This is a genomic window from Halobacteriovorax sp. CON-3, assembly GCF_043196995.1.
Lineage (GTDB): Bacteria > Bdellovibrionota > Bacteriovoracia > Bacteriovoracales > Bacteriovoracaceae > Halobacteriovorax_A.
The window spans coordinates 797,187-854,857 of record NZ_JBEBNA010000001.1; the positions used below are offsets into that span (position 1 = coordinate 797,187).

At 37.7% G+C, this 57,671-nt stretch carries 48 protein-coding genes (2 of these 48 cut by a window edge); 25 read left to right on the forward strand and 23 right to left on the reverse strand.

Annotated elements, in window-relative coordinates:
• Window positions 1-297: the 5' end (the start) of a flagellin gene (locus ABMA72_RS03640; RefSeq protein ID WP_392856180.1), read on the reverse strand. The gene continues 537 nt to the left of window position 1, outside the view; only the first 297 of its 834 coding nucleotides appear in the window; its start codon is at window positions 295-297; the stop codon falls past the left edge of the window.
• Window positions 298-584: 287 nt separating this feature from the next.
• On the opposite strand from ABMA72_RS03640, the gene ABMA72_RS03645 reads away from it, so the two are divergent.
• Entirely contained in the window at window positions 585-3,095 is a 2,511-nt protein-coding gene (locus ABMA72_RS03645) for a hypothetical protein (RefSeq protein WP_393056104.1), read from the forward strand.
• Entirely contained in the window at window positions 3,092-4,105 is a 1,014-nt protein-coding gene (locus tag ABMA72_RS03650) for an HD domain-containing phosphohydrolase (protein WP_393056106.1), read from the forward strand. The genes ABMA72_RS03645 and ABMA72_RS03650 overlap by 4 nt, the downstream gene beginning before the upstream one ends.
• Here the strand turns inward: ABMA72_RS03650 and ABMA72_RS03655 are convergent.
• The gene (locus ABMA72_RS03655) at window positions 4,102-5,241 is read right to left on the reverse strand and encodes a metallophosphoesterase (protein WP_392856186.1); all 1,140 of its coding nucleotides are present in this window, start codon (window positions 5,239-5,241) and stop codon (window positions 4,102-4,104) included. The genes ABMA72_RS03650 and ABMA72_RS03655 overlap by 4 nt on opposite strands.
• Window positions 5,219-5,614, reverse strand: coding sequence for a hypothetical protein (locus ABMA72_RS03660; protein WP_392856188.1), 396 nt, complete (start codon window positions 5,612-5,614; stop codon window positions 5,219-5,221). The genes ABMA72_RS03655 and ABMA72_RS03660 overlap by 23 nt, the downstream gene beginning before the upstream one ends.
• Window positions 5,615-5,729: 115 nt before the next feature.
• On the opposite strand from ABMA72_RS03660, the gene ABMA72_RS03665 reads away from it, so the two are divergent.
• On the forward strand, window positions 5,730-6,242 hold the full coding sequence (locus ABMA72_RS03665) for a M48 family metalloprotease (protein WP_392856190.1): 513 nt from the start codon (window positions 5,730-5,732) through the stop codon (window positions 6,240-6,242).
• Here the strand turns inward: ABMA72_RS03665 and uvrB are convergent.
• Window positions 6,205-8,202 carry an excinuclease ABC subunit UvrB gene (uvrB, locus tag ABMA72_RS03670; RefSeq protein WP_392856192.1) on the reverse strand — a complete coding sequence of 666 codons (1,998 nt, stop codon included), beginning with the start codon at window positions 8,200-8,202 and terminating at the stop codon, window positions 6,205-6,207. The genes ABMA72_RS03665 and uvrB overlap by 38 nt on opposite strands.
• Before the next feature lie 134 nt (window positions 8,203-8,336).
• Here uvrB and ABMA72_RS03675 point away from each other — a divergent pair, with 134 nt between their 5' ends.
• Together ABMA72_RS03675 and ABMA72_RS03680 are read left to right on the forward strand one after the other, a co-directional pair.
• Window positions 8,337-8,948 carry a TetR/AcrR family transcriptional regulator gene (locus tag ABMA72_RS03675; protein WP_393056108.1) on the forward strand — a complete coding sequence of 204 codons (612 nt, stop codon included), beginning with the start codon at window positions 8,337-8,339 and terminating at the stop codon, window positions 8,946-8,948.
• 32 nt (window positions 8,949-8,980) lie between these two features.
• Window positions 8,981-10,459: a hypothetical protein gene (locus ABMA72_RS03680; protein ID WP_392856196.1), complete on the forward strand. Its 1,479-nt coding sequence runs from the start codon at window positions 8,981-8,983 to the stop codon at window positions 10,457-10,459.
• 114 nt (window positions 10,460-10,573) lie between these two features.
• On the opposite strand, the gene ABMA72_RS03685 is transcribed toward ABMA72_RS03680, so the two are convergent.
• The 8 genes from ABMA72_RS03685 to sucC form a co-directional block, all read right to left on the reverse strand.
• Window positions 10,574-11,047 (reverse strand): CarD family transcriptional regulator, encoded by a 474-nt coding sequence (locus tag ABMA72_RS03685; RefSeq protein ID WP_392856197.1) that lies wholly within the window; start codon window positions 11,045-11,047, stop codon window positions 10,574-10,576.
• 124 nt (window positions 11,048-11,171) lie between these two features.
• A complete protein-coding gene (locus tag ABMA72_RS03690; protein WP_392856200.1) occupies window positions 11,172-12,575 on the reverse strand; it encodes a sensor histidine kinase in 1,404 nt (467 codons plus the stop codon).
• Window positions 12,553-13,032, reverse strand: coding sequence for a hypothetical protein (locus ABMA72_RS03695; RefSeq protein WP_392856202.1), 480 nt, complete (start codon window positions 13,030-13,032; stop codon window positions 12,553-12,555). Before ABMA72_RS03695 ends, ABMA72_RS03690 begins: the two co-directional genes overlap by 23 nt.
• Window positions 13,033-13,166: 134 nt before the next feature.
• Window positions 13,167-14,522, reverse strand: a complete 1,356-nt coding sequence (locus tag ABMA72_RS03700; RefSeq protein WP_393056110.1) for a sensor histidine kinase — start codon at window positions 14,520-14,522, stop codon at window positions 13,167-13,169.
• Window positions 14,515-14,994, reverse strand: coding sequence for a hypothetical protein (locus ABMA72_RS03705; protein ID WP_393056112.1), 480 nt, complete (start codon window positions 14,992-14,994; stop codon window positions 14,515-14,517). Before ABMA72_RS03705 ends, ABMA72_RS03700 begins: the two co-directional genes overlap by 8 nt.
• Before the next feature lie 96 nt (window positions 14,995-15,090).
• The gene (gene ndk, locus ABMA72_RS03710) at window positions 15,091-15,519 is read right to left on the reverse strand and encodes a nucleoside-diphosphate kinase (RefSeq protein WP_103216869.1); all 429 of its coding nucleotides are present in this window, start codon (window positions 15,517-15,519) and stop codon (window positions 15,091-15,093) included.
• A gap of 42 nt (window positions 15,520-15,561) precedes the next feature.
• A complete protein-coding gene (gene sucD / locus ABMA72_RS03715; RefSeq protein WP_021266725.1) occupies window positions 15,562-16,437 on the reverse strand; it encodes a succinate--CoA ligase subunit alpha in 876 nt (291 codons plus the stop codon).
• Window positions 16,437-17,609, reverse strand: coding sequence for an ADP-forming succinate--CoA ligase subunit beta (sucC, locus tag ABMA72_RS03720; protein WP_392856207.1), 1,173 nt, complete (start codon window positions 17,607-17,609; stop codon window positions 16,437-16,439). Before sucC ends, sucD begins: the two co-directional genes overlap by 1 nt.
• A 205-nt stretch (window positions 17,610-17,814) precedes the next feature.
• Here sucC and ABMA72_RS03725 point away from each other — a divergent pair, with 205 nt between their 5' ends.
• Entirely contained in the window at window positions 17,815-18,657 is an 843-nt protein-coding gene (locus ABMA72_RS03725) for an MBL fold metallo-hydrolase (protein WP_393056114.1), read from the forward strand.
• Between the two features lie 2 nt (window positions 18,658-18,659).
• Here the strand turns inward: ABMA72_RS03725 and ABMA72_RS03730 are convergent, their stop codons facing one another.
• Window positions 18,660-20,033 (reverse strand): DUF4339 domain-containing protein, encoded by a 1,374-nt coding sequence (locus ABMA72_RS03730; RefSeq protein ID WP_393056116.1) that lies wholly within the window; start codon window positions 20,031-20,033, stop codon window positions 18,660-18,662.
• 23 nt (window positions 20,034-20,056) lie between these two features.
• Here ABMA72_RS03730 and ABMA72_RS03735 point away from each other — a divergent pair, with 23 nt between their 5' ends.
• On the forward strand, window positions 20,057-20,932 hold the full coding sequence (locus ABMA72_RS03735; RefSeq protein WP_393056118.1) for an arginase family protein: 876 nt from the start codon (window positions 20,057-20,059) through the stop codon (window positions 20,930-20,932).
• Here the strand turns inward: ABMA72_RS03735 and ABMA72_RS03740 are convergent.
• From ABMA72_RS03740 to ABMA72_RS03760, 5 genes are all read right to left on the reverse strand, one after another.
• Entirely contained in the window at window positions 20,924-21,355 is a 432-nt protein-coding gene (locus ABMA72_RS03740) for a hypothetical protein (RefSeq protein ID WP_392856215.1), read from the reverse strand. The genes ABMA72_RS03735 and ABMA72_RS03740 overlap by 9 nt on opposite strands.
• Entirely contained in the window at window positions 21,355-22,644 is a 1,290-nt protein-coding gene (locus ABMA72_RS03745) for a hypothetical protein (protein WP_393056119.1), read from the reverse strand. The genes ABMA72_RS03740 and ABMA72_RS03745 overlap by 1 nt, the downstream gene beginning before the upstream one ends.
• Window positions 22,645-22,753: 109 nt before the next feature.
• Window positions 22,754-24,067, reverse strand: a complete 1,314-nt coding sequence (locus tag ABMA72_RS03750) for a cytochrome-c peroxidase (RefSeq protein WP_393056121.1) — start codon at window positions 24,065-24,067, stop codon at window positions 22,754-22,756.
• Between the two features lie 73 nt (window positions 24,068-24,140).
• Window positions 24,141-25,883 (reverse strand): DUF885 domain-containing protein, encoded by a 1,743-nt coding sequence (locus ABMA72_RS03755; RefSeq protein ID WP_393056123.1) that lies wholly within the window; start codon window positions 25,881-25,883, stop codon window positions 24,141-24,143.
• Between the two features lie 536 nt (window positions 25,884-26,419).
• Window positions 26,420-26,665 (reverse strand): hypothetical protein, encoded by a 246-nt coding sequence (locus ABMA72_RS03760; RefSeq protein ID WP_021266900.1) that lies wholly within the window; start codon window positions 26,663-26,665, stop codon window positions 26,420-26,422.
• 34 nt (window positions 26,666-26,699) lie between these two features.
• Here ABMA72_RS03760 and ABMA72_RS03765 point away from each other — a divergent pair, with 34 nt between their 5' ends.
• The 3 genes from ABMA72_RS03765 (at window position 26,700) to ABMA72_RS03775 (ending at window position 29,151) form a co-directional block, all read left to right on the forward strand.
• Window positions 26,700-27,242, forward strand: coding sequence for a YceI family protein (locus tag ABMA72_RS03765; RefSeq protein WP_021267069.1), 543 nt, complete (start codon window positions 26,700-26,702; stop codon window positions 27,240-27,242).
• Between the two features lie 133 nt (window positions 27,243-27,375).
• A complete protein-coding gene (locus ABMA72_RS03770) occupies window positions 27,376-28,200 on the forward strand; it encodes a hypothetical protein (RefSeq protein WP_393056125.1) in 825 nt (274 codons plus the stop codon).
• 480 nt (window positions 28,201-28,680) lie between these two features.
• Window positions 28,681-29,151: a hypothetical protein gene (locus ABMA72_RS03775; protein WP_392856224.1), complete on the forward strand. Its 471-nt coding sequence runs from the start codon at window positions 28,681-28,683 to the stop codon at window positions 29,149-29,151.
• A 270-nt stretch (window positions 29,152-29,421) separates the two neighbouring features.
• Here ABMA72_RS03775 and ffh read toward each other — a convergent pair whose 3' ends face one another.
• Both ffh and ABMA72_RS03785 read right to left on the reverse strand, forming a co-directional pair.
• Window positions 29,422-30,864: a signal recognition particle protein gene (gene ffh, locus ABMA72_RS03780; RefSeq protein ID WP_392856227.1), complete on the reverse strand. Its 1,443-nt coding sequence runs from the start codon at window positions 30,862-30,864 to the stop codon at window positions 29,422-29,424.
• 11 nt (window positions 30,865-30,875) lie between these two features.
• Window positions 30,876-31,544 (reverse strand): HAD family hydrolase, encoded by a 669-nt coding sequence (locus tag ABMA72_RS03785; RefSeq protein WP_392856230.1) that lies wholly within the window; start codon window positions 31,542-31,544, stop codon window positions 30,876-30,878.
• A 64-nt stretch (window positions 31,545-31,608) separates the two neighbouring features.
• On the opposite strand from ABMA72_RS03785, the gene ABMA72_RS03790 reads away from it, so the two are divergent.
• The 9 genes from ABMA72_RS03790 to ABMA72_RS03830 all read left to right on the forward strand — a co-directional run bounded on the left by ABMA72_RS03790 (window position 31,609) and on the right by ABMA72_RS03830 (window position 46,020).
• Window positions 31,609-32,694 (forward strand): tRNA dihydrouridine synthase, encoded by a 1,086-nt coding sequence (locus ABMA72_RS03790; protein WP_392856233.1) that lies wholly within the window; start codon window positions 31,609-31,611, stop codon window positions 32,692-32,694.
• Between the two features lie 97 nt (window positions 32,695-32,791).
• Window positions 32,792-34,972: a hypothetical protein gene (locus ABMA72_RS03795; protein ID WP_393056126.1), complete on the forward strand. Its 2,181-nt coding sequence runs from the start codon at window positions 32,792-32,794 to the stop codon at window positions 34,970-34,972.
• 191 nt (window positions 34,973-35,163) lie between these two features.
• Entirely contained in the window at window positions 35,164-40,173 is a 5,010-nt protein-coding gene (locus tag ABMA72_RS03800) for a hypothetical protein (protein ID WP_393056128.1), read from the forward strand.
• Window positions 40,174-40,315: 142 nt separating this feature from the next.
• Window positions 40,316-41,380 carry a hypothetical protein gene (locus ABMA72_RS03805; RefSeq protein WP_393056130.1) on the forward strand — a complete coding sequence of 355 codons (1,065 nt, stop codon included), beginning with the start codon at window positions 40,316-40,318 and terminating at the stop codon, window positions 41,378-41,380.
• Window positions 41,381-41,467: 87 nt separating this feature from the next.
• Window positions 41,468-42,229, forward strand: a complete 762-nt coding sequence (locus tag ABMA72_RS03810) for a hypothetical protein (protein WP_392856242.1) — start codon at window positions 41,468-41,470, stop codon at window positions 42,227-42,229.
• Complete coding sequence (locus ABMA72_RS03815) at window positions 42,230-43,165, forward strand: endonuclease/exonuclease/phosphatase family protein (protein WP_393056132.1); 936 nt, start codon at window positions 42,230-42,232, stop codon at window positions 43,163-43,165.
• 67 nt (window positions 43,166-43,232) lie between these two features.
• Window positions 43,233-44,516 (forward strand): S8 family serine peptidase, encoded by a 1,284-nt coding sequence (locus ABMA72_RS03820; RefSeq protein WP_393056134.1) that lies wholly within the window; start codon window positions 43,233-43,235, stop codon window positions 44,514-44,516.
• A 90-nt stretch (window positions 44,517-44,606) separates the two neighbouring features.
• The gene (locus ABMA72_RS03825; RefSeq protein ID WP_392856248.1) at window positions 44,607-45,371 is read left to right on the forward strand and encodes a hypothetical protein; all 765 of its coding nucleotides are present in this window, start codon (window positions 44,607-44,609) and stop codon (window positions 45,369-45,371) included.
• Between the two features lie 67 nt (window positions 45,372-45,438).
• Window positions 45,439-46,020, forward strand: coding sequence for a hypothetical protein (locus ABMA72_RS03830; RefSeq protein ID WP_392856250.1), 582 nt, complete (start codon window positions 45,439-45,441; stop codon window positions 46,018-46,020).
• Here ABMA72_RS03830 and ABMA72_RS03835 read toward each other — a convergent pair.
• Window positions 46,017-47,645, reverse strand: a complete 1,629-nt coding sequence (locus ABMA72_RS03835) for a PhoU domain-containing protein (protein ID WP_393056136.1) — start codon at window positions 47,643-47,645, stop codon at window positions 46,017-46,019. The genes ABMA72_RS03830 and ABMA72_RS03835 overlap by 4 nt on opposite strands.
• Window positions 47,646-47,674: 29 nt before the next feature.
• The gene (locus ABMA72_RS03840) at window positions 47,675-47,998 is read right to left on the reverse strand and encodes a hypothetical protein (RefSeq protein ID WP_392856255.1); all 324 of its coding nucleotides are present in this window, start codon (window positions 47,996-47,998) and stop codon (window positions 47,675-47,677) included.
• A gap of 300 nt (window positions 47,999-48,298) precedes the next feature.
• On the opposite strand from ABMA72_RS03840, the gene ABMA72_RS03845 reads away from it, so the two are divergent.
• The 5 genes from ABMA72_RS03845 (at window position 48,299) to ABMA72_RS03865 (ending at window position 54,881) form a co-directional block, all read left to right on the forward strand.
• Complete coding sequence (locus tag ABMA72_RS03845; RefSeq protein WP_392856257.1) at window positions 48,299-49,195, forward strand: hypothetical protein; 897 nt, start codon at window positions 48,299-48,301, stop codon at window positions 49,193-49,195.
• A gap of 71 nt (window positions 49,196-49,266) precedes the next feature.
• Entirely contained in the window at window positions 49,267-50,913 is a 1,647-nt protein-coding gene (locus tag ABMA72_RS03850; protein WP_393056138.1) for an ABC transporter transmembrane domain-containing protein, read from the forward strand.
• Between the two features lie 8 nt (window positions 50,914-50,921).
• A complete protein-coding gene (locus ABMA72_RS03855) occupies window positions 50,922-53,057 on the forward strand; it encodes an ATP-binding cassette domain-containing protein (RefSeq protein WP_393056140.1) in 2,136 nt (711 codons plus the stop codon).
• An 8-nt stretch (window positions 53,058-53,065) separates the two neighbouring features.
• Window positions 53,066-53,896: an HlyD family efflux transporter periplasmic adaptor subunit gene (locus ABMA72_RS03860; protein ID WP_393056142.1), complete on the forward strand. Its 831-nt coding sequence runs from the start codon at window positions 53,066-53,068 to the stop codon at window positions 53,894-53,896.
• 1 nt (window position 53,897) lies between these two features.
• Complete coding sequence (locus tag ABMA72_RS03865; protein ID WP_393056144.1) at window positions 53,898-54,881, forward strand: hypothetical protein; 984 nt, start codon at window positions 53,898-53,900, stop codon at window positions 54,879-54,881.
• Between the two features lie 50 nt (window positions 54,882-54,931).
• Here ABMA72_RS03865 and ABMA72_RS03870 read toward each other — a convergent pair whose 3' ends face one another.
• Window positions 54,932-56,263, reverse strand: coding sequence for a S8 family peptidase (locus ABMA72_RS03870; RefSeq protein WP_393056146.1), 1,332 nt, complete (start codon window positions 56,261-56,263; stop codon window positions 54,932-54,934).
• Between the two features lie 223 nt (window positions 56,264-56,486).
• On the opposite strand from ABMA72_RS03870, the gene hemC reads away from it, so the two are divergent.
• On the forward strand, window positions 56,487-57,671 hold the 5' portion of the coding sequence (gene hemC / locus ABMA72_RS03875; protein ID WP_393056148.1) for a hydroxymethylbilane synthase. Its footprint extends 345 nt past the window's final position; 1,185 of the gene's 1,530 nt are visible here — the first part of the coding sequence; the start codon lies at window positions 56,487-56,489; its stop codon lies beyond the right edge, outside the window.

Consider the following 57,671-nt stretch of genomic DNA (forward strand, 5'->3'; position numbering starts at 1 on the left):
AGCTTGTACAGATAGTTCTCTTAGTCTTACTAAGATGTTTGATACTTCATTCAGACCACCTTCTGCGATTTGAATCATTGAAATACCGTCACTCGCGTTTCTTTCTGCTTGATTAGTTGATCTAATTTGCCCTTTTAATTTCTCAGAAATTGCTAGACCTGCAGCATCGTCAGCTGAACGTACAATTCTTGTACCAGATGATAGTTTTTCTAATGACTTTGATTGAGCTGAATTTGATTGACCTAATGATCTTTGTGCAGCTAAAGACGTTACATTTGTGTTAATACGCATACCCATTGTGATACCTCCGTGATCTATTTCCCCCCCGTACTCAGGGTTGTCCCGACCATTGGAACAATGAGCATACTGCTCTTGTGAATTTTATTAACTTTTTAATTAAGTCTTCTGACCTAACATGAATCTTCTCGGAGGTGAAAATGAAAGCTTTAGGAAAATATTAAATTATTTTATATTTTTTTTTACATTTTCTAAAATTTAGAAAGCGTTCCAAAATCCCTAATTTTTTTAGACTCTATAATGATAAGTTTATAAATAAAATAAATAATTCACCGATAATGACCTATATGGAAGAAGGGAAACCACTCATATTTCTCGAGCCTCTTACAGAAACTGTAAAGAAGCTCAAGGAAACGATTGAAGCATCTGCGGAAGCAGAAGGTATCGAAATCTATGAAGTTGAAAGTCCCGAGGAATATAATCAACTAATTCCCACGATTGGCCAGTCACTCACTATTGCCAGTAGTCCTAAGAAGACCGCTCAATGTATTCAGCCCCTAAGAAAATTCATTCATAAGAATAATGTTAAGGTGCTTTTAATTAACTCAAAATCTATCCCTCCTAAGACTTTAGAGAAGTTTAGAAAGATTGGCCTTACTGAATATATTCAAGAACCTGTTCCCGCAAAAACATTAGAATATAAAGTAAACCTTATTCTAAGGTCTCTAAAGAAAGCCGAAGAAGCCGCAGAAATGGAGCTTAAAAGTGGAGAGGAAAAGGCCCTTGCTCCTGAAAATAATTATGAAGATAAGAAAGAGGCCGAACGAAATAGCAACGGTGGTCACCTAAAGGGCAATGTCGCAAAGTCTGCAGCTCAAAAAGATAATAAAGATGTCTTTGATGATAGTACCTATGCAGACTATAGCGATGGGGAGGAGATTGAAGAGCGAGGAATGTCACTAAAAGACTTAAGTGCTCATCAAAAACAAAATAACCAGGCTCCAGGTCACCTAAAAGGTTCAGTTGATAAGAACAATAAGGAAGGTGCCTCTCCAGAGATTAATTTTGAAGAGGATCTCTTTAAAAGTCTAGAGCAACAATCTAGTAAATCAAATAAAGACCTTGGTGGAAACCTGAAAGGTCAAACGTCCCCTACTTTAGATGACGTAGACAAAAATAAAGATGATTTTGGAGATGACCTTCTTAAAAGTCTCGATAATGTAAAAAAGAGTTCACAAAAATCTGATGAACTCGGTGGCCAACTAAAAGGAAGCCTAACTCCTACATTAGAAGATGTTGAAGATGATGAAACAGAAGAGGACCTTTTTAAAAGCCTTGATAGCGTAAAGAAATCATCAAATAAAGCAGATGATCTCGGTGGTGCTCTTCAAGGAAATGTCTCTCCAACATTAGATGATATTGAAGATGATAAAGATGCGGACGAGGATCTTTTTGCAAGTCTAGACAAGGTTAAGAAATCCACAAATAAAGCGGGTGATCCTGGAGGATCACTTGAAGGTAGCGTCTCCCCTACATTAGAGGATGTGGATGATGAGAAGAGTGCTGATGAAGACCTCTTTGCAAGCCTTGATAATGTAAAAAAATCTAACTTTAATGAAAAGAAGAATGCCCCGAGTTTAAAAGGCAAGATTGATCCAACACTAGATGATATTGACGATGATGACGATGGTTTTGATGACGACCTCCTAAAGACATTGGATGAGCTACAATCCAATCAAGGGATCGCTAGGCCAGGAGAGAGACTAAGCTCTAGAGGCCCAGTAAATGATGAGCTTATTGATAATGAAAAGGGCCTAGAAAGACAGCAAAAAGAAGGCGCTAAAGCAGCTGGTGCAAGAAAAGGGGCAGCACAAGAAAAAGACAATAAGAAAAGTGGCGATGAGGATCTCTTCGCTTCCCTTGATGCTCACTCGAAAGAGAAGAATAAAAGATATGATAATGTTCACAATCTTGACCTCAATAGAGGAAATAAAGAAGAACAAGACGAAGAGACAAAGGCCGGCGGCCCGAGTATTGAATATAAGAAAAAAGGTGATCTCGGAGAGCAGACTATCGACTATAGTAACCTCGACAAGCAGCCTGAGTATGATGGTGGCACTAAGGAAGAGCTTGAAATTAAGTTCGCCGAGGGCGACGATCCCCTAGCGGCCAAGAAGAAAGAAGAAGCCGAGCGCCTTGCCCTAGAACTAAAGTTACAACAGCAACAGGAAGCAAAAAGAAAACAAGAGGAAGCAAAGCAGAAGGAAATTGAGGCCGAACGTGCCAAAGCACTAGCTGAAGCGGAGGCCGAAAGGCTTCGAAATGAGCAAGAAATAGAAGAGGCCCTAGGCGCCATCTTTGTTCCCGATCCAAAAGATATGAACTTCTTTATCGAGGCCATGAATTTTGTCATTGATGGCGATGGTATCAAAAACTTCACAAATGAATATATTAATACTTTCTGCCATGGAACTGTCGTTGTCTATAATATTCAAAATGAATGCATCCTAGGTAATGAGGATGTGGATGATCGTTTTGATGCCATAAAGAATGTCTTAAAGGCCAAGAGGAAACCAAGTTGGAATGATACAACTTTTCAAAGCGAGCTTCTCTATTATCACATCCCTATTATAGAAAATGGAAAATATCATAACTTCCTCCTCTTTCTAACTTCAAAAGATGAAATTGCAAGATCTAGTGAGAATCCAAAAAGAGTCGAATTATGCCTCCAGGTCTTAAAAGGGAGCTACCTAAGTGGAGAGGATCGTGCCTTAACAAAAGTAGCATCAAAAAAGAGTGGTTCTATTTCTGAATCAGTTAGTGGACTCTTTAAAGGAATCTTTGGAGGTAAGAAATGAGAGCGTACTTCTTTATTAAATTAAGCTCCCTTAAGGATATTAAGACTTTTGCTTTCTCACTCTATGTCTATAACTTAAAAGATAAGACCTATAACCTATCTCTTAAGGCCAATACGCCTTTAACAAAAGATAGCTATGAGCTACTTCGCTATATTGAAGAGAGTAAAAAAGGCAAGATCGCTGTCAAACTATCACAAAGGATGACCTACCTCGCAACAGTGGGCGAACTTGAAGAGATTGAACCTAAGGTTATTGAGGAAACGAAACAAAAAATTGAAATACTTAAAGAGTACGAAAATATCATCGAAGAACAGAGAATTAGTGAGCATATCGCACTACCTCCTCTTCGTAGTATGGTTTCAAAGGCAATTGATAAGGATGACTTTCTTCCAATAATCTTAAGGGCACAAAAAGAAATTATGCTTTTTTCAATCGATATTAGTCATACTGTATCCCTTGCACGTCACTTTGCAGGTGTTCATCTTAATAAAGATAATCTGACCAATCGTATTGTTGCCCTAAGCTACTTCTTTGCTAAAAAACTAATGATCGACAAGACTAATGACTTGGCAGATTTAGTTTGTGCTTCATTCTTAGCAAATATTGGCCTGACTCAAATTTCTCCTAATATCACTCACGGCAATCACACCGAAATTACGCCAGACCAAAGAGAACAATATTACAAGCACGTTAAATACAGTCGTATGTTCATTGATCAGAGTGGAATTAAACTTAGTGACACATGTAAAAAGCTCATCGATAGTCATCACGAAAAATATGATGGCTCAGGTATGCCAGACCAAATATCACAAGCAGGTCTAAACCTTAGTAGCGAGATCCTAGAGTTCATCTCCCATATAATGGAATATAGCTACGGATTAATCACAGGAGAAAAAACATCACTAAGTAGTGTTGTCTATATGATTGATGCGGGGGCCGGCGTAAATGGCCTAAATGTTAACTATAGTGGACGAATTAGGCCTCATGTTACGAGTGTCTTAAATCTCTAGCTAAACGTTCCATATGGAAGAGTATTACGTCCCATCCAAGTATGAAGGTTTGCCTGAATCTTTACATCCTCATCACTCTTGCTATCCATCACCTCAATCTTTGCAAAAGTTAACTGAGTTGTTCCAGTCCCTTTCCCAAAATCAAGATTATACATACGAGTCCATGTTCCCGTATTGATAAATGTTTTACCGTTAGAATATGTACGGCAAATCGGCTCATGAGTGTGACCTACAATGAGAACGTCTGTATCCTCGGCCTGTTGAAGATAGTCAAAAGTTAGAGATTCATAATCTTGAAATAGTGTAAGCTCTTTAAAGAAAAGCTTAAGCCAATCACCAAAGTTATCACTTATTTTAAAGAGAAAAATTGAACGTACCATAATGAAATAGATTACATTTGCCAGCATAAATCTAAGCGTAAAGAATGTGTCGTAAATTAGCCCATTGATAAGAAATTTATTAATTGGCCTTACTGCATTAACGTGGTCACGTTCTTCCTTAAATTTATTGATAACCCTTGTTACATAGTATGATCCCCAAGGAGGATTAAAGTATCTCTTCCCCGACTCATCTTCAATAATACAATGTTCTTCATCAAAGGTGTGAGCTATCTCGTATTCATGTCCATGCTTTAACACCACTCGATCGGCCGGGCGATACTCGTCATTTAGGTGACGAATTTCAAAGCGTGAGCGAACACTCTCATCAAAACATTCTAGGACTAAATCCTGTAGTGATTTAAAGACTAGCTCAGCATCGTGATTTCCAATGATAAAAGTTATTTTCTTATTCTTTGCTTTAAGAAAATCATTAAGGCCCTGCATAACTTCTTTGTGAGCTTCAAGTATCATCTTTAGCTTCTTTAAAGAAGATTCTTCTGACCAAAACTCATCATCATAAACTTTTATATAAGGTACGGCCAAGAGATCAAAGAAGTCACCGTTAATAATTAACTCGACTTCCTTATTGGCATATTCCTCTTTACTAAAGTATTCAAGAAAGTCCACGAGCTCTTCATCATAATGAAAGTCCTCTAGATAATTTCTTACACCATCAACATACTCTCCTGCTCCTAAATGAACATCAGAAATAACAATAATGGTTTTCTTTGAATTATTTTTGCGAAGGAATCTCATACGCCGACTTACCTATATTCAAGACTACTTTTTGAAAAGCAGGGTCTAGTGGAACGAAGAAAAATTTCTTCTTAGTATTAAAATCAAATTCAACACTAACTTCCATATCAGACTTAACTGTAATAAATTTTAAATTCTTATCATACTCATCAATAAACTTCCCACGGATAGGAGTGAGAGTTTTATTCTGAACAATAACCGCGACCCTACCATTCCTCGTCTTGGCAGGAGAGATGACTTTGTAATAACTAGGCATGGCCGTCACAATAAATGCTTCGGCCCTCTCCATTCTCTGTTGAGCATAGACATCATTAGATAATAAGAAGCTAAACATAAGGGAGAAAAAGAGGCAGGTTAATTGTTTATTATTCATATTTATATTGTAACTATTTAATATTTTATCGATTATAGCTGGCAAAGCTTACCTAGTAACGGCCTAATGTACTCTGAAACTGATGTCACGAAAGTTTCGATCCGATGAAGAATGTATGATAAACGCAATAAAGAAAACATTTACAAAGAATACTGAAGAACAAAACCTACCATTAGTGGACTTTTCTGATCCAGCACACCATTGGATTGTTTCAAACCCACATATTTTCAGATTCTTTCAAGATATACTTGGCCAACTTGATGATGAGGAATGTGAAAGCTTAGCATCTTATGGACAACTCGTTTTTTTAGAAAGCCAAGGAATGTACTCAAGTGTTATCCCATCTCATGGTGATAAAACTTTTGTTCTTATCTACCCTCAATTACTCAAAATGATTCGTTCCGCAGATAATGAGATGGCCCAAGCTGTCATCTTCCACGAATTAGGACACCTCTACTATCGTCACTTTACGATGAGGTCACAGTTAAGTGAGATGACAAAACAAATTGAAGCAGATGAATTTTCTATTCGTCATGGCCATGCCCTGGGACTTTTTAATTTCTTAAAGAGCATGCCGATCACGACTGAAGTTAGCCAAAGACTAGAAATGATTCGTTTAAGAACTTAATTTCATCTCGTATCTTAGCAGCATCTTCAAAACGTAGATCTTTAGAAGCTTCTTTCATTTCAAGCTTAAGCTCAGCAATACGCTTTTTAATCTCATCAGGAGACATCGTAACTTCTTTTGGAGCGCTCTTTTTCCCCTTCTTCTTATTTCCACGAAGAGTCTCAATAACTCCACCAGATACTTCTTTTAGAATTGTCTGTGGAGTAATCCCATTGGCCTCGTTATACTCCATCTGAATCGCTCGACGTCTCTTTGTCTCGCCAATTGCACGCTCCATCGACTTCGTCGTCTGATAAGCATACATCAGAACCTTACCATCACTATTTCGAGCAGCTCGTCCGATTGTTTGAACAAGTGATCTTTCCGACCTTAAGAACCCTTCCTTATCTGCATCTAAAATAGCAACAAGTGAAACCTCTGGTATATCAAGCCCTTCCCTTAATAAGTTAATTCCCACAAGAACATCAAACTCACCAAGCCTAAGATCGCGAATAATCTCAACTCGTTCAATCGTATCAATATCACTATGGAGGTACTTAACCTTAATCCCACTACCGTGATAAAAATTAGTTAACTCTTCGGCCAACTTCTTTGTTAGTGTCGTAATTAGAACTCTTTGACCTTTTTCAATAATCTTCTTAACTTCAACTAAAAGGTCATCAACCTGATTAGTTGCATCCCTTACTTCAATGATGGGATCAAGAAGACCAGTTGGCCTAATAATCTGCTCAACAAACTCTCCATGTGTTCTCTCCAACTCATAATTTCCCGGAGTCGCAGACACATAAAGAATATCGTCTAGTTTAGTTTTAAACTCTTCAAAGTTAAGAGGACGGTTATCAAGAGCAGAAGGAAGTCTAAATCCATAATCAACAAGATTCATCTTTCTTGCTCTATCTCCCCTATACATTCCACCAACCTGAGGCACAGTGATATGGGACTCATCGATGATCATCAGAAAGTCTTTTCTAAAGAAATCAATAAGAGTCGGAGGAGGATCCCCAGGCTCACTTCCAGTCATGTGACGAGAGTAGTTTTCGATCCCTGAGCAAAAGCCCATCTCCTCTAGCATCTCAATATCCAGAAGAGTTCTCTGCTCAAGTCTTTGCTTCTCAACTAATTTATTCTTCTTCTCTAAATCCTGTAGTGTTTCTCGAAGCTCTACTTTAATTGTTTTTAAAGCATGCTCCATTCGCTCTTCACCAACGACATAGTGAGACTTTGGATAGATTGTCACTTTTTGAAGTGCTTGAATCTTAGTTCCCCTTAAAGGGTCAACAATTGTAATACTTTCGATTTCATCATCAAAGAATTCGATTCGTACAACATTTGAATCCTCGTGGGCCGGAAAAACTTCAACGATATCACCACGTACACGAAAACAACCACGAACAAAGTCGATATCATTTCTTTCGTACTGGATGGCCACAAGTGACTTTAAGAATTCATCACGATCTCTCTCATCACCGACAAAGAGAGTCTCCCTCATATTTGCATACTCATCAGGAGAACCAATCCCATAAATACAACTCACAGATGAAATGATGATGACATCATCTCTCTCTAATAGTGAACGAGTTGCAGAGTGGCGAAGCTTATCAATCTCATCGTTTACTGATGAGTCTTTTTCAATATATGTATCACTACCAGGAACATAGGCTTCTGGTTGATAGTAGTCATAGTAAGAAACAAAGTATTCAACAGCATTATCGGGAAAGAACTCACGAAACTCAGCATAGAGCTGTGCTGCAAGTGTTTTATTATGAGCAAGAATAAGAGTTTTCTTTCCAAGCTTTTGAATAACATTGGCCATGGTAAATGTTTTTCCAGAACCTGTTACTCCAAGTAATGTTTGCTCTTTAGTCCCACTAGATAACTTTTCAACAATTGTTTTAATCGCCTCAGGCTGATCTCCACAAGGCTTAAACTTTGATTTTAAATTAAATACATTTTCACTCATGTGCCTATTTTATCTCATTATCTTAGTTTAAAACAGTGAAATTGAGGTATCATTAATATAACCAAGTTAGATTTTGTAAACTCGATAGAAAGTTTATATGATAGTCAAAATACGAATTGTTATTAGGATTTAAAATGAGTGTAGGTGAAACACCTAAAGGTGAGAAAAGAAAGACCGCGATCATTGAAACAGCAATTGATCAGATGGCGCAGAAAGGTATTGATGGTGCATCCTTTCAAAAAATTGCAAATACTCTTGGAGTTAGTCAGTCTGCAGTTTTTCACTACTTTAAAAATAAGTCTCAGCTCTTTCTTGGGGTTCTTGAGTATATCGTTACAAAGAATCACGCTAGAGTCATTAACACAATTTGCGAAGAAGATACTTCTCTAACAAAATTAAAAAAACATTGTCTCGCTAATTTCCAATGGCTCATTGACCGTCCTAACGAGGCAAAAACCATTCTCTATCTATACTATCGGGCCTCAATTGATCAAAAGGTCTCACAAACTGCAGCTAACCTCATTCACACCGGTAGAAAGAGAATTATCGAGCTCGTTCGTAGTGCTCAAGAGGATGGAGAGCTCGTAAAAGACCTAAACCCAGAGCTTGCTGGTCAGGCCATTCATGAGTTTCTAACAGGTGCCATCATCCAGATATTAAGCCTTTACAATGTAATTGATCCAGAAGAAGAGGTTAAGGCCTATACAAAAAGGCTTGATACGATCATTAACCGACTAAATAGCTAAAGAATAATCCTCGAAATTCCGAATAGATATTGGTGAAGGTTTTAATATCTTGTGTATTTTCCATTCTAGTTATTCTTAGTTTTTTTCTGAGTAAGGATGAAGTTGCACGTCGTTCAATCGCAAGTGTTAATAGGCCTAATTCCTGTCTTGAGGCCATCTCTGAATTTGTTAATTTTGGAACAGATCCTAAGTATGACACAAAGACTGCACAAATCATGAGATATCTGAAAGATAAGTATAAGGGCATTAACCTTTCTTATATTCATCGTTCAGGACTAGATCGTAAGATAGAAGATGGCCATTTAGTTTTTACTACTTTAAGAGGTAATAGAAAAATTCCTCTTAATCAGCAGCATCTTATTAAGGCCGATAAAGTAAAGGCCACAACTCCCCTTTCACAGCTAAGCGATTATCATCAAAAGCAATATGAGAATAATATTTCCAAACTTTATAAGTATCAAAATGATATCAGCACGATTATTTATGAAGCTCATAAGAAAGATGAAAAAGAAGTAACCGATTATCTTCTTGGTGAATATCAACGAATCAATACTCTTATCAAATTTTACCGCGGAGAATTGGACTACGTCCCATATGCACAGCTTGGAGATAACTCTTATAAGTTACACGAACCAGTTCATGTAGACTCTCACGGCAGAATAAGAACTCTTGTCCATTTTGATAACTCGACCTCAACGAGCAATTCAATCTTTGATATTTCTGCAAATGAAAGTGAAGAGATAAGTTACCAAACGATGTTTGCAAATTTTTTAAATAGCTTAAACTACAATCAAAACTTCTTCACCGCTCAAAGAGGTGTAAAGAAAGTCCAAAGCTTTACCTATATGAATGATAATGAAGTGAAGGCATCCTTTCATATGATTGATGCTGTAAGAGATCATGAATCACGCCCTGAGCTAGTTAATACCGTTAGAGACTTTCTCTTTAATGAGTATAAGAATCGCCTAAATATTGAAGACCAAGACTTAGATAAGCTAAAAGAAATTACGGAGCAATTAGAGGGCCGAACAATCGTTCTTGCAGCAGCTCGAAACTCCTATATGAAATACTCTTTTAAAGGATATGATGACTCTGGTATTCGCTACCTTTCCAGACAAAAGGATGAAATTGATATTTCGGGAACAATTTCAATTACTCTTTCAAAAGAAGTCGATCAAAAGCTTCCTCTTGAGATCTTTACAGGCCATGAAGTAGAAAGACAAAGGGGCGAAATTATCGCAGAGATTGGACGTTTTGCTGTTGATGGTAATGATTCCATTTTCAATGCGAATGACCTCATAGCAGCAGTTACCTTTGCGGCACAAAAAGTCGAAAACCTTGATCGCATTGTCATTGAAGCGGATAAAATAAGGGCCCGATCATTTAAGCGCTGGGGCTTTAAACCAATTCATGAAAGAATCAATTACGAAGGCAACACAGAGTACATCATGGAAGTTACACCAAAAGAACTTCTAGAGAGCGTTGAAAAAAGGTATTTTGAAAGTCTGTAATTTGATGGTATCGATACAAAAAAATAAAGCGTTTGTAAGTTACCCCACAAACGCTTATTTCACACACACAACACAAGAGAATAAGTTCAAAAGAACCTTGAACTTATAAAGCTATTAATTAAAACAGCTCTCAATTTGATTTTTTACTTCAGTTTTCTCTGCCCCGTTCTTGATTGAAATCTCTTGAACAATTAAGTCTCTACACTGCTCAAGCATTTTCTTTTCACCAAACGAAAGATTCTTCTTATTCTTTAATAAGAAAAGTGATCTAAGGACATCAGCAATCTCTAAAAGTGAACCAGTCTTCACCTTTTCCATATAGTCTCTATAGCGACGGTTCCAAGTTGAATTATCAACTGTTACATCGTGATCGTTAAGAAGTTCATATACTTCACTGATCTCATTCTCGTCGACGAGTACTCTAATTCCGTCTTTGGAATTCGTAGGAACCATAACAGTCATTCCATTTGCTACAACTTTGATGATGTAGAATGAAAGGTTATGTCCTCCCACCTCGCGATCTTCGATGTCCACAATTTGTCCCACACCGTGGCCAGGGCAAACTGCGTAATCTCCAATGTTAAACATTTCTACCTCCATGGGTATTTTCTCTCCCATTGAATATACTACGACGCAGCATCAGTCTCAATGAGCCTTGTAAGATTTACATATGATCTTTGATTTTTAGACAGTTCGTTGTAGAGAGCAGGCCCTATGATTTCAATGACTTATGTTTAGAAGAATAACGGTAGAGAGGTAGCATTATTTCAAATGTCGTATTCTTCTCTTCATTAAGGTACTTGATATGGCCATTCATGGACTCAATAATCTGGGTACTAAGGGCCAAACCAATCCCCATACCGGCTTCAGGCTTGGTTGTATACATATAAGCAAAGAGCTTCTTTTGATCCTTAAGCTCAATCCCTTTTCCTGTATCAACAATATGAATGATCAGCTGATTCTCACTATTAGATTTATAGCGAATGGTAATTCGTCCCTTCTCCATCTCTTCAATTGCGTCAACAGAATTGGAAACAAAATTTGTTAGCACCTGAAGAATTTGAACTTCCTTTCCCCAAATCTGGCAACCATCGCAGTCACCTTCGATATTTAAAGCAATATTATTTGCGCTACATTTATGAATTACCAGCTCTTGTAGTTGATCAAAAAGTCGATCTACATCAATGGCACTATTGTTGAGATGATTTGAATTTTTAGAAAGAAGTTTGATCCCTTTAATAATTTGATCAATACGCTGGGCCTGATTCTTAATCATATTAAAGCGCTTCTTCTCCTCCTCATCGACCGTGTTCTTCTCTAATCTCTTCACACTCCACAGAAGTACAGTAAGCGGATTATTTATTTCATGTGCAACGTTGGCCGCAAATTCACCAAGGTTTGCCAGACGATAATTATTAACGAGCTCGACATTCTTTTCTTCAAGCCTTTCATCACTTCGAATCTTTAGCACAAGAATAACGAGGAAACCGATAAGGCAGATCGTTAGCCCTGAAAAAGAAGCAACGTAGACAGCACGCTTAAAATCAAAAGAGCTAGTGATATCACCGTAAACATAAGCAGAGATCTGCCAGAACTCACTTTCAAGCTCTAGGTTTAGATCACTTAAGCGCTCTAAGATAACAATCGACTTAGCAATTTCCTTAAAGTCACTCTCCTGAAATTCATAACCATCTGTACTTTCGGCCCTGGTGAGAACTCCTTCAATGATTCCTCGAGCAGACGTGAGTATTTTATTTGCGACTTTTAAGTAGTCTTGAAACGACTTCGTCTCAAACTCATCTAAGATGAAGGCCTCACTCTTAAGAGCACTAATTTGCCCAAAGCTAGCATCAATTCTTAAATAGGCATCTTCTAGGTTCTCAATTGTTGGTGTATCTTTGAATTTAATGAGTTTTTTATGAGTATCGTGAATGGCATAGGCCACATGAAAATAAAGCCTAGCAACAACTCTTGAGTTAAAGAGTCTGTGTTCTTCCTTGTCAAAGATTCTAAGACCTGCTCCAAATCCAGCTGAAAGCATAAGGACAAGGATAATTAGAAAGCTATAGAATAAGTGCTTATTAGAAAGCTTACTAGTAGACGAATTCGATCTCATTTATCATCCAAATCCAGTCAGCTCCCTCTTCAGTAATTTTATCTTTAGCAATGACCCCTAAGCCTTTTCTTATAATTCGCATAGGGCCTAGCTCTGAATTCTGAAGCCACTTCCCATCTTGCTTATACATAATATAAGTCGTTTTCGAACGCTCGACGTTCCTTTGTATATGTACCTTATAAAGGTTAATCGCCTTAAGCTTCACAGAGGTAGCACTAGGAGCAAAGTAGACAAAGAGACTTTCTAGAGAAAGTGCCGTGACTTTAATTTTCTTATGCTGTTGATATGGGTCGAAAAAATCAAATTCGACACTTGGAATTTTTGTGAAGTAGTCGACTTTTACAACCTTATCTTCCTTATGAAGTTTTTGATTGAATATCTTAATTCTCTGCCTAGGTACTTTATTAGCAAAAGCACTTAGACTAAAAAGTGTGGCGATTAATATCAACGTTCTCATAAATAATTTTTATCACGATTAACACAATATGACCAAGTATAAAAGATAATTGAAGATGTGCGTTAATTTCATCTTTTTCGAAGAAATTGGTAAGCTCTCAAGGAACTAAAGGATTGAGTCGTTACGATACCTAATCAGCGATAAATAGGTAGCATGATTTCAAAAGTCGTATTCTTCTCTTTATTTAGGTATTTAATATGGCCATTAAGGGACTCAATGATCTGTGAACTAAGGGCAAGTCCAATCCCCATACCTGTCCCAGGCTTACTCGTGTACATATAAGCAAAAAGCTTCTTTTGGTCTTTAAGATCAATTCCCTTACCAGAGTCGATAATATGAATAAGGAGCTGATCTTCAGAGTTAGTTTTATATTTGATCGTAATTTTCTTCTTAGTCATTCCTTCCATTGCATCAATAGAGTTAACAATAAAGTTTGTGAAAACTTGAAGAAGTTGAACTTCTTTACCCCAGAGCTTACTTCCTGGGCAACTCCCTTCAATATTCAAAACAATATTATTTGCGACACATTTATGAATAATAATCTCTTGAAGGTGTTCAAAGAGTTCTTCAATATCAATTGAGCTATTATCTAAGTGATTAGAGTTTTGAGAAAGTAGCTTAATCCCCTTGATGATCTGATCAATCCTCTCGGCCTGGCCTTTAATCATCGCTAAGCTTTTCATTTCCTCATCTTTGGTATTACTTTTTTCAATCCTTTTTGCGCTCCACAATAAAACAGTAAGAGGATTATTGATCTCATGAGCTACATTTGCGGCAAACTCACCTAAGTTTGCGAGTCGATAATTATTAAGCAGCTCAACATTCTTCTCTTTTAGCTCTTCATCGCTCCTACTCTTTAAGATAAGCATAAATAAGAACCCAATCAGACAAACAAATAGGCCAATTATAGAAGAGAGAAAAACTATTCGATTAAATTCAAATGAAACTGCGGCATCCCCGAATACATTTGCAGACAACAGCCATGATTCACTCTCTAGTTTTAAAGTCAGATTATTCAAGCGATCTAAGACAAGAAGAACTTCATCAATTTTGATCAAGTCACTAGGAACATAATAATATTGCTCTTTTGACTCTACTTTTAAAAGAAGTGCCTCGATCTTTTCTCTAGCTGTGTTAAAACTACGATCGACCTCGCTCAGGTATTTAAGAAACGAGTCTGTATCATATTCGGCAAGAGAGTAAATTTCACTCTTATAGGCCATTGTGTGGCCTAGGATCGCATCAACTCTAAGAAAAGCGGACTCAAGAGTTTCAGAACTAGGGCTTTTCTTAAATTCTTCAAGATTCTGAGAAGTAGCATGAATACTTGCGACCACTTGAAAATACAATCTCGAAATAACACGAGCATTGAACAGCCTAGGCTCATCTTTATCAAAGATACGAAGGCCGGCCCCAACTCCAGCAGCAATAACAAATATAAAAATTACGATGAAGCTGTAAAATAAATGCTTATTCGAAAATTTACTCATAGATGAAAGAAATCTCATTAATCATCCAAATCCAATCTATTCCTTCTTTGGTAATTTTATCATTAGGAATTATACCTAACCCTTTTCTGATAACTCTTAAAGGACCTAAGTCAGAGTTTTCCATCCAACTACCATCTTGCTTATACATGATGTAAGTTGTTTTGGCCCTCTCAGTACTTCTTTGGATAATGACTTGATAAAGATTAACGGCCGTTAGCTTTACTGACTTTGCATCAGGCGCAAAGTGTTTAAAAAGACTCTCTAGGGAGAATGCTAATGCTTTATTTTTTTTATTCTTTTGATAAGGATCGACGAAGTAGAATTCTTCACTTGGAATATTTGTAAAATAATTAACTCTTACAACTTTATGCTCTTTATGAAGTCGTTGATTCACTATTTTAATTTTTTGTCTTGGAATCTTAGCAAATGCTGAAATACCGAATAATGCTAAAGACAGTATAACAATTTTCATACGTAAACTTAACACGACAAAATCTTTTTATAAATATAAAAAAGGCCCTGTCAAAAACAGGGCCTTCTCTTATTATGCTTTTAAATTAAAAGATAATTAGAAACGTGGGCAAATTTCATCTTTTTCGAAGAAATAAGCAAGTTCTCTTTCCGCAGAAGCTAGAGAGTCAGAACCGTGAACAGCGTTTTCACCGATTGACTTAGCATATAGCTTTCTTAGAGTGTTTTCAGCAGCTTCAGCTGGGTTAGTTGCACCCATGATTTCTCTGTTTCTTTCAACTGCGTTTTCACCTTCTAGACACATAAGTACTACTGGTGCAGAAGTCATGAAAGCAACAAGCTCACCAAAGAATGGTCTGTCTTTGTGCTCGATATAGAAACCTTCAGCTTTCTCTTTAGAAAGGTGAGTAAGTTTAAGTGCAGCGATTCTTAGACCTTCTTCTTCGAATCTCTTAATGATGTTACCGATGTTGTTATCAAGTAGTGCGTTTGGCTTAACGATACTAAAAGTTCTTTCCATTTTAATCTCCTTAAAATTATCTTGTGGAAAATTTCCAAAATTCTTTAATTAAAGGTTCTTTAAAACCTTCTCCATTGTCTCACCAAGCTCAGCTGGAGAACGTGATACAGTTACACCACATTCTTCAAGAATTCTAAACTTAGCTTCTGCAGTATCATCTCCACCAGAGATAATTGCACCAGCGTGCCCCATTCTCTTACCTGGAGGCGCTGAAGCACCTGCGATGAAAGAAACAACTGGCTTACTCATGTTCTTTTGAATCCAACGACCTGCATCTGTTTCAGCAGAACCACCGATTTCACCGATCATGATAACTGCATCTGTATCTGGATCTTTTTCGAAAAGTTCTAGTACGTCGATGAAGTTAGTTCCGTTAACCGGGTCACCACCGATACCAACACAAGTTGATTGTCCGATATCTCTTTGAGTTAATTGGTAAACAGCTTCGTAAGTAAGAGTTCCTGAACGAGAGATAACACCAACACGACCTGGCATGTGGATGTGACCTGGCATAATTCCGATCTTACACTCACCTGGAGTGATAACACCTGGACAGTTAGGACCAATTAGTCTTGACTTTGAACCTTTAAGAGCTGCTTTTACCTTAACCATATCAAGGATAGGAATCCCTTCAGTAATAGCAATGATAAGTGGCATTTCTGCATCGATTGCTTCAAGGATTGAGTCAGCTGCGAACGGAGGTGGAACCATAATCATGGCCGCATTTGCTTCCGTCTTATTCATAGCTTCTTTAATTGTATTGAAAACAGGGAAACCTTCGTGAACTGTTCCACCTTTACCTGGAGTTACACCACCAACAAAGTTAGTACCGTAGTCTCTTGATTGTAGTGAGTGGAAAGTACCTTGCTTACCTGTAAAACCAACAGTAATTAGTTTTGTATCACGATTAATAAGAATGGCCATTACGCCTCCCCTTTTGCTGCTTCAACTGCTTTCTTAGCAGCGTCAGCTAGATCTTCAGCAGCGATAATTGCAAGATCTGATTCATTTAATATTTTCTTACCTAGAGCAACGTTTGTTCCTTCTAGACGTACTACTAATGGAACTGTTAGTTCTAGTTCTTTTGCAGCAGCAACAACACCTTCAGCAATGATGTCACATTTCATGATCCCACCAAAGATATTAACTAGAATTGCTTTTACGTTCTCATCTTGAAGAATAAGAGAGAATGCTTTTTGAACAGTTTCTTTAGTTGCTGAACCACCAACGTCAAGGAAGTTAGCTGGCTCACCACCGTGAAGCTTAATGATGTCCATTGTACCCATTGCAAGACCTGCACCGTTTACAAGACAACCAATATTTCCATCAAGCTCAATATATGCAGCACCAAATTCACTTGCCGCAAGTTCTTTTTCACTTTCTTCAGTTGGATCTCTTAGTTCTTGAACTTCTGGATGTCTGAAAAGAGCGTTTGAATCAAAGTTTAACTTTGCATCAAGTGCTAAGATATCACCTTGCTTAGTTTTTACTAATGGGTTGATCTCTGCAATTGAACAATCGTACTTCATGTATAGATCATATAGACCTTTAAAGAAGATTGAAGCTTCTTTCACTTCTTCTTTTGTCTTAAGACCAATTCCGTATGCAAGCTTTCTTGCAACAAATGGAGTAAATCCAGCTGCAGGATCGATTGCTACTTTAATAATTTTCTCTGGAGTTTTGTGAGCAACTTCTTCAATTTCAACTCCACCTTCTTCAGAGGCCATCATTGTAACTTTACCAGTTGCACGGTCTAGAACAACACCAGCATAGTACTCGTGCTCGATGTCACAACCTTCTTCGATGAAAAGAGTGTGAACTTTCTTTCCTTCTGGACCAGTTTGGTGAGTAACAAGAGTCTTACCTAGAATATCGTCAGCGTGTAAGCGAACTTCTTCGATTGACTTTGCAAGCTTAACACCACCTGCTTTACCACGCCCACCTGCGTGAATTTGAGCTTTAACAACCCAAATATTTCCACCTAATTTTTCTGCCGCAGCAACTGCTTCATCAACAGTCTTTGCAACTTCACCTCTAAGAACCTTCAGGCCCATATCTCTCATTAAACCCTTGGCCTGGTACTCATGTACGTTCATTAAAACTCCTAAGTTTTTTGTCTATGAAATATTCATGATTTTACTGGCTTATAATAGAGGGCAAGACCATATCTTTCTAGGTGAGTCGTGTCATTTTCCCCAAGTTTTTTGTGCATTAAATGATTAAGATTTAGAACATAAGAGTTATCCACAATATAACGCTCACAGTCTTGAAGCTATTTCCAAACTTTCGCACAATTATGGCATGGAAAACATACTGATTAGCCCTGGTAAATTTAGATTAGACGGTGGTGCCATGTTTGGCATTATACCAAAACCATTATGGAACAAGGTTCATCCTGCGGATGATTATAACCGCATTGACCTTGATCTCAGACTTTGGATTATTAAAGACCAAGATCGTATCATTATAACAGATACAGGAATTGGTGATTATCACGGTGAAAAGTTTGATCAACAATTTGATGTTCGCCAAGAACACTCGCCTCTCGTTAAGGCCCTTGCAGATAAGGGAATTGATTGTGCTGATGTGACAGACCTTGTGATCTCTCACCTTCACTTCGACCACGTTGGTGGAATGGTATGTAAAGATGAGAATGGTGAATTTGCACCAGTCTTTCCAAATGCCACAATTCATCTTCATAAAGACCACTGGGAGTATGCACTTAATCCAACAATAAGAGACAGTGGCTCATTCCATACGCAATATTTTAAAGATACAATTGAGAAATTTGATAAGGCCGGACGTGTTCATTGGCTTACAGGTAAAGAAGGTGAAATTTTAAAATTAAGTGATGATAGCCTGCGCTTTAAATGCTCTTATGGCCACACCCCTCACCTTATTCATCCTTATACTAATGAGTATATTTACTTGGCCGACCTTATCCCAACGTCTAATCATGTCCACGTCCCATGGGTTATGGGCTACGACATTGCTCCAGGGCAGACAACAATGGATAAGATTGAGTTCTTAAAGATGATTGTGGAGAAAGATCTTCGCGTAATCTTTGAACATGACCCAAAGTATGCTAGTGCAAAGATTACGCAAAATGAGCGCGGTAAGTATATTCCAGTTGAACTAGAATAAACTTAAAGCAACTCGTTGATTTGTTTTTGAACTTCGTTCTTTGAAGCCTGAAAGTTCACGCGATCCTTATCCATGAATCTTCTTAGATAAAGACGCTTCTTCTTATTAAGCATGCCATAACGAGAAAGCTTTTCAGTCAGCTTCACACTCCAAGCACTAATATCCTTACCAAGTGAATGAATCTCATTTTCAAGCTTTCTTTCTTCATTAGATAACTTTGTATTATTGAGGTCATAATTTGATAAAACGATGCTCTGTAAGAGAGGTGCTATATTCTTAGCGTAGCGCTGTTTAAATTCCTTATGAGCAAGCCAGCCACTTTGTTGACTTAGAGAGAGTCGATAGTGAATCGACATTGAAGAAATAATGGCCTCTAAAGTTCTAAGCTTTTCATTGATAGCGGCAATATTCTTTTTAGAAGCTACTGTTTTCTTCTTTTCAACTTTTGTAATCTTCTCAATATATTTTTCGCGAGTTTCAGGAACAAGAAAGACTTTCTTTTCTAAGACTTCACGATTTGAGCCACTACCAAATTTACTTTTAATATTATCTAATAAACCTAAGTAATCATAAATGAATGTGACTGCGTATGCGCCTGGAATAAAGTTTTGACCTTCTTCTAGTGTTAGGTCCTTAAACTCAATAATTCCACCCTCACCAATATTATGGGCCTTAACAAGAACATCACCACGGTGAAACTCATCAGGCTTTCGATGGAGGATTAACTCTACACTCACTCTCTTTTGGAAAGGAAGCTTGATATAGAGAGTAGACATATCCTTATTTACAATTAAGTGAACATCATTAGGACTAACAGGCTTTTTAAAATCATTTAAAGCGCTAATTGAAATATTTTTTAACTCGACTTCTTTTACCTTAGGGCCTGCGGCCATATAAAAGCTCACAACCACAACAACAGCAATAATAAAGCTTGCCACGACAGTTGAGTAAATCGGGAATTTACTAGGCATCTGTGCCTCTAATTCGACTTCAGTATCCTTGAAATCAAATGAAGAAGTAGAGCCTAGGGCATCTTGGTCATATTCCTGATCGAGTTCTTCACTTAACTCTTCTTCTAAAAGTGGCGGAATATCGTCATCATTAAAATCATCATAGTCATCAAAGGACTTTGCTTCGTGAATAGGAATCTCAGGAAGATCGTGATCATCATCTAATACCTTAGATTCATAATATGACTGGGCCTCGTTGCGGGCAACTTGTATGACAGCAAATACGGGCTTCCAATTCTTGGCCCCTTTGCGCCAACAAAGTTGATAGGATTTAATTAGACCTTTATCATAAAAGTCGATAATATCTTGAGCGTTGAATGGTCCCTTGTTTTTACCGGACTGATTAATATACCAATTTTTTTGCATAGTTATACTTTAAAGGAAGTTACATGGGCTGGAAAGAAATAGATGACAATCTTAACAAAAGAAAATCACAATCTATTGCCACTCGCTTCAAATTTGATGATTTTAAGACACAACAAGCGCTTCTTTTAAGTGAGAATGATCTTGGAGTCGTTAGAAATGGTGGACGTCGTGGCGCCTCCCATGGACCGAAAGTCATTCTTTCACAGCTTAAAAAATTTGCCGATCATAATAATTTGCAAGAACTTGGTATCATCAGCGTCGCAAATCAAGGACAATTAGACTTTGATAAAATGCAGTCACAGTCGATTAAGACGATAAAGAATGTTACGGCCAAGAAAATTGTTCACCTAGGCGGTGGCCATGACCATGTCTATCCTCTGGCCATGGGAATTGAACTTAAGAATCCACTTATCATTAATATTGATGCTCATCTCGATACAAGAAGTGATGATGTCTATCACTCAGGGACACCCTTTCGCCAAGTGGCCAATCAAAAAGAAGTAAAGATTCTTCAAATTGGAATTCACCAATATGCCAACGTTCCTCAAAACTACGAGGGCATGAAGATGGATATTATTGATACAAAGAAGCTAAAAGAGCTATCACATACTTTTAGTGATATTAGTTTTATGGATGAGATCTATAAAGATCACGATGGAGATATCCTCTTTAGTATTGATGCTGATGCTATTGCAGCAGCAGATATGCAAGCAGTAAGCGCAGTAAACCACGACGGTATTCCGCTTGAGTTTTTAAGAAAGCTAGTTTCTCAATACAAAGAGAATACTGTTAATAAAAAACAAATTTTAGGAATTTACGAATACAATCCGTTATTTGATGAGCTATCAGCAAAGGACGCACGCGCCCTCGCCTCACTCATTTATGATTTTTTAATTTGATCTTAATTCGATTGTTTTATTCAAGTCAGTTTGCTCATCAGTGATTTTAATAAGCTTGTCTGAGATATCCCATTTTGGGTTATCGACCTTCTTAGATCCCTCTTGTGCTTTATATGCCCACGGGTAGTCACCTATAAATTGATTTTTCTTTTTATCAAAGATTACGGCATAGTAAATATCGATTAACTGAAACGTTCCTGCTGAACCTGAATAATAAATAATAAGTTCATAATTCTCACCTACTGACTTTGTTTCAGTGACCTTACTCTTACCAGTACGCTTTGTAATCTTGGCCTTAAGTGTTTTTGAGTCCTTCTTCTTTAACCAAAAATCACCTTTGATATTAACAATTGACCAGTCACTCACACCTGCGAATGCAATTGCTTGAAATAAAAATGTCGAAATTAATAATAGCTTTTTCATTATGACCTAAATGGCTTTCTTACCGTCCAATGCCAATCGTCGCCATCAACGATCTTTCCATCAGTATCAATCGGTTTATAAAAAATATGGCGTTGTCTTTTCCAACTCTTTGCAATCTTCTTGCGATCACTTGCATTGTTTTCATTATACATCGGGTTTGGTTGTCTTAGAAGTTCTCCATCAACCTTAACATTTAACTCCCAATTATCTTGGTTTGCTCTAAAGTTGGCCCCCCAAGCATCATTTGTCGGAAGCATCCAGTTAGCATGGTAATGATAAACATGATCAACATCTGGCTTAGGCTTAAAGTCGGCCGTTCCAAACTTCATATAGGCATCAATGGCCGTATCAAACTCCTGATTACGTCCTGGAAGCATCATCTGTCTCCAGTTATCTTCATTATGATTGTACATTGAGAATTGCCAAGGATCTAAAGCAATATCAAGAGCTCTTGTATCACCTTTCTTTCCAGCTCGCGTCGCATCTTCATTCGAATTACGAACACGATTGTCGATAACCTTCATGATCATCATCATCTCTTCAGGATGTCTTTCACCACCATTAATATCACGAACAAGAATCCCTGCTTCACCTTGAGCAGTAAAAACCATTGCTGCAAAATGCTGCTCTTCTGGCCTTAGGTATCGATAAAGATTCTTAAAGATTTGCCCACGATTCGTAAGAGTTCCTTGGCGAGTAATAGAGTTTTGAATACTCTTCATACATTGAGCAAGCTTCGACTTTGACTCACTATCTTGTGCTGATAATGACCCACGATTTTCTAGCACTTCACAACCTGCTTTCCACTTCTGATTATTCGTGATGATATTTTCAGGCTCTTCAAAGATCTCATCAACATAAACAGGGCGTGGCCTAGGTCTAAGACTTGTTGATACAGTATTATCACCACAAGGCTCAACAGGAGGATTTCCAACCTCACCAATTGTGCGGTTTAGACGAATATAATTATAGGCCGTTGCCATATCAAGGGCCTCTTTAAGGTATCTCTTTGTTACGTGATAAGTTTTTTCGTGTTCAATTCCATCAACTTCGATCTTAATTTTATAGGCCCAATTATTTTGGCCAACAATACGAACCTTAATACTCTTATCGCCACCTCTTTTTTGGGCATCAATACGGTGAGAATAACCAGTTTCGGTATCTAGAACATCAAATGAACGAACAACATCAAATTGAACATCTGTGATTTCCTCATAATTAGGATCTGCTGTACCTGCATATGTACTTGAAATTGCTAGGATACTTAAAAATAATACCAACTTCTTCATCAACTTCCCCATAAGTTTAACGCGACAATACTTATTGTAACACGTTGCGGGAATATTGGTGAAATATGGGCGAAATCTGCTTGTTTATACAAATTTCGCTACCAATTATTTAAGGCATTATTTTATCGAGGTCTTTTTCGTCAGTTAATCCATACTTTAAGAAGTAGACTAAATCGCTTTTTTGAGAATTATTAAGGCGAATAAGGTGATCTTTTAAGATTGTATCTGCGGCATTTTTCTTCTTAAAGTTCATATAGTTATTAGTTTCAACAAATAACTTACGTCCAAAATTCTTAAAGAATGTATTCTCCACCCAAGAACTATCATAAGTATCAATAGACTTTATTCCATTATTATAGTGATCCACTACCTCTTCTAATGTCCCGTAGGCACCAGCGTGAAAGTACGGGCCAGTGAGAGCAATATTTCTTAGAGGCGGAACTCTGAACTGATAACGATCAAAGTCACGTTTTGTTATATTGAATCGACCTTCATCATTCTTTCTAGGGTCATTCTTACCTGGACCAATCTGAGGAGAGGCAACAGAGAAGAACCCGCGACCACCTAGGAGATCACCAGAATGACATGAAAAACAACTACCATTTTCAAAAAAGATCACAGCTCCACGCTTTGCCTTTTGGTTAAGGGCCATACGCTCACCCCTAAGGTACTTATCCCAACCAGTGTTATATGCGGCAAACTCATGCGTTTCAAAATGGGCAATGGCCTGTCCAAAGTGACCAATATTAAGCTCGGCCTTTGGAGTTTTTGGGAATGCTTCTTTAAAAAGCTTTTGATACTTTGGCATGGCCAATAATCTCTTCATGACGATCTTCCAAACAGCTTCTTCATTTACAGCGTTGGCAATGTCATTGCTTCCCTTAACTCCTCTCATTTCTTCATGTGAAGTAATTGGAAAAAGAGCTTGGGCAGCAAGGGCACTTCCTAAGTTTTCTGTAATATCCCAACGTTCAGGGTAATCACCATTAAGGGCCTTAACAGGTGTCGTATAAACATCCCAGTCCTTACGGTAGTGAACTCTCCCATCCCAAAAAAGAAATTCGATATTCTTATCCCCTAGGTTATAAAGAGGCTGAGAGTTTCTTGGGATCGCATGGCCGTTAACAATTAAGCGCTCACCTGCTTGCCACTTTCCACCTTCACCAATTCCAACAGGAAGCTTATCACCACTTCCAAATTCAGGCCTATGACAATCAGCACAGCTGATATTGCGATTACCAGAAATTTCTTTCTCATTAAAGAGTTCTTGTCCCAATTTGAAAATTTGAGGATTCCTCCCCTTAGGTTTTTCAACGGCCTTTAATCTAAAGTCACTAATATAGCGTTTTAGCTTGATATCAAGTTGATCGGCCTGGGCCGCAAAAGCACCCAGAACGATTGTGAGGATAAATAATGTTTTCATTTTGTGTGTGTCCCAAAAAATTAATTTTCAAAATATTAGGAAAGAGTGTTTGATACGTCAAACTTTTAACTTCCTAAATCTTACACGACTTAAACTTATCCTTAAAAAGAAGAATTAAATCGTGTGGCATAAGTCCAAAAGATAAAAGAGTATCATTAAAGCACTTAAGCTTAATTCTTCCGTAATCCTTTTCAATTGAAGCCTTAAGTCCCCTAATTTTTTTTAATCCGTGGTAGTAAGCCGTTGCTTGCCCCGGAGATCTATATGCATAACGCTGAAACTCAAGCATTGACATTTCTTTTGAAACACCAAGCTTATTGTGAAAAACCTCAACGACATCTTCAGCACTCGCCATTCCAAGTTGTACACTTGGGTCAAGAAAGTAGCGAGCAATACGCCAAAGTCTCATTTCAAGGCCTGCAAATTTCTCTTCTAAAGTTAGATAATCATAAACAAGATCTTCCGCATATAATGCCCATCCCTCTACATTCACAGAATTCATTGCATAACGTGCGCGAATTAAGGAAGTCTTCTCTTCAAGCATACGACTAAATTGTAGATCATGCCCTGGTCTCCCCTCATGTGCAGTTAGAATAGTTGCAGCACTTTCATAAGAGAAGTCATCAAAAGGAAGGCTTCCTGTTGAAGACGTCGGTACAACAAACTCAGGCTTAATACTTCCGTCGTTTCCAATTAGTGGCGGAGGATTTAAGTGAGGAACAGGTTGCGCTCTCGATTCAGCATCCCCGGCCATTCGAATCACTAACTTCTGCTTAGGTAGTGAAACAAGATCATTTTCTGCAATTATTTTTTCCAACTTATCTGCAGCTCTTTCATAAAGCCTCTGAACATCATCAAGCTTTGTTACCTGCTTCTTCTTTAGAAATGTAATAACCGAAAGAGGATCTTCTTTTTTTAGATTATTTTTCTTTGCAATTTGAGATGCTAATTTCTGGTATTCTTTATAAAGCTCATCAAAGTCTTTCTTTCCAATTTTAATTAACTCATCCGCACCAATATCAACACCAGCATCACCTAAGGCAATTTGATATAGCTCTTTTGGTAAATTTGGATTTTGTCGTGCATATGGAAGAATTTCGCTTCTTATGAATGCATCATACTCAAGAACTTGTTTTTGAAATAATTCATATTCCTTCTGCCAATCAGTACGGCCACTTGATTCAAGCAGTTGCTTTACTCCTGCAACGTAGGCCGGAGAATTTTCGAGGTTCTTTGTAACTTCCCCTATGAATGGATAAATCTTATCTTTATAAAGAGCAAGGTATCGCTTCTCTTCACTAAGCATTCCCATTACATAAGACTTCTTACCTTTTTCAGACATATAGTATTTAAAGCGATCAACCCCTGCTTCCTTTCGATGCTTTGGAGATTGAGGATTAATTAGGCCAAAAAGTGATTGATAGATTGATTCAGAAACATTAGAAGCACCGATAACTCCAAGACGTCTTGAAGTATCAACTCGATTCTTCATTCTCTTGATAACACTTAGAAGAATCTCATAATCTACCTTAAGGTTACCTAACTCAGTTTTCTCTTCTAGTTTCTCTAGTTTTTCAATCCACTGAATAAACAACTTATCATAAGCTTCATCCAGCTCCATTCGGGGGTTTGTCCCTAACTTATCATATTGTTCATAACCAAATGATGAGCCTATTTCAGGATTTAAATCAGAAAGCGCAAATGTAAACTCTTCGGCCAGTTTATCTGACGTTACTCCCCAGTCTTCTTCCTTTTGAGAAAAGCACGAAGTAATAATTAATAAAGATAGAAAGATTAAGTAGGTAAACTTTTGCATTATGGCCCTTAGGGAAATATTTAGATTAGAAAAGTTTAATTGCTAGGTACTGGAGTGTCTAGGTTCGGTATTGGGTTTGTTGGTTTGCTGGTTTACTGGTTTACTGGAATTGCTAACTTCACTTCGTGAAGTGTTGCGGTTGGGTGGTAGGAGTTATTGGATGGCCAAAGTTGCTAACTTCACTTCGTGAAGTGTTGCGATTGGGTGGTAACTTGGTAAGGGTGATTCCTAGATTGCAAAGTTGGTTCACCTGACCTCCCATACTGGTCGGTCGGCGTTGCTCAGCGTCATTTTGCCATCGTGGCAAATGCCGCTTCCAAAAAAAAAGCCGGATCAAGGATCCGGCTTCTTAAAGAGAGACATTTTGACGGAGTGAAAAAATCCTTTCTTCTGCTCCAACACACACACGTTTATATATAAGCAAGGCCCGTGCCAACTTTCACAAGTCATTGACGCGTCGAAAAGGCTCTGATTTTATATAAAGATAAGAAATGACGGTGTCATATTCATGACTGACACACATTGTCTTTGTGTTATTAAATTGACTTCACTGACTTTAGAAAGCGAGAAAGTTTCATCATGCCAATGTCACAAGCTTCCGTTTCATCCTCTGCGTTAAAAACTTGATCCACATGTTTGAAAATCTTTTTTGTTTCTTTATAGACGATTGCAATATCTGCATTGAATCCTCGAGATGTTTTATTAACTTCAATCTGGCCAATGAGATTGTCATTATTTTGTAAAGTTACATAAAAATCTTTCGGATAATCGTTTTGTTTCATATACTTGATTTATCTAATTCAAAGGAGAAAGACAATGAAATTTATTATTGCTGGGCTCCTCTTTTCTAGTATGACATTTGCAAATTGTTACGAAGTAAGTAATGCGAATACGAAGATAAAGTGGGAAGCCTACAAGACTGCTAAGAAAGTCGGTGTAAAAGGTGAATTTAAGAAATTCGACATTAAGGCAACTAAAAAACAAGGTAAGATCGAAGAGCTTATTCGTGGTGCACGTTTCACTATCGACGTAAACTCTGTACACACAAAAGATAAATCTCGTGATGCTAAGATTGAAAAATTCTTCTTTCAAGACATGAAGATTTCAGGTGTTGTAAATAAAGTAGATAGCAACTACCTATATGTTGATATGACTTTAGCAGGAAAGACTGTGAAGGTTCCAATGAAGTATGACATTGAAGATGGTGAACTAGAAGCAGAAGGAACAATTGATGTTCTTGACTTTGCTCTAGGGAAAAATCTTTCGGCCATTAATAAGGCATGTCTAGCTCTACACGAAGGCAAAACTTGGAACGTTGTTCAGGTTGAAATCGAATCTAAGTTCTCAAAGTGTAAATAATATACCCGATTGTGGGTAAAGAACGTGAACCCTCACTAACTTTGCCCGCATCTTTTTGTGATTAATTCAATTAACTATCATACTCCCTCTAAGTTCAGGGTCGAACCCTATTTAAGTAAGCTTGGAGGCATATTTGAAAAAGATAGCAACACTATTACTTTCACTAGTAATAAACCTTACCTATGCACAGGTAAATGAAATTTCAATTGAAGAAGCTTCTTTTCTTGATTCCCTATCAAAGAATTTTAAATTTCTTTATTTAAATTCAACTTATACAGAGATGAATGCAAAGAATAGAGATGGCTTCACAATGGATCACCTTTTCTACTTTCGTTACAACTTAACAAAGAATCAAAATATTCGTTGGGTTCCTGTATACACTCAATCAATTGGACAAGAAGGAAAGAAAACTCTTCAAGGTGAGTACGCTTACTCTTCATTAAGGTGGTATGTAAACAACATCCTTACAGAAGATAAGCATGGTATTAACTTAAACTTTCAAAATAGAAATTATATTTTTGATGGCGAGGATCGCAACGGTGGTTATGACTCTTATCACAGGGCCTACTTCCTATCATCAAAAACAGTTGCGGACGGAAAACTAACTCTAGAAGCAAATACTTACTTGCAGGTTTATAACAAGAACGGAAGGAATCCTAATGCAAACACATGGCGTACAATGTTTGGAACTTTTGCTTTTTACAACTTTAATGACAACTGGTCTCTTGGCTTTGGTGGCGAGTGGTATACTGACCACAGAGACGGTGAAAGAAAATCAGGAGACGATCGATTCGTAGCTTGGCTTCCTTATTTAAGATATGCCAAGGGTGATGGCTTTGTTGAACTTTATGCAACATATACAGCTGCCCAATCAGGAGATAATGACCACGCTCTTATCATTGATGACTTTCATAAAAATGGAACATTAACTCTCGATATCGGTTATTACTTCTTCTAAATCTTAACAGAATCTCAACTTTGCAAGTGGGGAGGATCTTGTTATTTTCTTTGAGAACACAAGAACAATATCCTCTCCACTTAATTACATATGCATAGAGTAATCAGGTTTAGAGAACACACTCGCGGCAAGACCCCTGAAACTTGCCGCGATTCCATTTCAACTTTTCTCTTTTCATTCGGTCAATTAATTGTTACTACAAATAAAATTTAGATATATCTGTAGGGGGATATAAGGTTTACTTCACTAGAGCGTTCGCTTTTAGTGTGCCGTTATATACTTAATCCAACTACATATTAAATTACATATTCTTTTTAGAGCTCAGGTACGCGAGCCTGAGTTCTATTTCTCTAAGTATCTGGCGTGGCACTTGTGTCACGTCTTTTCTTCAAGACAGTATTCAAATCTTAACAGAAACCAAACTTTTCTTTTGAGTCTTTGGTTGGTACTTAACCAGCATAAACAAACTTGGAGATTATTATGAAACTTGTTATCGCATTATTTGTTACACTTTCAGCTTTCGCTAACACTTACCAACTTTCAAACACAGTTGCTTCTGAAGCTAGCTATGACTACAAAGCTCTTGAAACAATCACTCTTACAGATGTTGAGCACCTAAACTCTGACATCTTCGCAAGAACTGTAACTTTTAGAGCAGTATTTAACGGTGAACTAAAGTCTTTCACAGGAAAGATCGTCGAGCGTGAAGTAGTTGGTTCAGATTACCTATATAAAGTTCAAGGATCTCTAGATAGAGACGTTGTTGCTAACGGTTACCGTTGTGACGAATTCGAAGCATTCAACTATGTTTTCGATGCGCAGCTTGAAGTTAACTTTGAAGCAAAGTACAGAGAAGTAAAAATCACAAAAGTTTCATTACTTAGAGAGTATAGCTACGACATCTGTCACGACAGAAAAGAGTCAACAATTACTCCATACATCCTAAAATAATTCAATACTTCTAAGCGACACTTCGGTGTCGCTTTTTTTTTGCGATGGGCGCAAGCCCTAGCAGCGACGAGCGCAGCTCAAGCAAAGGCGATGGACGAAGTCCTAGCAGCGATGGGCGCAAGCCCTAGCCACCGGCGAAGCCGTAAACAAATTTTGAAATGATATTTAATTCTTTAAGGCTTGCTTCGGATGCTAGCGTAAGACGAGGGAAGGCGTAGTTTGCTACGCCGACCGAAGTCAGGCGCAGCAGACGGAGTGAGACCTAAAGAATTAAAAGAAGCCACCGCCCCATGGGCCGCCTTTTTTGCGTTTCTTCTTAGGTTTCCCACCAAGCCCAGGAAGATTCGGCATTCCACCTCCCCCCATTCCTGGCATACCAGGCATCCCCGGCATTCCTCCACCTTTCATCATTTGAGAAAGTCCACCCATCATCTGCTCCATCTGCTTAAACTTAGCAATGAAGTCACGAACCTGAGCCTCAGTATTACCTGAACCTTTTGCAATTCGTTTAATGTGAGAGTCTTTCATGATCTTATAATTGTCGCGCTCTTTCTTTGTCATCGAGTTGATGATAACGCGCATTCTTTTCATTTCATTTTCAGCAGGTGTTAAGTCACCTACTTGCTTAAGCATACCACCCATACCAGGGATCATTTTCATGATTGATGCCATCGAACCTAAGTTCTTCATCATATCCATTTGCTTCATGAAGTCGTTAACAGAGAATTTTCCTTTCTCTAAACGCTTCATCATGCCTTCAGCATCATCCTTATCAATTGCAGCTTCTGCTTTTTCAACTAGAGTTAGAACGTCTCCCATATCAAGGATTCGCCCAGCAAGACGATCTGGGTGAAAGAGTTCAAGATCTTTCATCTTCTCACCAGTTGAGATGAACTTGATTGGAACACCTGTTACGTGCTTGATTGATAGTGCGGCACCACCACGAGCATCAGAGTCCATTTTTGAAAGAACAACACCAGTAAGTCCTACCGCCTCGTGAAAGCTCTTAGCTACGTTTACGGCCTCTTGACCAGTCATTGCATCCGCAACCATTAGAACTTCAGGATTAAGTCCCTCTAGGCTTTGGCGAACTTCTTTGATTTGTCCCATTAGCTCTTCATCAACGTGAAGACGTCCGGCCGTATCAATGATAACAACTTCTTTACCATGCTCTTTTGCGTAGGCCATGGCATCTGCAGCGATATCTTTAGGGTGCTTTCCAAGGTCTGAATCGAACCAGTCCATATTCATTGACTTAGCAAGAGTGATTAGCTGGTCCTTGGCAGCAGGTCTGAAAGTATCGGCAGGAACAAGAAGAACGTTCTTCTTTTCTTTCTTTGTTAGGAAAAGTGAAAGCTTACCAGAGAAAGTTGTCTTACCTTGACCGTTTAGACCAACAACAAGAATTGGAGTGATACCGCCCTCAACATAGTTAAGCTCAGTATTCTTATCCCCCATCGTTTTTGCAAGTTCATCGTGAACGATCTTAATGAATTGCTCTTCAGGGTTAACACCTTTGATAACCTTTTCACCAAGAGCTTCTTCTTTAACGTTGTTGATGAAATTCTTTACAACCTTAAAGTTAACATCAGCTTCTAGGAGCGCAGTCTTTACAAGTTTTAGAGTATCTTCAATATTGCTTTCAGTAATCTTTCCCTTACCCGAGATATTCTTAAACGCTTCTGAAAACTTATCACTTAAATTATCAAACATTCTTGTCGTCCTTATTTTATTTTATTCAAAATTATTTCTAAACATTCACTTGGGTGCGTGGCCCAGTAGTCAGCACTATGATCGCCAAAGCCATCTTTCGTGATTCCACTCTCCCAAAGAGCGCCAATTGATTCAACACCAAAGCCTCTTGCACCTTGCGTATCCGTGTAGCTATCACCAATCATCATAATCTTATTCTTTGGCAAATCTTCAAGCATCTCACTTAGCCCCTGAGGGTGTGGCTTAGGAGTCGTATCATCAAGACAGCGAAGTTCCAAGAAGTGCTGAAGTACATTTTGGTCATCTAAGATTCTAAGAGTTGACCTGCGATCACGTGCCGTCCAAACATAGAGTTGGAATTCGTGATCGAGAAGATCTAAGATTAGCTTCTTCATCCCGTCAAAGAGCTTGTAGTTATTGCTCTGCTTTGCTGTCACTTCTTTCCAAGTCGTCATAAGCTTGTTTCTCTGTAGCTCAGAGTTGACTGGATCAAGGCCAAATTGATTTGCCGTATAAACAAGGTCTGGTCCATATTTTGAACGGGCCTCATCAATCGATACCTCACGATTTAAAATAATCGTCATCATCTCGGCCACGGCACAAATAACGGCCTCTTTAGATGAAACTAAAGTTCCGTCACAATCAAAAACAATATATCCTCTTGGATTCTCAAAAAACATTAGTAATTATTTCCAAATTATTGAAATATGTTGACCTAATTCTAGCTACTTGCTAAATAAACGCATGGCCAATAATCGCACTTTTTCACCATCTCTTCAAGCTAAGATTGACACTCTAATGGCACGTCGCCCAAAGGTCAAACTTGGTAATATTTCATTTGATTCACCACTTTTATTAGCACCGATGAGTAGTATTTGTACCGCTCCATATCGTTTATTGATGGAAGAGCTAGGATGCGGTGGGACAGTAAGTGAGCTCGTAAGCTGTCACGGAATCAATTACAAGAATGAAAAGACGGTGAAGATGCTTGAGATTCACCCACGTGAAAAGAATATTGGACTTCAACTCTTTGGTGAAGACGGCTCCGCAATGGCCGAGGCCGCAAAAGTGGCCGAAGAAAGAGAGCCAAAGTTTATCGACATCAACATGGGTTGCCCAGTTCGTAAAGTTGTAACAAAGGGTGGTGGTTCCGCTCTTCTAAAAGATACATCAAAGCTTGGAAAATTCTTTAATCAAATGAAGAACGCTATTGAAGTTCCTCTTACAATTAAAATTAGAACTGGTTGGGACGAGAATTCAATTAATGCCCAAGAGGTTATTCATATTGCCAAAGAAGAAGGTGTTGAATTCGTTGCTATTCACGGTAGAACAAGAACTCAAGCCTATAAAGGCTCTGCTAATTGGGATCTACTTGAGAGTATTGCCGAGACTTCTCCCCTGCCAATTATTGGTAACGGAGACCTTCACTCTGCGCCTCTGACAAAGCAGCGCCTCATGGCAACTCGTTGCCAGGCACTGATGTTAGGACGTGGACCTCTTAGAAATCCATTTATATTCCTAGAAAGCTTCTTAAATGAAGATGATGATATCAGCTTCACTCCAAGTGACTACCTTGAAGTCATCGAGAGATTTCGTGATTATATGGAAGAGTACACTGATCGCGAAAGAACAGTTCTTATCACCCTTAGAAAGAATATCGTTTGGATGGCCGCAGGCTTCCCAAATGTAACTCACTTTAGAAATGTAATGTTCCAAACACCTGATATCGAAGAAACGATGAAGGTAACACGTGAATATTTCGATGCCATAAAAAATGATCATAAGAAATTAGATCTAACTCAGGCCTTTATGGCCGGAGGACACGGCTAAGACTCCGAAATCACTTCTCATACTAAAGTTTTCCACTTGAAATGTCGAAGAGGCGTAAGTGGAGATAGTGTAAATTACTTTATACTTAATTTTAGAGATGAAGAGACTTTTCAAAAACATTTTCAATACAGTACTCATTAGTACGTTAGCCTTCAATGCGACGGCTTCAGATATGTGTACAGACCTTGAAACTGAAATCTCTGCCATTCACGAAAAACAAGACCAAATGAAGAAAGACGATAAGGCGGACTCTCCTACTCTTATCGAACTCAAAAAAATTCGCGACGCTCAAATGGCCCAAGTCGTTGCCCTAAGAGCACTAAAGAAAATTCGCAATGAATACCTAAGCTTTAAAAAAGAAGCAGAAGTTCTAGATGTCGCAAAGTTATTTGATACAAATACGGCCGAGGCCTTAAAAGAGCTTGAAACTCATACTCAGGCAGTCACAAAATATGCTGTCATTCATTCGACAGTGTCAGCACTAGCAAAGAAGCAGGCCGCAAGTATTGCTGAGAATAACAAAGAAGAGAATGCTTTTGTAAAACTCTTTAATCACCTAAAGGACGGAAACGGAAAAGATCTCTTCTCTTATGTTAAGTCTGCGTGTCGAGGAAAGGACGCTAGTGTACAAAAAGAATGTGAGGTCTTTAATGATTTTACAAATAACTTCGAAATGGACCAAGGCTATGAAGATATGGCCAAGGATACGATTAATAATTATGGTGTTATCCTGCAAAAGATTTACGCCGGAAGCGCAACTGAAAATGATGCAAATGATTTCCTAGAGGCTCACCTAGAAGCTCTTAAGGACGATACTGTAAACATTGCCTTAACAACGACAAAAGAAGGAACACCTTCAATAAAAATCAACACATCAGGAAATAGCTTAAATCTCCTCTCTCATAATGATCAGCTTAAGCACTACTATGAGAATACTATTTTAAAGCTGTACGAAGAAACTTTTGACCATAATGATGACCCTAATATTTTCAATACTCAACAAGGTTCATACGCTTCATTCTACTTAGATAGTGGAATCTCTGATCAGTCATTTAGTGATCTATCAACAGCACTAACTGGCCTTAAAAGTTGTCGTATTAAAATCAAAGAGTGTGATGCAAGTGGTGACCTTGAAAAAATCAAGAATGCTATTAACGACTCTAGGGCGGCAATTGGAAATTACAATACACTTGAAAGTATCTCTCTATACCCGAGTGAAGAAGAAAAGCAGGCAGATAAAAAGAGAAGAGATGACCTAAAAAATGACATTCACTCTTTCTTAAAAGATGCTAGTGACAAGGTCGAGGCCTTAAATAAAACAAGTAAGAGTAATCACAACTTTGGTCAAATCTTAGCGGATAACCTTGCAGAGCTTTGTCCTGGAACACCAGGAGCTTCAACAACAGATATTCTCTATGGTTGTGTTGAAAGTGAGTTGAATGACGAAGCTTTAAATCAAAAAATCAAAGAACGTGAAGAGGCCCTAGGCGACGTTGAAAAACAGATAGCGACGATTTTCACAACAAGGCCAATGAAGGATTTAGAAGTTCTAAAAGCCTTAAACTTAAAAACATATAAGCTAAACTGTAGTGGCTTTAAAGAAGCTAATATCTCTTGTATGCCAACGCTCGAAACTGGTAATGAAGGTATTTCAATTCTCACAAAATTAAGTGATGGAATGGATGACAAGTTAATCACAGAGGACTACTCTCGCTACTTCTACGGTGAGCAAGAGCCAAATGATTATCGTATGACAGATCGATACCTACAAGATTACTGCCACAAGAAGAAGAATAAACGCTGTAATGGTGCTGTGGTTGAGAATGGAGCTAATGGTAACGACGAAGACAATCGTGGCGATGAATTCGATTACGCCTGTCGTGCCCTACACGTTCGAACTTGTAACCTAAAGAAGAACTCATTTGCTCATAGTAGTGTTCAACTTGAAAGTAACGAGTATTTTGACTGGGATCCAGTCTCTGAAAGAATGGTGAAAAGAAAGCATAGAAAGAGCTTCTGGCCTCAAGTTGCCATGTATGCTGCTCAAAATTCTTATGCCTTCATCGGTCCGATGATTTCAACACAACAGCTTAGGGCCCAAATTCCAGGCCATATCTACACAGGTCGCGTGCAACAGCAACAACTCGCCTACCAACAACAATACTATGATTGGTATATGAATAAGCTCGACCTCTCTAGACAGAGAATGTTTAGTGGTAGCAACAACCCGTTCTATAGCTCATATGATTTCTATGCCAATTATGGCTACAGCTTCTAACTGGCCCTAAATCGCACAAATTCTTGTCGTCTAAATTAGTTTCACCTCTAAACAAGAGGGTTTCAAACCTCGTCATATCAATAACTTAGAGCGAACTAGGTATTTCTTACCTTTTCTTTAATATCAACAGGTTAATATAAAGAAAGGCTTCGAATTTCACGAAAAGTGAATGGGTAGGAAAATGTAAACCAATGAAATTTAAAATAAGTTTACTCACATTCATAAGCACACTGATGCTCCTTACATCTTGTATGGAAGCGGCCAATAACCGCCGCTCTAATCTAGATTCAAACGACTCGGAACAAGAGTCTTCAGATTATATTGTCGAAAATCCTACAGACCCTTCATGGTATGCCAAAGGCCAATATGTTGATGGTGCCCTAACCCTTAACTCTGAAGATACGGGAAGTATCTATCTTGTTGGTGGAATTGTTAATAACTACATTGTTTCACAAGATAAGAAGAACTCAGTTTTCTGTCTAATTGGATCAATTAATACAGCAAGCTCAACGGGAGTCGATAAGAAGCCTCAAGTAAGACTTGTGGCCACTCCTATTAAGTCGAGCAAGTCGCAAGAGACAAGTTTAAGAGTTAATATTGCCAATGCTGCTGACAACGCTGCTTTTTGTGGTGGAAACAATATCGTAAGCTATACTTCGACAGGCTCATCTGTTTTAGTTGATGCAAATGAAGCGGCCTATAGCCTTGCGACGATCTGTCCAGAATGTTCAACAAGTTTTACAACGATAACTCTGACACTTCATGAGTCAGTTTCTGGTATCTTAAAACAAGCACCAGTTTCAAGTACATCTGTGAATCTTTCGGGCCTATCGATCACAACGAATGTTAATGGATCTTCTACAACACCAGGTGGTAGTTGTACGAATACTTCATGTCAGCAACAAGGTTATAATTGTTGTCTGAATGGCCAATGTGTTATTGATGGTGAAGTTCGCCCAGAAACTGATCAAAATAGCTCCCAGTACAAAACTGCTCTAGCTGAGATTCTAGAAGATGCTAATAGCTTCAAAAATTATCCTGAACTATTCTATGTATGTCCGATTAATATCGACCCAGATGAAAATGATGATGACGGTTCTGATGGTGACCCAATCGACGATGCTAACCAACAGCTATTAAAAGATATTGAAGACTATAAGTGCCTACTTGGACAACTCGATAGTTGTGATCCAGATCTCGATAGCGTTCGTGTAAAAGTATGGCAGAAGTGTGGATGTTCATTTGAGCCAACTTATATCGGTGGTGAACTACAGCTTGACTCTCGATGTATTGATTACGGACTAAAGGCAGAAAAGAATGCCAACGGAAATATTTTAAATATTCAATGTGATATTCCAGTTCTAGAAAATGAAGATAAGCCTTTTCAAAATTTATCAGTTCTAGTTTCAGGAAAGAGTGCCCCTCACCGCTTCTTCTCTCTTGCGGGAACTCCTTATGATGACCTAACTGAGATTCCAGAAGGAACAAATCAAGAGGGAGATACATTCTACTACCTAGATGATGCCAATAAGGCAGGGCCTTTAGAAACTTCATATAATATGAATGCAGTTATTGGTCAGATGACACTTGATCTTCAACAAGCACAACCGGCCAAGGCCTTAGATGTCGAAGTTGATAAGGTTTATATCGTTTCAGTTACAAGTGGCTACGCGACTCCTTGTCCATACTGTCAGCAAGATGCTTGGCAAAAAGTATTTAGCTCACAGCCTGAGACAAGTAAGGGTTACGGTCTAACTTGGCGTGGCTATACAACTGACCGTGCACAAATTGGAAGTAATACAACATACGGAAACTATGAAGATACTATTTTTGGACGTGCATGTTGGGTTCCTCCAACGATGCTACCTAGTTCACATATTAGTTATGCAGATGCCGGTGTTCAAAGAAGAAATCGTCTTGAAACTCAAGCGGCCATGTTTGTTAATGGTTATCAAAGAGATTGGTATGGTTTTAATCAAGGAGCACTTATTGGCTCATTTGATGGAGTTTCGTGGTTCTCTGTTGGAGCAGGAAGACGTGTTCGCTCAACAACTCAAAAGCTTTTTCTAGCAATCAATGCTCCATTTGCAGACCTTGCTCAGAATACAAATTATACAGTATCAGTGATCGAAGACCTTGGTGGACAAACAGCAGCAGATTACGACTGGGACTTTTCAAAAGACCCATCAGCGGCAGGACAAGGCTATGGTGCTAGTTGCCAGTATATGCATGCCTGTAATGTTGATAGTGACTGTGTTGCCAAGCTTGGCTGGGAATATGCCTGTGCCCAAGTAACGGATGTTAAAACAAATTGGCCTAAATTTGATATTGATGCCTTTGAAAGAAATAACTATTCGAGAGAAGGTGTTTCACTCTCTTCTATCCTAAATACAAATATTAGTAGTGGGCAAAATAAGAGATGTGTTTACCGTGGAGCTGGTTCTCTTTGTAAACTAAGTCCAACAACGAATGTAAAGAAATCAACTCATACAAAGCTTCTAACTTGTGCGCCAAATTTTTACTGTGCGGCGCTCGATTCAGCAAGCTTTTCAAAAGAACTTATTCGCTCACCTAATGAGCCAACAGCAATTCTCTATGGACAAGCGGCCAGCATTTTAGGTCGACCAATTACTTATAGTAACCGCGGGGAAGAGTTACCGACAAATATTCAACAGGCCATTGCTGCTAACCTATCGATTTACGCAGCATCTGGAACATTTGGCCCAGGTGATGTTGGACTTTGTGTTCCAGGACGATCAACTGATACAACAAATGGCTTTGAAAGCCGTCACGAGTCTGAGGATAATAAGAATCGTACCGACTATATCTCTCAAATCGCTTCTTGTAATGAAGATGCAACAGGAGTAAATCGTACACGTTCATGTCCAGTATTTGATACTGATGGAAATTATGTAACAGTTGAAGATGCTTCAATCAATGTACCTTCTGTTTTACAAAATATGTGTTCAGCTGCTTCAGTTGACACTGACGAGTCCTCTTCTTTCAAATCAATTGAAGCAGGACTTGTCCAAGATATCCTTCAACTACAAACAGAAACACTTGCAGCAAATGCCTGTATTAGAAGAGCAGGAGCTGTTTGCCATACAAATTTAGACTGCGGACCTAACCGCCTTCATGCAGATGTTGCCAGAGGGCTCTCTCCTTCTAGCTTTGGTGACACAATAGCAGAACAGAAATTTTGGGAAGAAGAGCTAGTATGTGGTCAAAGCCAACAAGAGCCTCTACTTAATACAATTCTTGCTGGTAGTTATTATAACTACGACATGGGACAAAACCGTTGTTGTCGTGAAATCTCAAAAGACTTCACAATGTACACACAGGTTGAGACAAATACGTCATTCCCTGGTTATGACTCACAAAATGAGGCCTTAAACACAAGAACAACATCTAATGACTCTCCAGATGCAACAGGACGCTATTCACGCTATATTGCTTCAGAGACTTATAACACTAGTTCAATTGAAATGAAGATTGAACCAGGAGCTCTACCAGATACTGGTCAGGCCCTAATCATCAACGAAACAGGACAATCAAATTGTTGTGGTGGTGGTTTCATTAGAAAATTTGAAGATGGAACAAATAACTGGACTGCTGGTGGACGCTTAAACCTTTCACCGACAAAGTTAGCATGTCTTAACTACTCGATGAAGTCTTGGCGTGAAGAGCTTCAACCACTCTATCGTAATAATTGGCTAATGGAGTACTCTTTCATGAGCTCAATTGGTGGATACCGTACTTATAATGGTGAAGTTGGACAGCCGTTTGTATGGCTTAGACCAGGTGATCCTATTGGAAGTATTCAAGCAAATATTGATCCAAGCTCTAGTGCAACACCTGAAAATATCAATACATCTTCACCTATTGATGGGCGTATTAGCTTCTACCCTGCTGATGAGTCAGGAACGCTATTTAATACGAAAATCGCATTTGGACTTTATCAGAACACAGGTTTTAATGATACATTCAATGCACCTTACTCACCAGTCGTTGTGAAGCCAGCTGGTTTCAATAACCCTATTGCCCCGGCACTTGGAGCTGATGATCTTGAGCAACAAACTCTTGCCATCTATATTCCTGACTACGTTAATAGTGCAACAATAAATGATGTTATCCTGAACTATATTACAGATCCTGATGCGACAGACTTTTCAGATCTATCAACTCACGATGAAGCAGCCATGACAGAAGTTATCTGCCCATCGGTTGCAGGTGCAGAACTTGCTCTTGCATCAATTGGTCAACCTGCCTACTGTACAGTAACTGAGAATAATCTAAGATATATGTTCTTTAGAATTAATAATGACTTACTTTCTGCGCCGACACCGATGCAGATTGGTTGGGTTTCTTTTAGATATGACTTCCCTGCTAGTGCCTTTGGAACTATTCCTGGTGGTCAAAAGTACTACGAGAGTATCTTTGAAAGATATGAACTTCTTGGTGTACCTCAAGTAACGTATGAGGCCATTCGTTGTAATGATGAAAAGGCAAACCCATTAGCACATACTTCAAATGAAGGACGCCTTGTTGAAGGTATCTATAATGAAGTAAGTGATCCATTCTTTACAGATCCTGATCGAATTCCTGCAACTGATCCTAATATTGGAACTGCTGATGATATTGATAACCAAGTCTATTACAAGACTGATGGATCAACGATTGCCCTACCACAAATCTTTGCGGCAAACGATTTTAAGTGTTGTTCAAAGCTTGGAACAAATGTCACAGATCCAGGTTCAATGTGTTGTTCAGGTTTTGGTGTCTTAAACGAAGATAATACATATGAGTGTCGTCTCCCTAGTGGGACAAATATCAACACATATCTAAACCTATTTATCTCATCAGAGGGTATCGTAACAGAGAGTGCGGATATGTCACTTGACCCAGAAAAGCATTATGACTTAAGAACAGGGTTTCCACTTGTTGAGGGTGCCAATGCTGATCAAGTAAAATCAAAACTAAATCAAATCGGTAACCGTTTCTGTCAGCTTGGGAAAGTGAGAACAGGTAGCGCCTTTGATAATTACTATCCACAGCCTGCTGCTGGTTATTTTACAGAAGATACACAGCTACAAGGCTATAACTCAATTGTCGATTCAATGGATGACTTAACAGCAGATGATGCGAATTACTCAAGCTTCATTAAAGGTTTCCGTTGGAATCACCACTTCTACTGTGAATAAGATTCAGACACTGTTCATTTCTTAGACAGCACAATCTTCACACCTAACTAAAATTCAACAACTTGGCCTTTCCGTTTTTTGGCACACCTATTGCTTTATACATAGTATCTAATTTTAAAAATGAAAACCAAATGGGGAAACTATGAAAAAGCAAAATCTATCGACACTGATTAAAGTTGCCATCTTCACTGGATTAATTCCACTTTCGACTTATGCAAATATTTGTACGATTGTGGAGAGAAAATTTGAAAGAAAAGGTTTTGAGAAGATTAGCGACTTCGATAAAGATTTCCAAGAAAGGTACAATAAATATAAAGAAAGATGTGATCTAGAAAAGTATAAGATCGCAGAAGAGAAGTTTCAAAAGAAGCAAACGAATATTGCAAAGGATGAGCAGAAGCATGCTGACTTCATCAAAGATCGTGAGTCAATTGAACTGACAACAGAAGACCTAAGAGACTACTATGATAACTCACCTATTATCGCTTACCGTGCATCACTAAAGTATAAGGTGTTTGACGGTAACAAAGAAATCTATCTGCAAAAGATTTCTGATGCAAATGCAATTTGCCAAAATATCTTAGGAGACAAGAAAGCAAAAGCAAAGAGTGCACTCGTTTCAATTGCTGAAAAAGAGCATATGGGACAAGTTCACACACCTCAAGAAGTTAGTGATCAACTAGAATCAAGATTTGATGGTGCTGGTTCTTCAGCGGCCTTTAAAATCACAAAAAGAGGAATCTTTGATCTTGGTGACAATGTAGAGTCAGGAACTGTTACAGAAGACTTTGAAACATCAAGAAAAGAGCGTATGGAATTTAATGCAGACCTTAGAGTTCTACAGGCCAACGGAAAAATTTCAACATTTGCAAGTGATATTAGAGCGCTTGAGTTCTCGAAACTAGAATGTATTAACAACCCAGTAAATGAAAAAGATACTTTAGATGATATTGAAACAAAGACTACGATTGAAACAAGAGTAAACTCTGCAAAGATTGATAGCGATGAAGATGAGCAAAAAGTTATCGTAAAATTTGAAGCTCAAGAAAAGCAAAACTTCATGGCCCAGAAAGGAAATAGTGATCGTGTTAATCCAAATCAGCCAACGATCAATGATATCCGCAGAGGTGAAACAACAGAAAAGTACACAGTTGATGATCAAATTGACTTTATCCTTGGAGGAAAAGTTAACTCAAGATCACAATAATAAAAATACCCCTCCCCCCTTTAAAGGCCCGCATTAAGCGGGCTTTTTTATTTTGAGAAATATTCAAATTCCATATACAATTTAGATATGAATAAATACTTAAAAGCACTTCTCATTACTAATATCGCTCATTTTTCGATTGCGCTAAGTCCTCAAGTTCCACCAAATGTGATTGAAGAGGTTGAGTTTAAACCTCATATGGTTGAACACCTTATACAAGGGTGTCCTGAAAATTCAGAGTGTACAACAAAAATGGGTAGTATATCAGAGAAGTTTAAGAAGACTTTCTTAAAAGGCAGTCTTAAAATGAAAAAGGATTTTGCAGCTAAGCATGGCCTTCCTTTCACTTTCTGGACAACTCTCCCAAAAGACAATGATACGATCACCTACCAATCCAAGTGTAATTTTCATCGTCCCCAAAAAGATAAATTTGGAAAGATCATAAACGATAGACAACCAATCTACGAAGGGATCAGATTTCTTAAAAGCACAAAAGAATTAAAAAGTTCTCAAGATATTCTGCCTAATATTATGCTTAAAGAAGGACAAGAGAAGCCTATTATTATACCTCGTCACACTCTTCCCTTTTATACAAATGGGGACGCAATCTTCTTTCAACAAGAGTATCGCGGGGTCGATTTTAAGTTTAAAGTTGAAAATGAGAAAGTCTCTCTCTACACACAAGCTTTTGTGAATCATGAAATACAAGGTGCCGTTTGCAGTGAAGAGCTCTTAACTAAGTTTAAGGAAATCAATAGTCAAAAGCTCTACCAGAGTGCATATTGTAAGCTTATCTATGATGTAAGAGCGAAGAAGTACTTTCGCTATATTTTTGGATGGAGCTGTTAATTGCAACAGAAACAAATAGAAGAAATTGAGCTTTGTGTTTATAACCTAGAGAATCTCTTTATCAAGGATGCTTTTGATCATCCACCAAACCTCAACTACTTCAAGTCACCATTAAACCTTAATCAGCTTCGTACTGTTTTTAATGAAGTTAACGCTGATATCTATGCACTAACAGAAATTGGCTATATTGAAAGCCTCCATTACTTCAATGATAATTACTTATCTAACGAATATGAAGTCTATCACAACCAAGGCAATAGCGACCGTGGAATCGAGAATGCTTTTCTTGTAAGGAAAGGGCTTCCTTTTTATTTTGAGCATCTATCTCATACAGAAAAGGAAATCGAATTTAGCTTACACGATGAAGATGAGACTAATTACTTTCTTTCAAGAGACTTCTCTCACCTGCGAATCTTTAAAGATCAAGAAAAGACACAACATATAATGAGTCTATTGAATGTTCACTTAAAGTCACAACGTGATGATGACACCGGTCATGACTTTCGCTCAGCGAGACGAAGAAAGGCCGAGCTTGAATTATTAGTTCACGTCTATAAACAAGAGTGTACTCTCTACAATGAAACCCCAGTCATTCTATGTGGTGACTTCAATGGCAATGCTTCAAGCGAGAATACGGACGAAGAATTTTCTTCACTTTATAGTGAAACAAATCTCAAGGATGTTTTGGGAATCTTCCAACTCCCACTTGAATATCGAACGACCTTTTATCAATTTGTCGGCCAGGCAGCACACCCACTACAACTTGATTACCTCTTTATCGATGAAAGATTTAAATCTCAAATTACAGATGCGGCCGTTTACCGCTATCGCAATTCTGTGGGTAAGGTATTAGGCCCGCCGCGCAAACGCTCTGATATTTGGAATAATCCTTCAGACCACTACCCTGTTTATGCAATTTATAAGCTATTGAAATAAGATTGAAGAATCTTAAAATTACGCGATGCAATTGCAAGGATGAAAAAGATCATTTAAAAAATTTTCTATGCATCAAATTACACAACACATACTAATCTGGCTTATTGCGTTACCAACTTTTGCAACATCTGTTGTTGCTATTAGTGATAATCAAATTGATATCAACCATGTTGATCTTAAAGGTCAACTCTATACAAATCAACTTGAGTATAGCAATGGCAAGGATAGCGATCACAATGGCAAAGTCGATGATCTTAATGGGTGGAATTATATTCAAAACTCGGGAGAGGTTTTTGATTCAAGCCTAATTGGTACTTTTGATCCAAGAGTTTTTGAATACTACGAAGTTAGAAAAAAGAAGACTCTTAAAACGGCCACTGAGAGTGAACTTGAGTGGTACAAAGAAATTCGTAAAGACGATGATTTCATGGATAGCCGAGATGACTTCTCTTCATATACTCACGGCTCACACGTTGCTTGTTTGGCCATGAATACAAAGGCCCTGCCTTACGAAATAAATTCTAATGATATTCAATTTCTACCTATTCGCTATCTCGGAGATGATCCAGTTGGTCTATTTGCAAAGAAAGATTTTGTTCCTAGCAAGTATAAGAAGTCATATCTTAAGATTAGAAATATTGAAAACTATCTTACTTATTATCAGGACTGGATGATCGCTAAAATGAGTGAGACAGTGAAGTACTCATCAAAGTTTTCTCATATTTACCATGCCTCTTGGGGACAGAGCTGGGAGCCTGCCTATGATATGATCAATGGCCACTTCCAAGAAGAATTCGACCTGAGTGAAAAAGAAGTTAATAAAAAATACGAAAAGCTCATTACTCAAATGCGTGATGACTATATGAATGGATTGATGAACAAAGGCCTGGCAGTTGTAAAAATGTATCCAAAAATGCTCTTTGTTTTCTCTGCTGGAAATAAAAAGGATGATACCGATACACTTCTTCACTACCCTTCGTCGATCATTGCAGACAATGTGATCTCAGTAGCAGCAATTGACGAACACAATAAAGACAAGGCCTACTTTTCTAATTTTGGAAAGAAGACTGTGACGATCTTTGCACCAGGAGTTGCTATTAATTCATGTACTCCAGGAGATCGCTATATTCCAATTAATGGTACATCTCAAGCTGCACCACAAGTGACGAATACTGCAGCAATGATCTTTGCCATGGCCCAATACTACAAGAAAGACATTGAAGCATCTGTGGTTAAAGACATACTGGAGAAGTCGGCCAAGAAGCTGACTACTTTAAGCAACCTTTGTACAAGTGGTGGAACCCTTGACCACGAAAGAGCTTTAGGGCTTGCTCGTTATTATTTTAAATAATATCTAAGCTAAATATTCATCTAAAATGAGCATATTTTGCCTAAACCTCTTATCTATTTTGACGATAAGAATAGATAAGAGGTGGATCATATGAACAAATTAGCAACTTTAATCTTACTATCTTCATTAATGAGCTGTGCTACTGGCACACATCATACTGAAACAATTGAAAACAAAATTGCAGGTTTTGAAGACCGCTCTGATAGTGAAATTAACCCGATCCCTTCTTATAAAATTAGGACCTTTAAAAAGAAAAGTCGTGGCCCAGCAAGTGTTGGAGAAGAGCCTACTAAAGATATTTCAAAACTTGATAATAAGAAAGTTTACTTTCTTTCGCTCTATGAACAATACCTAACATTTTCACAGCTCTATCCAAGCTTCAAAAAAGAAGTTAAGACCTGTGCATACTTTCACCAAGAATTCATCTCATACAATGATAAACCACGTATTTGGGATTATCAGCTAAAAGAAGAGATTGATGACAGCATTGAAAATATCGTTTGGCATCTACCATATGATGGAGAGCGTGCGACTAAGAGTACTCTCCCACTTGCGATGCAGGAGCATATGGATCGAACTCACTATGAACTAACGAAATTATGTGACAATGGCTTCTCTGATAACTACTACGTTTTTGAGAACTACATCACTCTTGCAAAGAGTGATAAAGTTGCAGCTGGTACAAGTGAAGGTGCGAACTCTTTAGTTAAGACGAGTTTAGTTTTCAATAAGCTTCTAATCGACAACCTCTCAACAAAGAAAAAAGTTAATGTTGGACGAGGACTTGCCTCAAGTACTGAAGAGATCGAATATACAGATATTTCATTTAGACGTATGCAAGCTCTTTGGTTTTAGGAATCTTTAACTAAATTAAGCCTTACCGACCTTTAAATTAAGATTAAGTAGAACCTATCATATTCCTATGAAAGCTCTACTAATCATTCCCTTACTCTTCCTAGTGGCCTTATCTTGTACTCAAGAGCGCCCTAAAGAATCGCGCCTATCCGAGATAACGAGAAGTTTCTATGAAATTCCTAACTTCTTCGATATTGAAATTGTCTCCATTGATGTCCAGAGTGAGGTCATAGACGAGAATTATAATTGTTATGAGTATAAGTTAGACATAAACTTGCGGGCGAAAGAAGACCTCCTAACACTTAGGCCAAATCGGCCATTTGGAAAGTATCGTATTAGAACGACAAAGGGAGAAGAGTTTATCCCCATTACAAATACAAAACATGAGCTCGAAAAAGAAATTCAATATTACGAAAATCAAATTGATCAGGTTGCTCTTATAAAGCAATGTGTTCGAATGCGAGGAAAGAAGTGCATTCGTTACCGTAAAGTTAAGGCCTCGCGACGACACAAGGAAAGTATGATTGATCGAAAGATTGCCTCGACAAAAAAATTCTTTCCCTACGAAATAAATAAGAATCAAAACACAATTGTGAAAGAGTTACCAATTATTGTGTGTAAGAATGAATTAACTAATAAGTGGAATTAAATAACACCTGTTAGGAGTAAGTAGACCTCTCTAACATTTGCACGTACTACTGAAATCGATGTCATCATATCTGAATAATAGATATGTTTACGTCCATCCTCTTTATGGTGAACTTTCGCAAAGTCCTCTCTTTCAGTCATAAGATGTCTCTTAAGTTCACGAGTGCTAACAACGACTTCATTGATCTCTTCTTCAGTTGCAACTTGCCCCTTATAGACAGCAATGCTTCTTTGGTAAAGGGACTGTACTTCAGAAAAGTAACTTAGTAGACGGTCTGTTTCATCAGCAGACAACTTCCAATTCTCATAATACTTAGTGAGCATTGTTGTAAGCTTATCGAGGCTATCTGCTAATTGTTCAAGATCCGAGGCAATTTGCATAAGCTTGATGGCATTGCGACTCTCAACTTCTTCAGCACCATTAGCAATTACTTTTGAGATAAAATCATTAATTTCTAATTGGATATTATCAATAATTTTTTCGTAATCTTTAATTTTTGCTAGAGCTCGAGCACCTTTAGTAGGGCTCTCAATATACTCGTGACATTTTTCAAACATTCTTGAAACAATATCCAGTAATTTCCCAATCTCTAACTCGACTAAAACATAGGCCATTGTTGATGAGATATGTCTTCTCTCCCCCAAGAACTTTAGTTTTGGGCGATCCTTAAACTTCGCATCTGGATACATTCCTTTAATCAGTTCAGACACAATATTCTTAAAGAAGAAGTAATTTAAGATTGCTAATGAGATCACAAAGAATTGTCCCACTATAATGAGGCCAAGATTCCCCACAGTTGTTTCAACATTGTGGTCAATAATGACAATAAGTAGGAAACTAGCAAATGTAGCAACTAAGTAGTGAACAAGCGGGTGAAGAGAAAGTCGTATCGCAAGAGGCCTGGCAACCTTTCGTGCAGTATTAAAATTAATAAAGAACGAACTTAGTGTTGAGGCACAAATAATTGAGAAGCAAACACTCGCTGGAAAGACTCTTGTAAATATCATGACAACAGCAATTGCTAATGTCATAGTTTGACTTCTTAAAATGAAAGAGATCACACTTCCGATAACAAAACCAATTAAGAGATTTGTAAATAAAGAGTAATCGACAAGTCTCACCACAAGATCTTGAACGAAGTTCCAGGTTAAAAGAGACACAAAGCTTTCATGCATGACTGAGATCCCTAAAAATAGAAATGCCAGTCCAAAGAGTAACTTAGTAAGCTTTCTTACAAAACGCTGAGAAAATATCAATCCAATAATAAGAGCAAATGCCATTAGATTAAGCGCCAGCTCTTGCCTTGAAAGCATTAATATAAGAAAGATAGCAACTGCACCAATAACTGAACCAAATAACATTGGTATCACACGATTCTTTCTTATTAGATTTGCATTAACGAGGCCCACCGTCACGATATTGGCCATCGTCGGAGAGAAGGCCAAAAGACTAAGTCTTGCCCCATTCCAGAAGTTGACGACAAAATTCTTACCATCAATATCTGAGGCAATATGCTTAATTGCACCAGAACCCAAACTCTGAATACCAGCAGAGATAATTCGTTGTCCGTAATAGAAAATAGCGAGTCCCGAAATGAAAAATAAAATCGTTTGCAAGTATTCCATGACTTATTAGATACAAATCCTTATGTGATTTACGAAGTGGCCTTGGCCAGCCAAATAGGGATAATAATATAGAGTATTGTATCTCGGATCAGATAAAATAGGAAAAAATAAATAAAAGCTTTTGGGCCTTTATTCCAAAGGCCTTCAATACCTAGATATTGAATCTTCTTTGACATGGCCACCATAAATTTTGTTTTACCGTAGTGAGCAATAAAGAACGAAATAGCACCGTCGACCTTGCGATCAAATGCCAGGAATGGAGCCTTTAGTCGCTCCAGAAAGGACTGTAGCGCAGTTTTCTGCTCTGGTTTCTTCTTATCTACTTCGTTTGCATTATTAGTGATTGAGCTCATGATAGGCACAAATTAGCAGAGAATTGTAGCTGTGAAAAGGATTTTAGGCATCTTTGAACAAGTATTGATGACACCATATAGATTTTCTATTGGCGCCCAATCCAGATATATAAGATAGTAATATTATGGAAGAAGATATTGACTAATACACTCAGACAATACAAATTAGGGCAATATCACATAGAAATTATAAAGACGGATAAAGAAAAACAGGGTCTACAATTCCATGACACTTTTAGGTATCGATTTCGGTAATCTTAGTCACAGGGACCATAGACGACACAGTGCAAGGACGATTTTTTGTTACAAAAAATACACCTATTAAACATTCAAACGAAGAGTGAAAATATACCAACTCACCTACTGAAAATGCCAGGTGCGTTTGTTCTTATTACATGTCAAAGAACAATTATCTTAACGACATCAGAATTTTCTCAAGAAGACACTCAACTAGGTACATACTACTTTGGTAAAAAAGCATATCACTTTCTCTTAGAAACAATTTGCGGCCTACAAAGTAAACTCAAAGGTGAAAGTGAAATCGTTGCCCAATTCAAAGAAGCTTTTTCAAATTACCTTAAAGAAGATATTCGTTCTTCACTTATTCTTAGAGTTTTAGAAAAACTTTTTAAAGACGCTAAGGAAGTAAGAAAAGAACACCTCATTAAGATTGGACAACAATCTTATGCTGGTATTACAAGAAGAATCATTCAATCAAAGTACGACTCTGGTGATGTCCTTATTTTAGGATCAGGACAACTCGCAAGAGATTCAATTAAGCACTTAATGAAAAAATACAATGTTTACATTAGTGCAAGAAACCCACAAAAAGTACAAGAAATCATCAACGATTTTCCTAATATCAATATCACGGCAATTGAGTGGAAGAATTATAGCGAATACTTCAAATTCAATAGCTATGTGAATACAATTGGATGTTCAGGAAAGATCTTTGCTGAAGAGTTCTTTGCTGGTCACTGTCCAAGCAACTCAATCTTTGTCGACCTTGGCTCACCTTCTGTCATTGATACTCAATTTGATAAGAAACAAGGTGTTTACCGTTTAGGAGATATTCTTAATCACGGTAAAATGTTAGATGAAGAAAAAATTGAGAAGCTAGATCAAGCAAAATTGGCTATTGAAACTCTTGTTGAAAAAAGAGCAAAGCATCTGGCAAACGTTCGCGCAAATCTTTAGTTTTAATTAACTCACAAGCACCGATAACTTAGTCGATCAGTCATCTACAGTAAATTACTGTAGGAGACGTCATGGAAATAAATATCCCAAGCAGTGTCGGTCATATTCCATCCACTACACTGAAATGGATAAGAGAGAATTCAAAAGTCTTTAATAAGGATCTTATTTCTTTAAGAATCTTATTAACGTTGAGTCTAGTCATAAGTACAACATCCCTGGCCTTACCAGTTGTTCTAATGCAACTCTTTGATCGTATCATTCCAGGCCATAATACAGGTAGCACCATTGTCCTTCTCTTTGGGCTTACACTCTTTATTGTGGCCGAGTCAGCACTAAAATACTTACGCTACTACTTTGTAACCTTCGCATCAGCACGCTTTGAAAACAAGCAATCGCAAGAGTTAATAAAGAAAATAATTACCGACACTGATTTTTATGATGTTGGAGTTTTCCAATACTCACTAAAGGAAATTCAAAGAAATAAAGATTTTTTTGCGGGCAAAGGTTTTGTCACATTATTAGAACTTCCATTTCTATGTCTTTATTTTGGTTTTCTCTTCTACCTTAATCCATTAATGGCCTTCGTGCCCTTTGTTGCATTCTCACTCTACATGATGGTTTCTTTTTACGCCTTAAAGAGAATGACTAGAATCATTCAGCTTAAACATATAACAGATATTGAGCAAAACAACCTACTTTATAAGATCTTAGATAACCTCACTCTCCTAAGAAAATTTGGTCGAATAAATCTATTCAATAATCGTTTCAAAAAGAAACAGGCAGCGGTAACTAAGAATAACTATTTGCTTGGTCGTTACGCATACTTTCAGTTTAATCTGAGTCAACTTATGTTACAGCTCACATCTGTCGCAATCATAGCGTCGGGATCTTACTTAGTGGCCAATGGCCTGATGAGTATTGGCGCCCTTGCAGCGTCACTAATTTTGGCCAATCGTTGTATCGCGCCAACAGATAAAATATTTAAGGCCTTAAGAAAGATTCATGAAGTAAAAGTTATGACGGATATTATTGTTCACCCAAGAGGAAGATCGCAGGAAAAAGAAAAGGTAAATATTGATAAGATTTACTCAATGGTAATCCCCATTTACATCAGAGGAAGGAAGCATGAGATTCCTTTCATGAAGGGTGATACTATCTCTTTGAAGAATCAAGACAAAGACACAAAGGAGTTTCTCTTTGCTCCAAATCTTAGGTCTATTACAAATAAAGTCTATGTCGATGATTTAAAATTATCAGATATTGATGATCTAAGCCTTTATAAAAATATCGCCATTATCAATGCTAGGCCAAATATATGGAATGGAACAATAAGGGATAACATTACTTCATTCGGGCTTGTTAATGAGAAGAAGGCCCAGGGCTATATCGATACCTTGGGACTAGGTGAAATCATAAAAAAACTTCCTCATGGACTCGATACAAAGCTTACTTCTGAAGTCGAAGATAATATTTCTGATGAAGTGAAATCGCTTATCTACATTACCAGACAACTTGCACTTGAGCCTGAAGTCATCGTTCTAAATGAATTTGAAGCGGGAGTTGATCGTGAGAATTACATCAATATATTTAATTATATAGCAAGTATTAGAGAGTCCCGAATAATCTTCGTAAACACAAGAGATAGAAACTTATTAAAACTATGTAACCGTGATCTTCTGAACAATCGTATCGGAGAGATTGATACTTACTTAGTCTAGGGAGAGGTATGTCCAATATAAAAATGATCTTTCATAATTTCATGGAACTAAAGTATCAAGATGACTACAGTGAAGATGTAAATGAAATACTAATGTCATATCGTCATATGAAAGAAATTGACTTGATAAACGCATTAGCAACGATCGGCCTTGAGGCAAAAAAAATAGAGCTTGAATTAAACAATATTGAAATCGACGCTCTTCCCTGCTTATTAATATCAAATATCGATCTTGAAGATTTCTGTGCTAAGAATGATCACCTAATACTTACTTACGAAAAAGAAAAAGATGAAGAAAAAGGGAAATTCTATCTCATAAATGACCATGACCTTAAACGACAAATTGATATTGATAGCTTCCCTATCAAATATACACTCTTAATTAGGGAATTTAATGAAGTAGAGCTTAGAAATGAAAGGATATTTAGAAATACAAATAAAAAATATTCTTCTTGGACAAGGGCGATTACGAGAAGGTTTAAAAAAGAATTTTCGAAGCTAATCATCCTATCTTTAATCAATACACTAAGCACACTGGCCTTTGCTATTTATGTTCTTATTATTTACGAAATGATCACTGGAGCTAGGCCTTTAGAAGTCCTCATCCCAGCAACATCTGGAATTATCTTACTACAAGTAATTAGTTATTTTGCACGTGGTATTAGATCAAATATTATCAATTGGTGCACAAACCGCATTGACTATATTCTCGAGATAGCAATTCTACAAAAAATATCCACAATGTCAGATCATCAAAGGGAGATCGAAAAAGTTGACTTTCAAGTTAACCGTTTTGAAGACATTAAAGATGCTGTCAAATTCCTTTCATCTGAAAATAACCTGAAGCTCATTGACACAATTTTTAATACTCTTCTTATTTTTCCAATTTTTTTCTTATCATGGGAGATGGCCATCCCTCTCGTTTTTCTCGCACCAATGGTAACTTTTCTTTATTACTCAGAGCTTACGAAGATAAGAATCAAGAAAGAAACCTATGATCAATTACATGAAAATAAGAATAATCTAGTCAATGAACTTAAAAGAGGTTCTGAAGAGATCTATCTGGAGAACTTATTTCCAATATTTTCAAATCGTTTATCATCCCTTAGCTCAATGTCTTGCTTTAAGGAACAACAATATAAGATGAATGCCTACCGAACAGAGTTCTTCTCAAAAGTCATCACCATTACGATTGTCTTGGCATCCACAATCATAGGCCTGCTACTTGTTTGGAATCAAGAATTAGCTATCGCTAACTTTATCGCTGTTTTAGTTTTAGTTTGGAATATACTCACAACAGCACAACAAATACCGAGTTCAATACAAAGACTAGACTCTATATCTTGCTCATTTAGAAAATTGCACAAGCTCTTTTGTGAAAGTAGTGAGACGCGAACATACCGCTCTAGTGAGGATCTTTATACGAAAAACTTTGAAATAAATTTTAAATCAGTCTCTTTTCAATACCCAGATACACTGGAAAATGTCTTCAGTGATATCAATATAAAAATAAGGCCAAATCAGGTCTATGGCATTCATGGTGGTGCAAGATCTGGTAAGAGTGCTTTTATAAAACTACTCAACAAAACCTACCTTCCTCAATCAGGTTCGATTCTCATTGGAGGAATCGATCATAGACAATTCGACACACTCTATCTTAGACAGCATATCCTAACGCTAAACTTAAAGAAGTCATTATTGAAAGATATGAGTATTTACGAAAATATCAAATATATTAATCCTCTAATCACTCGAGATGATATCATGATATATTTGGGATTCTTTGGAATTGGAGAGCTTCTTGAGGAAAATGGACTAACTATTGACACCCCTCTTAGCGGAGAATCGAAACTAAAAATCACAAATGAACTATACTCTGCAATAGTTTTAGCAATTCCATTTTGCACTCAGGCAAAAATCGTTCTCATTGAAGATATTCCCTCAAGCATAATCAACAAACAGTTCAAGCTATTAAAGAAATTTTTAAAACTATCTAAGAAAAACTTTGCCGTAGTTTTCTGTAGTGAACACAAAGAAATATTGAAAGAAGCAGATAATATAATCTATATGGCACCTAACAAAGAATTCACTTCCGGGACAAAGGACAAACTCTTTGAATACCTCGAAGAGAACGCCCTCATATAAGGAGGATAATGATGAAGAATAAAAGAAAAAGATTCTCGTTTGGTAGTAGTCTTGATTATGCTAAGCAAACAGACTATATCGGACAAGACCTTCTCTTAGAAGAAGCAAGAATCCCATATGTATCCAAGTCAATTATCCTTCTTTCATTATTTACGGTGATAGCATTCTTTGCATGGTCTTCCTTCTCAACAGTTAACGAAGTCGTCCAGGCCAATGGAGAAATTGAAGCAACCACAATCACACACCTTATCAAGCACAATAAATCAGGAATCCTAGATTCTCTTGAAGTCATGAATGGACAATACATAAAGGCGGGTGATTTACTCTACACCCTTATTGATGAAAAAAAGAATAAAGATAATAATTCAGTCAGTAAAGAGATCCTCTTAATTCGATCACCTATTACTGGAATTGTTAATGAGGTTGACTATAAAGCAGTTGGAACAAATGTAAGTAAAGACAGGAATATTGTAAAAATCCTTCCAATAGATGATAGGCCAATCGCGACCGTAAGAATTACCCCACAAGACTTAGCGCCTCTTCAAGAAGGGATGATAGTAAAGATAAAAGTCACCTCTCATCAAACCCATCGCAATCAAGTTGTTTCCGGATGGATTGAGTCCATATCCCCAAGTGTATTTTATACAAGTAATGGATCAAGTTATCATAAGATTAAGGTGATACTTTCTAAAAACTATATTGGGCAGAACCAGGAAAGAAACTTAATTCTTCCAGGAATGAAAGTTCACGCAGATATACAAATAGCGGAAAAGAGTATCCTACGTTACCTACTTCAGCCGATCGATACTTCACTAAGTTACGCATTAACGGAGAGATAATATGTTTAAAAGAATACAACAGGCGGTTCAAGAAATCACAAGTGAAGCTAGTGCAAGCAAGGACTTAAAAGAACGAGAGACTCAGTCAGAGAAGTCGAAAGTTCTCATTATAAGTAATAATGAAAGTATTACTGAACGACTATCGACAGTCCTAGATGATACATATGATATAGTACAACGAGATAGCATTTCGATGATCATGCAAGTCTTTGCTAATGTTAAGAAGAACGATATCGACCTTATTCTCTTTTATGACTCAGACTTAAATAAGGATCTTTCAATCTTTTCAACATTAAGAAAATATCCACGTTTCTCAAACATACCTATTATTGTCTTAGCACAAGAGATTACAGAAAAGCGTAAATCACATTATCTTGAAAATGACTTGAATGACTTTATCGATCTTCAAAGCTTCCCTCTCATTAAACAACTTGCAAACTCAAAAATAAAACTTCAATCAAGAATTAACTCGATCATCAATTACTCTATCGATCATAATAGTGGCCTTGATATCGTCACCAATGCGCAAATGCATCTTAGGACATTGGCCGATATTGCAAGCTGTGCCAGAACTTTAAAACTATTTACCAACGCAACGATTACGCAAGAAAGGGCCTTCTTTGAAATCATTTTAAACTCCCTAGAACATGGACAGTTAAAAATTGATAAGAATGAGCGCCAAAAAGTAAAGGATAATGGTGACTATGAAAGTTACCTCGACATACTTTGCGATCGAAACAAAGAAGCGGTCATTGTAACTTATGAAAAGCTAGAAGATTCATACCGTATCTCTGTTATCGATGGTGGAGATGGTTTTAATTTTAAGAAATACCTAAGACCTAACCTAAGTAACTCGATTAATGAGACAGAAAAAGGCATTGCAATAGCTAATAGTACGAAAGGAATAGAGTTAAATTATATTGGCCCTGGCAATATTGTTGAGATCAATATCCCACATCAAGAAAAATTTAAGCTTTGGCATTAGGACGAAATGATAAGAGATAAAAAAGGCCCTAGCTCTAGGGCCTCTATAAATTAAAGACTTTCTAAAGCAGAATAGAGGTCAACAACCCCACCTGTTAGGATGTCACCATCCATTGAGGACTTTGTTGTCACACTATTCATTAATACATTTTTTAATTCAACGGCAGTTAAATAAGGATGTCTTGAAAGAACTTCAGCAGCAACTCCTGTCGTATTAGGAGAGGCCATGGAAGTCCCTGACATATTTCCATAACGATTCCCTGGAGTCGTTGAATAAATAGAAGAACCTGGTGCTGCAACATCAACGTTTACAAAACCGTAATTTGAAAAATAAGAAAAGCGTCCATAGCGAGTTGAAGAAGCGACAACTAACATCCCCTCACTGTCATAAGAAGCAGGGTAAGTTAATTTTGTATCAATATTTTGAGAACTATTACCTGCACTCACAACAACCAGAGTGTTATAAGTTTTAGCGATATAGTCGATTGTCTCTTTTACTAACATTCCGCCTTCATTATGAGACTTACCAAAAGAGCAGTTAATTACTTTTGCTCCATTTCTTGCAGCATAGAGAAAACTTTCAGCGATATCAACATCTGTCTCATCACCATAGCTAGGAACTGAGCGAAGTCCCATGATGCGAACATTGGAAGCAACACCAGCAATACCAACTCCATTATTTTGAGTTGCTGCAATTGTTCCAGAAACGTGAGTTCCATGCGAATGGCCATCCATCATATCCCCTGTCGCATTTCCATCACTGTCACGCTCTAGAGTATTGATACCGTGAATATCATCAATATAACCATTGCCGTCATCATCAATTCCATTGCCTGGAATTTCATTTACGTTTGTCCACATAACATCTTTTAAGTCTTCATGGTTGTAATCAACTCCAGTATCGACAACTGCAACGATCACTGGTTCGTTAGACGAGGCCAGTCCACTTTGTTCATAGACTCTGTTAACACTCATTCCGTGCTTACTTGCATCTTTAAACGCCCATAGCTTTGAAAGTTTAGGATCATTTAAAACAGAGCTGTAAATCTCATCACCTTCCTCAACTGATTCTGATTCAATCGCTTCAACAGGTGTTGGAAGTGGCTCACGTTTTGAGAATGTATCAAACTGAGCATCTTGAATATCTTGGTGAGACCTTAATTTATCAAGAAGGGTTTCATCACCATTTGTGTAGAGAACATATGTAGTTTCAAAAAAGTAAACTGATTTCTTTATTCCGTTTATCGATGGTACTTCTTTACCATTCTTTAACTTTACAATAATTCGTTTTGGGTTGATGCTAAGAGACGATGCCTTAGCTGTGATATTTAGGAAAAAACCTAATAAAATTAGGACTGTCCCTATTAAGATCGATCGATTCATTTGCAATTCCTTTTGCTAATAAAATTTCAATGACTTAAGTGTATATATAAAAAAACGATATAGAAAATGTCTTTTTCTTACATTTTCACTCGGAGATGGGACCACTTCAGTTAAAAATCAAACAATAGACTCGTCGCGCATACTTGGTTTTAATGACAATTTCATGACAAAAAAGTAAGTTATCTAATGTATTTTACGTTCACACCATAAACAAGGATTTATTTTGAAATACATCATCGGAACACGTGGCTCTTTATTGGCCCTGACTCAATGTAATCAAGTAAAAGATCAACTCGAAGAACTAACTGGTGACGAGTTTGAATTAAAAGTAATTAAAACTCAAGGTGATCAAATTGTTGATAAGCCACTTTGGCAACTTGAGGGAAAAGATTTTTTTACAAAAGAATTAGATGCGGCCCTGCTTCAGGGAGAGATCGACTTAGTCGTTCATTCGTACAAGGACCTAGGAAGTGATAGGCCAGAAGGTATTAAGTTAGCTGCAATCTCTAAAAGAGCATACGCTTACGATATTCTTTTAATTAAAGAAGAAACGGTTAGTAAGCTTATGGCCAAAGAACTGACAGAATTTGTTGTTGGAACATCTTCTCCACGTCGAATTGTAAATATTGAAAGTTCTCTTTCTGAATTTCTACCTTACGGAGATAACTTAAAGGTATCGACTAAAATGCTTCGCGGAAACGTAAATTCACGTATTCAAAAGCTTAGAGAAGATAATTACGATGCCATTGTACTTGCTATGCCAGGTATTGAAAGACTTGCCATCACAGAAAGTTCAAGAAAAGAGCTAGAAGTACTACTGGCAGGAATGACTTATGCTGTTCTTCCACATAGCCAGTTCCCAGCAGCAGCTTCTCAAGGAGCTCTTGGAATCGAATGCCTAGAGAATCGTGATGACAATGGGGCGCTAGAAGAAAAGCTTCAAAAACTTCAAGATAAAGATACTGTAAGTGAAGTAAGCCGTGAGCGTAAAGCATTTGCAAGCTACGGAGGTGGTTGTCACCTAGCAGTTGGTATCAACGTTACGAAAAAGGGCGACTACTATATTCATACTCACAAAGGAAAAGTTGACGACAAGGTCATCTATGAAAGACACCTTGAAGGAAGCTTTCCATCACCTGCTTCAAAAGCGAAGGCCTTTATTGGTCTTCCACACGCAGACCACAGAGAACAAGAATATATCTATTGTGAGTTAATTCACAAAGAAGCGCTAAAGAATGCACGCGTGCCAAATAACGACATTCTTCTTTCTGCACGCTATGGTGTAAGCCTTCTAAAGAATCACGGAAAATCTGTTTATACTGCTGGTACTTCTACTTGGAAGCTCTTGGCACAAAACGGCCAGTGGGTTCATGGATCATGTGACGGACTTGGTGAAGATGTACTAGAT

Bases quoted from the DNA above. Each gene is read 5' to 3' on its own strand.
- ABMA72_RS03835 (WP_393056136.1), bottom strand. From the start codon at position 47,645: ATGGAATACTTGCAAACGATTTTATTTTTCATTTCGGGACTCGCTATT.
- ABMA72_RS03745 (WP_393056119.1), bottom strand. From the start codon at position 22,644: ATGAAGAAGTTGGTATTATTTTTAAGTATCCTAGCAATTTCAAGTACA.
- ABMA72_RS03665 (WP_392856190.1), top strand. From the start codon at position 5,730: ATGATAAACGCAATAAAGAAAACATTTACAAAGAATACTGAAGAACAA.
- ABMA72_RS03650 (WP_393056106.1), top strand. From the start codon at position 3,092: ATGAGAGCGTACTTCTTTATTAAATTAAGCTCCCTTAAGGATATTAAG.
- ABMA72_RS03820 (WP_393056134.1), top strand. From the start codon at position 43,233: ATGCATCAAATTACACAACACATACTAATCTGGCTTATTGCGTTACCA.
- ABMA72_RS03660 (WP_392856188.1), bottom strand. From the start codon at position 5,614: ATGAATAATAAACAATTAACCTGCCTCTTTTTCTCCCTTATGTTTAGC.
- ABMA72_RS03790 (WP_392856233.1), top strand. From the start codon at position 31,609: ATGGCCAATAATCGCACTTTTTCACCATCTCTTCAAGCTAAGATTGAC.
- ABMA72_RS03655 (WP_392856186.1), bottom strand. From the start codon at position 5,241: ATGAGATTCCTTCGCAAAAATAATTCAAAGAAAACCATTATTGTTATT.
- ABMA72_RS03810 (WP_392856242.1), top strand. From the start codon at position 41,468: ATGAATAAATACTTAAAAGCACTTCTCATTACTAATATCGCTCATTTT.
- ABMA72_RS03725 (WP_393056114.1), top strand. From the start codon at position 17,815: ATGGAAAACATACTGATTAGCCCTGGTAAATTTAGATTAGACGGTGGT.
- ABMA72_RS03825 (WP_392856248.1), top strand. From the start codon at position 44,607: ATGAACAAATTAGCAACTTTAATCTTACTATCTTCATTAATGAGCTGT.
- ABMA72_RS03645 (WP_393056104.1), top strand. From the start codon at position 585: ATGGAAGAAGGGAAACCACTCATATTTCTCGAGCCTCTTACAGAAACT.
- ABMA72_RS03740 (WP_392856215.1), bottom strand. From the start codon at position 21,355: ATGAAAAAGCTATTATTAATTTCGACATTTTTATTTCAAGCAATTGCA.
- sucC (WP_392856207.1), bottom strand. From the start codon at position 17,609: ATGAACGTACATGAGTACCAGGCCAAGGGTTTAATGAGAGATATGGGC.
- ABMA72_RS03735 (WP_393056118.1), top strand. From the start codon at position 20,057: ATGGGCTGGAAAGAAATAGATGACAATCTTAACAAAAGAAAATCACAA.
- ABMA72_RS03685 (WP_392856197.1), bottom strand. From the start codon at position 11,047: ATGTTTAACATTGGAGATTACGCAGTTTGCCCTGGCCACGGTGTGGGA.
- ABMA72_RS03855 (WP_393056140.1), top strand. From the start codon at position 50,922: ATGTCCAATATAAAAATGATCTTTCATAATTTCATGGAACTAAAGTAT.
- ABMA72_RS03760 (WP_021266900.1), bottom strand. From the start codon at position 26,665: ATGAAACAAAACGATTATCCGAAAGATTTTTATGTAACTTTACAAAAT.
- ABMA72_RS03830 (WP_392856250.1), top strand. From the start codon at position 45,439: ATGAAAGCTCTACTAATCATTCCCTTACTCTTCCTAGTGGCCTTATCT.
- ABMA72_RS03675 (WP_393056108.1), top strand. From the start codon at position 8,337: ATGAGTGTAGGTGAAACACCTAAAGGTGAGAAAAGAAAGACCGCGATC.
- ABMA72_RS03690 (WP_392856200.1), bottom strand. From the start codon at position 12,575: ATGAGATCGAATTCGTCTACTAGTAAGCTTTCTAATAAGCACTTATTC.
- ABMA72_RS03785 (WP_392856230.1), bottom strand. From the start codon at position 31,544: ATGTTTTTTGAGAATCCAAGAGGATATATTGTTTTTGATTGTGACGGA.
- ABMA72_RS03775 (WP_392856224.1), top strand. From the start codon at position 28,681: ATGAAACTTGTTATCGCATTATTTGTTACACTTTCAGCTTTCGCTAAC.
- ABMA72_RS03730 (WP_393056116.1), bottom strand. From the start codon at position 20,033: ATGCAAAAAAATTGGTATATTAATCAGTCCGGTAAAAACAAGGGACCA.
- ABMA72_RS03700 (WP_393056110.1), bottom strand. From the start codon at position 14,522: ATGAGTAAATTTTCGAATAAGCATTTATTTTACAGCTTCATCGTAATT.
- ABMA72_RS03840 (WP_392856255.1), bottom strand. From the start codon at position 47,998: ATGAGCTCAATCACTAATAATGCAAACGAAGTAGATAAGAAGAAACCA.
- ABMA72_RS03870 (WP_393056146.1), bottom strand. From the start codon at position 56,263: ATGAATCGATCGATCTTAATAGGGACAGTCCTAATTTTATTAGGTTTT.
- ABMA72_RS03795 (WP_393056126.1), top strand. From the start codon at position 32,792: ATGAAGAGACTTTTCAAAAACATTTTCAATACAGTACTCATTAGTACG.
- ABMA72_RS03695 (WP_392856202.1), bottom strand. From the start codon at position 13,032: ATGAGAACGTTGATATTAATCGCCACACTTTTTAGTCTAAGTGCTTTT.
- ABMA72_RS03800 (WP_393056128.1), top strand. From the start codon at position 35,164: ATGAAATTTAAAATAAGTTTACTCACATTCATAAGCACACTGATGCTC.
- ABMA72_RS03750 (WP_393056121.1), bottom strand. From the start codon at position 24,067: ATGAAAACATTATTTATCCTCACAATCGTTCTGGGTGCTTTTGCGGCC.
- ABMA72_RS03865 (WP_393056144.1), top strand. From the start codon at position 53,898: ATGTTTAAAAGAATACAACAGGCGGTTCAAGAAATCACAAGTGAAGCT.
- ABMA72_RS03765 (WP_021267069.1), top strand. From the start codon at position 26,700: ATGAAATTTATTATTGCTGGGCTCCTCTTTTCTAGTATGACATTTGCA.
- sucD (WP_021266725.1), bottom strand. From the start codon at position 16,437: ATGGCCATTCTTATTAATCGTGATACAAAACTAATTACTGTTGGTTTT.
- ABMA72_RS03755 (WP_393056123.1), bottom strand. From the start codon at position 25,883: ATGCAAAAGTTTACCTACTTAATCTTTCTATCTTTATTAATTATTACT.
- ffh (WP_392856227.1), bottom strand. From the start codon at position 30,864: ATGTTTGATAATTTAAGTGATAAGTTTTCAGAAGCGTTTAAGAATATC.
- ABMA72_RS03860 (WP_393056142.1), top strand. From the start codon at position 53,066: ATGATGAAGAATAAAAGAAAAAGATTCTCGTTTGGTAGTAGTCTTGAT.
- ABMA72_RS03850 (WP_393056138.1), top strand. From the start codon at position 49,267: ATGGAAATAAATATCCCAAGCAGTGTCGGTCATATTCCATCCACTACA.
- uvrB (WP_392856192.1), bottom strand. From the start codon at position 8,202: ATGAGTGAAAATGTATTTAATTTAAAATCAAAGTTTAAGCCTTGTGGA.
- ABMA72_RS03705 (WP_393056112.1), bottom strand. From the start codon at position 14,994: ATGAAAATTGTTATACTGTCTTTAGCATTATTCGGTATTTCAGCATTT.
- ABMA72_RS03805 (WP_393056130.1), top strand. From the start codon at position 40,316: ATGAAAAAGCAAAATCTATCGACACTGATTAAAGTTGCCATCTTCACT.